This is a genomic window from Streptomyces sp. NPDC001027, assembly GCF_040299045.1.
In the GTDB taxonomy this organism is placed as follows: Bacteria; Actinomycetota; Actinomycetes; order Streptomycetales; family Streptomycetaceae; genus Streptomyces.
The window spans coordinates 1-56930 of sequence record NZ_JBEPBI010000025.1 but is presented as its reverse complement, the minus strand read 5'-3'; the positions used below and the strand labels follow the sequence as shown (position 1 = coordinate 56930).

At 70.8% G+C, this 56930-nt stretch carries 48 protein-coding genes and 5 pseudogenes (1 of these 53 running past the window's edge); 26 read left to right on the top strand and 27 right to left on the bottom strand.

The window, feature by feature from the left end:
• Nucleotides 1-211, top strand: the final stretch of a protein-coding gene (locus tag ABT300_RS10720; protein WP_351673918.1) for an SCO2278 family lipoprotein. The gene continues 815 nt to the left of window position 1, outside the view; only the last 211 of its 1026 coding nucleotides appear in the window; the start codon falls outside the window, past its left edge; the stop codon is at nt 209-211.
• 67 nt (nt 212-278) lie between these two features.
• Here ABT300_RS10720 and ABT300_RS10715 read toward each other — a convergent pair whose 3' ends face one another.
• From ABT300_RS10715 to ABT300_RS10705, 3 genes are all read right to left on the bottom strand, one after another.
• On the bottom strand, nt 279-1016 hold the full coding sequence (locus ABT300_RS10715; RefSeq protein WP_351673916.1) for a bifunctional DNA primase/polymerase: 738 nt from the start codon (nt 1014-1016) through the stop codon (nt 279-281).
• Nucleotides 1017-1155: 139 nt separating this feature from the next.
• Nucleotides 1156-1788 carry a TetR/AcrR family transcriptional regulator gene (locus ABT300_RS10710; RefSeq protein ID WP_351673915.1) on the bottom strand — a complete coding sequence of 211 codons (633 nt, stop codon included), beginning with the start codon at nt 1786-1788 and terminating at the stop codon, nt 1156-1158.
• A 245-nt stretch (nt 1789-2033) separates the two neighbouring features.
• Nucleotides 2034-3035: a Gfo/Idh/MocA family protein gene (locus ABT300_RS10705; protein WP_351673913.1), complete on the bottom strand. Its 1002-nt coding sequence runs from the start codon at nt 3033-3035 to the stop codon at nt 2034-2036.
• An 87-nt stretch (nt 3036-3122) separates the two neighbouring features.
• Here ABT300_RS10705 and ABT300_RS10700 point away from each other — a divergent pair, with 87 nt between their 5' ends.
• The 4 genes from ABT300_RS10700 (at nt 3123) to ABT300_RS10685 (ending at nt 7497) form a co-directional block, all read left to right on the top strand.
• Nucleotides 3123-4397, top strand: a complete 1275-nt coding sequence (locus tag ABT300_RS10700; protein ID WP_351673911.1) for a multidrug effflux MFS transporter — start codon at nt 3123-3125, stop codon at nt 4395-4397.
• Nucleotides 4358-5518 (top strand): serine hydrolase domain-containing protein, encoded by a 1161-nt coding sequence (locus ABT300_RS10695; RefSeq protein ID WP_351673909.1) that lies wholly within the window; start codon nt 4358-4360, stop codon nt 5516-5518. The genes ABT300_RS10700 and ABT300_RS10695 overlap by 40 nt, the downstream gene beginning before the upstream one ends.
• Before the next feature lie 195 nt (nt 5519-5713).
• A complete protein-coding gene (locus tag ABT300_RS10690; protein ID WP_351673908.1) occupies nt 5714-6703 on the top strand; it encodes a small ribosomal subunit Rsm22 family protein in 990 nt (329 codons plus the stop codon).
• A gap of 35 nt (nt 6704-6738) precedes the next feature.
• A complete protein-coding gene (locus tag ABT300_RS10685; RefSeq protein ID WP_351673907.1) occupies nt 6739-7497 on the top strand; it encodes an SDR family oxidoreductase in 759 nt (252 codons plus the stop codon).
• A 360-nt stretch (nt 7498-7857) separates the two neighbouring features.
• Here ABT300_RS10685 and ABT300_RS10680 read toward each other — a convergent pair whose 3' ends face one another.
• The gene (locus ABT300_RS10680) at nt 7858-8988 is read right to left on the bottom strand and encodes a D-alanyl-D-alanine carboxypeptidase family protein (protein ID WP_351673930.1); all 1131 of its coding nucleotides are present in this window, start codon (nt 8986-8988) and stop codon (nt 7858-7860) included.
• Nucleotides 8989-9170: 182 nt separating this feature from the next.
• On the bottom strand, nt 9171-9497 hold the full coding sequence (locus tag ABT300_RS10675) for a nuclear transport factor 2 family protein (RefSeq protein WP_351673906.1): 327 nt from the start codon (nt 9495-9497) through the stop codon (nt 9171-9173).
• Nucleotides 9498-9638: 141 nt separating this feature from the next.
• Between ABT300_RS10675 and ABT300_RS10670 the strand changes: the two genes are divergently transcribed.
• The 5 genes from ABT300_RS10670 to ABT300_RS10650 all read left to right on the top strand — a co-directional run bounded on the left by ABT300_RS10670 (nt 9639) and on the right by ABT300_RS10650 (nt 16461).
• Nucleotides 9639-10184, top strand: a complete 546-nt coding sequence (locus tag ABT300_RS10670; RefSeq protein WP_328434982.1) for a DoxX family membrane protein — start codon at nt 9639-9641, stop codon at nt 10182-10184.
• Nucleotides 10185-10446: 262 nt separating this feature from the next.
• Complete coding sequence (locus ABT300_RS10665) at nt 10447-10737, top strand: MazG-like family protein (protein WP_351673929.1); 291 nt, start codon at nt 10447-10449, stop codon at nt 10735-10737.
• Between the two features lie 161 nt (nt 10738-10898).
• On the top strand, nt 10899-11753 hold the full coding sequence (locus ABT300_RS10660) for a hypothetical protein (protein WP_351673905.1): 855 nt from the start codon (nt 10899-10901) through the stop codon (nt 11751-11753).
• Complete coding sequence (locus ABT300_RS10655) at nt 11753-14251, top strand: protein kinase domain-containing protein (protein WP_351673904.1); 2499 nt, start codon at nt 11753-11755, stop codon at nt 14249-14251. The genes ABT300_RS10660 and ABT300_RS10655 overlap by 1 nt, the downstream gene beginning before the upstream one ends.
• A complete protein-coding gene (locus ABT300_RS10650) occupies nt 14251-16461 on the top strand; it encodes a bifunctional serine/threonine-protein kinase/ABC transporter substrate-binding protein (RefSeq protein ID WP_351673903.1) in 2211 nt (736 codons plus the stop codon). Before ABT300_RS10655 ends, ABT300_RS10650 begins: the two co-directional genes overlap by 1 nt.
• Nucleotides 16462-16486: 25 nt before the next feature.
• Here ABT300_RS10650 and ABT300_RS10645 read toward each other — a convergent pair whose 3' ends face one another.
• Both ABT300_RS10645 and ABT300_RS10640 read right to left on the bottom strand, forming a co-directional pair.
• Nucleotides 16487-17959 (bottom strand): APC family permease, encoded by a 1473-nt coding sequence (locus tag ABT300_RS10645; RefSeq protein ID WP_351673902.1) that lies wholly within the window; start codon nt 17957-17959, stop codon nt 16487-16489.
• Nucleotides 17960-18093: 134 nt separating this feature from the next.
• Nucleotides 18094-18792: a FadR/GntR family transcriptional regulator gene (locus ABT300_RS10640; protein ID WP_452986979.1), complete on the bottom strand. Its 699-nt coding sequence runs from the start codon at nt 18790-18792 to the stop codon at nt 18094-18096.
• A gap of 198 nt (nt 18793-18990) precedes the next feature.
• On the opposite strand from ABT300_RS10640, the gene ABT300_RS10635 reads away from it, so the two are divergent.
• The 4 genes from ABT300_RS10635 to ABT300_RS10620 all read left to right on the top strand — a co-directional run bounded on the left by ABT300_RS10635 (nt 18991) and on the right by ABT300_RS10620 (nt 22892).
• Entirely contained in the window at nt 18991-20460 is a 1470-nt protein-coding gene (locus tag ABT300_RS10635; RefSeq protein WP_351673901.1) for an amino acid permease, read from the top strand.
• A gap of 268 nt (nt 20461-20728) precedes the next feature.
• Nucleotides 20729-21190 carry a hypothetical protein gene (locus ABT300_RS10630; RefSeq protein WP_351673900.1) on the top strand — a complete coding sequence of 154 codons (462 nt, stop codon included), beginning with the start codon at nt 20729-20731 and terminating at the stop codon, nt 21188-21190.
• Complete coding sequence (locus tag ABT300_RS10625) at nt 21187-22581, top strand: hypothetical protein (protein WP_351673899.1); 1395 nt, start codon at nt 21187-21189, stop codon at nt 22579-22581. Before ABT300_RS10630 ends, ABT300_RS10625 begins: the two co-directional genes overlap by 4 nt.
• Nucleotides 22581-22892, top strand: a complete 312-nt coding sequence (locus ABT300_RS10620; protein WP_351673898.1) for a hypothetical protein — start codon at nt 22581-22583, stop codon at nt 22890-22892. Before ABT300_RS10625 ends, ABT300_RS10620 begins: the two co-directional genes overlap by 1 nt.
• A 790-nt stretch (nt 22893-23682) precedes the next feature.
• Here the strand turns inward: ABT300_RS10620 and ABT300_RS10615 are convergent.
• Both ABT300_RS10615 and ABT300_RS10610 read right to left on the bottom strand, forming a co-directional pair.
• A complete protein-coding gene (locus tag ABT300_RS10615; protein ID WP_351673897.1) occupies nt 23683-24120 on the bottom strand; it encodes a PASTA domain-containing protein in 438 nt (145 codons plus the stop codon).
• 62 nt (nt 24121-24182) lie between these two features.
• A complete protein-coding gene (locus ABT300_RS10610) occupies nt 24183-24704 on the bottom strand; it encodes a SigE family RNA polymerase sigma factor (RefSeq protein WP_351673896.1) in 522 nt (173 codons plus the stop codon).
• Nucleotides 24705-25139: 435 nt separating this feature from the next.
• Here ABT300_RS10610 and ABT300_RS10605 point away from each other — a divergent pair, with 435 nt between their 5' ends.
• Together ABT300_RS10605 and ABT300_RS10600 are read left to right on the top strand one after the other, a co-directional pair.
• On the top strand, nt 25140-26042 hold the full coding sequence (locus ABT300_RS10605) for a helix-turn-helix domain-containing protein (protein WP_351673895.1): 903 nt from the start codon (nt 25140-25142) through the stop codon (nt 26040-26042).
• Between the two features lie 190 nt (nt 26043-26232).
• Nucleotides 26233-27198, top strand: coding sequence for an SMP-30/gluconolactonase/LRE family protein (locus tag ABT300_RS10600; RefSeq protein WP_351673894.1), 966 nt, complete (start codon nt 26233-26235; stop codon nt 27196-27198).
• A 215-nt stretch (nt 27199-27413) separates the two neighbouring features.
• On the opposite strand, the pseudogene ABT300_RS44435 reads toward ABT300_RS10600, so the two are convergent.
• Nucleotides 27414-27929 (bottom strand): annotated as a pseudogene (locus tag ABT300_RS44435) (DUF397 domain-containing protein).
• 296 nt (nt 27930-28225) lie between these two features.
• On the opposite strand from ABT300_RS44435, the gene ABT300_RS10585 reads away from it, so the two are divergent.
• Together ABT300_RS10585 and ABT300_RS10580 are read left to right on the top strand one after the other, a co-directional pair.
• Entirely contained in the window at nt 28226-28576 is a 351-nt protein-coding gene (locus tag ABT300_RS10585) for an antitoxin VbhA family protein (protein WP_351673893.1), read from the top strand.
• Nucleotides 28573-29145 carry a Fic/DOC family protein gene (locus ABT300_RS10580; RefSeq protein ID WP_351673892.1) on the top strand — a complete coding sequence of 191 codons (573 nt, stop codon included), beginning with the start codon at nt 28573-28575 and terminating at the stop codon, nt 29143-29145. Before ABT300_RS10585 ends, ABT300_RS10580 begins: the two co-directional genes overlap by 4 nt.
• A 392-nt stretch (nt 29146-29537) precedes the next feature.
• On the opposite strand, the gene ABT300_RS10575 is transcribed toward ABT300_RS10580, so the two are convergent.
• Both ABT300_RS10575 and ABT300_RS10570 read right to left on the bottom strand, forming a co-directional pair.
• Nucleotides 29538-29873 carry a TIGR04141 family sporadically distributed protein gene (locus tag ABT300_RS10575; RefSeq protein ID WP_351673891.1) on the bottom strand — a complete coding sequence of 112 codons (336 nt, stop codon included), beginning with the start codon at nt 29871-29873 and terminating at the stop codon, nt 29538-29540.
• A 254-nt stretch (nt 29874-30127) separates the two neighbouring features.
• Complete coding sequence (locus ABT300_RS10570; RefSeq protein WP_351673890.1) at nt 30128-30586, bottom strand: hypothetical protein; 459 nt, start codon at nt 30584-30586, stop codon at nt 30128-30130.
• 1250 nt (nt 30587-31836) lie between these two features.
• Between ABT300_RS10570 and ABT300_RS10565 the strand changes: the two genes are divergently transcribed.
• The gene (locus ABT300_RS10565) at nt 31837-32415 is read left to right on the top strand and encodes a hypothetical protein (RefSeq protein ID WP_351673926.1); all 579 of its coding nucleotides are present in this window, start codon (nt 31837-31839) and stop codon (nt 32413-32415) included.
• Between the two features lie 156 nt (nt 32416-32571).
• Here the strand turns inward: ABT300_RS10565 and ABT300_RS10560 are convergent, their stop codons facing one another.
• From ABT300_RS10560 to ABT300_RS10520, 9 genes are all read right to left on the bottom strand, one after another.
• Nucleotides 32572-33747 carry an esterase-like activity of phytase family protein gene (locus tag ABT300_RS10560; RefSeq protein WP_351673889.1) on the bottom strand — a complete coding sequence of 392 codons (1176 nt, stop codon included), beginning with the start codon at nt 33745-33747 and terminating at the stop codon, nt 32572-32574.
• A 188-nt stretch (nt 33748-33935) separates the two neighbouring features.
• Entirely contained in the window at nt 33936-34898 is a 963-nt protein-coding gene (locus ABT300_RS10555) for an ABC transporter permease (protein ID WP_351673888.1), read from the bottom strand.
• Nucleotides 34898-36034 (bottom strand): ABC transporter permease, encoded by a 1137-nt coding sequence (locus tag ABT300_RS10550; RefSeq protein WP_351673887.1) that lies wholly within the window; start codon nt 36032-36034, stop codon nt 34898-34900. The genes ABT300_RS10555 and ABT300_RS10550 overlap by 1 nt, the downstream gene beginning before the upstream one ends.
• A complete protein-coding gene (locus tag ABT300_RS10545; protein ID WP_502977914.1) occupies nt 36031-37602 on the bottom strand; it encodes an ABC transporter ATP-binding protein in 1572 nt (523 codons plus the stop codon). Before ABT300_RS10545 ends, ABT300_RS10550 begins: the two co-directional genes overlap by 4 nt.
• 36 nt (nt 37603-37638) lie before the next feature.
• Nucleotides 37639-38733 (bottom strand): BMP family lipoprotein, encoded by a 1095-nt coding sequence (locus ABT300_RS10540; protein WP_351673885.1) that lies wholly within the window; start codon nt 38731-38733, stop codon nt 37639-37641.
• An 89-nt stretch (nt 38734-38822) separates the two neighbouring features.
• Nucleotides 38823-39539, bottom strand: a complete 717-nt coding sequence (gene deoD / locus ABT300_RS10535) for a purine-nucleoside phosphorylase (RefSeq protein ID WP_351673884.1) — start codon at nt 39537-39539, stop codon at nt 38823-38825.
• Nucleotides 39539-40342, bottom strand: coding sequence for a glutamine amidotransferase (locus ABT300_RS10530; RefSeq protein ID WP_351673883.1), 804 nt, complete (start codon nt 40340-40342; stop codon nt 39539-39541). Before ABT300_RS10530 ends, deoD begins: the two co-directional genes overlap by 1 nt.
• A 63-nt stretch (nt 40343-40405) precedes the next feature.
• Nucleotides 40406-41458, bottom strand: a complete 1053-nt coding sequence (locus ABT300_RS10525; protein ID WP_351673882.1) for a LacI family DNA-binding transcriptional regulator — start codon at nt 41456-41458, stop codon at nt 40406-40408.
• On the bottom strand, nt 41448-42791 hold the full coding sequence (locus ABT300_RS10520) for an amidohydrolase family protein (protein WP_502977915.1): 1344 nt from the start codon (nt 42789-42791) through the stop codon (nt 41448-41450). Before ABT300_RS10520 ends, ABT300_RS10525 begins: the two co-directional genes overlap by 11 nt.
• A gap of 214 nt (nt 42792-43005) precedes the next feature.
• On the opposite strand from ABT300_RS10520, the gene ABT300_RS10515 reads away from it, so the two are divergent.
• Complete coding sequence (locus ABT300_RS10515; RefSeq protein ID WP_351673880.1) at nt 43006-44787, top strand: pentapeptide repeat-containing protein; 1782 nt, start codon at nt 43006-43008, stop codon at nt 44785-44787.
• A 387-nt stretch (nt 44788-45174) separates the two neighbouring features.
• Here the strand turns inward: ABT300_RS10515 and ABT300_RS10510 are convergent, their stop codons facing one another.
• The 4 genes from ABT300_RS10510 to ABT300_RS10495 all read right to left on the bottom strand — a co-directional run bounded on the left by ABT300_RS10510 (nt 45175) and on the right by ABT300_RS10495 (nt 49371).
• On the bottom strand, nt 45175-46041 hold the full coding sequence (locus tag ABT300_RS10510; RefSeq protein WP_351673879.1) for an alpha/beta hydrolase family protein: 867 nt from the start codon (nt 46039-46041) through the stop codon (nt 45175-45177).
• Between the two features lie 23 nt (nt 46042-46064).
• A complete protein-coding gene (locus tag ABT300_RS10505; protein ID WP_351673878.1) occupies nt 46065-47090 on the bottom strand; it encodes a hypothetical protein in 1026 nt (341 codons plus the stop codon).
• A 265-nt stretch (nt 47091-47355) separates the two neighbouring features.
• Entirely contained in the window at nt 47356-48069 is a 714-nt protein-coding gene (locus ABT300_RS10500; RefSeq protein ID WP_351673877.1) for a hypothetical protein, read from the bottom strand.
• 123 nt (nt 48070-48192) lie between these two features.
• Nucleotides 48193-49371 carry a hypothetical protein gene (locus tag ABT300_RS10495; RefSeq protein ID WP_351673876.1) on the bottom strand — a complete coding sequence of 393 codons (1179 nt, stop codon included), beginning with the start codon at nt 49369-49371 and terminating at the stop codon, nt 48193-48195.
• Nucleotides 49372-50001: 630 nt separating this feature from the next.
• Between ABT300_RS10495 and ABT300_RS10490 the strand changes: the two genes are divergently transcribed.
• Entirely contained in the window at nt 50002-50982 is a 981-nt protein-coding gene (locus tag ABT300_RS10490) for a recombinase family protein (RefSeq protein ID WP_351673875.1), read from the top strand.
• Between the two features lie 62 nt (nt 50983-51044).
• A pseudogene (locus tag ABT300_RS10485) lies at nt 51045-51350 on the top strand (IS630 family transposase); the annotation flags it as partial.
• On the opposite strand, the gene ABT300_RS10480 reads toward ABT300_RS10485, so the two are convergent.
• Nucleotides 51347-52090, bottom strand: coding sequence for an SMI1/KNR4 family protein (locus ABT300_RS10480; protein ID WP_351673874.1), 744 nt, complete (start codon nt 52088-52090; stop codon nt 51347-51349). The pseudogene ABT300_RS10485 and the gene ABT300_RS10480 overlap by 4 nt on opposite strands.
• Nucleotides 52091-52180: 90 nt before the next feature.
• On the opposite strand from ABT300_RS10480, the pseudogene ABT300_RS10475 reads away from it, so the two are divergent.
• The 4 genes and pseudogenes from ABT300_RS10475 to ABT300_RS10460 all read left to right on the top strand — a co-directional run.
• Nucleotides 52181-52417, top strand: a pseudogene (locus tag ABT300_RS10475) (hypothetical protein); the annotation flags it as partial.
• Nucleotides 52418-52732: 315 nt separating this feature from the next.
• Nucleotides 52733-54197, top strand: a pseudogene (locus ABT300_RS10470) (APC family permease).
• Between the two features lie 11 nt (nt 54198-54208).
• The gene (locus tag ABT300_RS10465) at nt 54209-55153 is read left to right on the top strand and encodes a hypothetical protein (protein WP_351673873.1); all 945 of its coding nucleotides are present in this window, start codon (nt 54209-54211) and stop codon (nt 55151-55153) included.
• A 382-nt stretch (nt 55154-55535) separates the two neighbouring features.
• Nucleotides 55536-56371: pseudogene (locus ABT300_RS10460) on the top strand (IS5 family transposase).
• A 78-nt stretch (nt 56372-56449) separates the two neighbouring features.
• Here the strand turns inward: ABT300_RS10460 and ABT300_RS10455 are convergent.
• Nucleotides 56450-56930 (bottom strand): WD40 repeat domain-containing protein (locus ABT300_RS10455; RefSeq protein WP_502977913.1); only part of this gene is annotated, 481 nt, incomplete at its 5' end.

Here is a 56930-nt window from a genome sequence, read left to right as displayed (position 1 = left end):
CCACTACGTGAAGCAGACGGCCGCTGCGGGCGCCGCGGTGCCCACACCGAACCAGAGCGTGCGGGCGCTGACGACGGGTGAGATCAAGCAGTCGCTGACGATGGAGTTCGTCGCCAACGAGGTCGCCCTGGCCCCCGCGAAGGGCTCCGCCGGGGGGAAGGTGTCGCTGCTCAGCCGACTCGAGGGGCTCACTGCGGCGAAGGGCGAGTGACGCGCCGCCGCACGGCGCGGACGGGTGGCGGGACGGGCTCGGCGACGGGTCCGGACGCCCCGGGCGCTCAGCGGTGCAGGGGCCAGGCGCCGGCGCTGTGGTCCGGCGCCTCTTCGGCGTGACGGGCGCACGCGTCGGTGAGGCTCTCCAGGAGCGTCAGCGGGTCGGGCAGCGGGTGCTCGGGGCCGCGCAGCCAGTGCACGCTCCGTCCGTCGTCGCCGGGCAGCCGGGCGGGCGGCACGAGCACGTAGGAGCCCCGGCAGTGCCAGCGCAGGCCGGGGTGCTCGTCCATGGTCTCGGGGCGGCAGTCCAGCTCGCAGGGCCACCACTCGTCCTCGTCCTCGGGGGTGCCGCGGGTGAGGGTGAAGAAGAGCAGCCGCCCGTCGTCGCTGACGGCGACCGGGCCGACCTCGACGCCGGCGTCCAGCAGCCGCTCGAGGGCCGCCCGCCCCGCGTCCAGGGGCACGTCGAGGACGTCGTGCGTGATGCCGGTGGCGGTGATGAAGTTGGCCTGCGGCTGATGGCGGGCCCAGCGCTCGATCTGCGCGCGGTCGGTGGTGGACTGCGTCTGCCAGGCGAACGACACCGGGTGCCGGCCAGGGGTCGGACAGCCGACCCGGTCGCAGGAACAGCCGTAGCCGGGGGCCGGATGCGCGGCGGGCGCGAGCGGCAGACCCGCTCCGGCGGCGGCCAGCAGCAGGTCCTCACGGCCGTCTTCGCCTGCGATCTCCGTCGGGCCGCTGGTGCGCAGCCACTCCGACATCCTGCCCCACAGGCCGGTCCGGCCGCCGAACTCCGCGCTCATCTGTCCCCTCGCCTCGCCGTGGTGCGGACAGCATGCCTCATGGTCCCACCATCCTGCGCATCGGGGGGCCGGAGCCGTGAATCGGGGCAGGTGGTGCAGGTGGTACGGGTGGGGCCAGAGTGACCCATGCGGTGCTCGGTCACCGCGGGGCGAGCCCGTGCAGGGCGTAGTCGACGAGGGCGTCGGTGTACTCGTAGGAGATCGGGCCGGTGTACTGCAGCCAGCGCTGGGCGAGCGGCGAGACGAAGAACTCCAGGGCGATGCGCAGGTCGACGTCGGCACGGACCTGACCGGCCTCCTGGGCGGCGCGCAGCCGGTCCGCGTAGAGCCGCAGGGACGGCTCCAGGAGCTTCTCGGTGAACTCGCGGCCGACCTGCTCGTCGACCACGCCCTCGGCGGCCAGGGCCCGGGAGGGCGCCTCGAACCTGGGGTCCGTGAGCTGGTCGACGGTGGCCCGCAGCACGAACTTGAGGTCGGCTGCGACATCGCCGGTGTCGGGGATGGCGTACGGCTCGTGCTCCGCCGCGCCCGCCTCCCGCGCCGCCTGCTCGCCGAGGTCGAGGAAGGCCTCCAGCAGGACGTCGGCCTTCGATCCCCACCAGCGGTAGATGGTCTGCTTGCCGACGCCGGCCCGGGCGGCGATGCCCTCGATGGTGGTCTTCGGATAGCCGACCTCCGCGACGAGGGCGAGGGCGGCTTCGTAGATCGCGCGCCGTGACCGTTCGCTGCGGCGGGCGGTGTCGGGGGCCGGCTTTCCGGGCTGGGTGACCATGCCCCGACGGTACCAAGCGAGTGAGACGCTCCGTCTCGGTAACCACAGCCCACCGGGACGGGGCGGGGCGGGGCGGGACCGTCCCGGCGGGGGGCGGCTCGGCGGGCGCGATCAGCTCGGGGGCCCGGTCGGCTCAGCCGGGCACAGTCGGCTCGGCCGGGCTTGGCCGTCCCCGCCGGGCACAGTCGGCTCGGCCGGGTGGGGTCGTCCCCGCCGGGGGCGGGCGGGGCGGCCGGGTGGGGGTGTCAGGTGGTTTCGCTGGGGTAGTGGACGCCGATCCGCTCGCGGACCGCGTCCAGGGTCCGCATGACGGCGAGACTGCCGTCGAGCGGGACGAGCGGGGACTCGGTCTCGCCGGCCCGCAGGGCGCGCATGACCTCGCGGGCCTCGTGCCGGAACGTGGTGCGGGGGCCGTCGGCCGGGTCGGCGGCGAACTCCTCGGGGTCGTGCCCGGCGCGGTGCAGGACGATCCGGTCGGGGTGGAAGAAGCCGGCCGGAACGTCGATGCGACCGCGCGAGCCGGTCACCGAGGCGGTGGTGCCGGTGCCGCCGGAGACAGAGCAGTGCAGTGCGGCGAGCGCGCCGGAGTCCCAGGACAGGGCCAGCGCGGTCTGCAGGTCGACGCCCTCGGCGGACAGGACGGCCTGGGCGGCGATGCCCGACGGCTCGCCGAGCAGCAGGTGGGCGAAGGAGACCGGGTAGACGCCGAGGTCGAGGAGGGCGCCGCCGCCCTGGGCGGGGTCACGCAGCCGGTGCGAGGGCGGGAAGGGCCCCTCGAGGCCGAAGTCGGCCTGCACGGTGCGGACGTCGCCGATCGCGCCGTCGTCCACGAGGGCCTTCAGGCGGCGGATGACCGGGTTGCAGTACATCCACATGGCCTCCATGAGGAAGCGGCCGCCCGACCGGGCCAGCCCCACGAGTTCCTCGGCCTCGCGCACGTTCAGCGTGAACGCCTTCTCGCACAGCACGTTGCGCCCCGCCTCCAGGCAGAGTCCGGCGGCGGCCCGGTGGGCGGCGTGCGGGGTGGCGACGTAGACGACGTCGACGTCCTCGTCGGCGGCGAGGGCGCCCCAGTCGCCGTAGGCGCGGGCTATGCCGAACCGGTCCGCGAACGCCTTCGCAGAGGCCTCGGTGCGCGAGGCGACGGCCACGACCTCGGCGTCGGGCAGGTCGATCAGGTCCGCCGTGAACGCGGCGGCGATCCCGCCGGTCGCCAGGATGCCCCACCGCACCGTGTCCGTCGTCATACCGCGCCCCGCCCTCGTGCCGTCCCAGCAGTGTGTTCGAGCTGAGAGCATAGGTGGCCGAGACGTCGGAGAGGGAGGGGCGACCGTATGCCGGAGGGTGGGGCCGTGCACCAGGCGCCGGACACGGCCGTGGCGCCGCCGGCGCGGGAGCGACGCCGGACCGGACTGCTCGTCACACTCGTGCTGGGCGGTCTGACGGCCACTCCCCCGCTGTCGATGGACATGTACCTCCCGGCGCTGCCGGAGGTCACCCGCTCGCTGCACGCCTCCGCGTCGACCGTGCAGCTCACGCTCACGGCGTGCCTCGCCGGCATGGCGCTGGGGCAGTTGGTGGTGGGGCCGATGAGCGACCGGTGGGGGCGCCGGCGTCCCCTGCTCGCCGGGCTCGCGGTGTACGTCGTGGCGACCGTGCTGTGCGCGCTGGCGCCGACGGTGGAGGCGCTGGTCGGGTTCCGGCTGGTGCAGGGCCTCGCGGGCGCGGCCGGGATCGTGATCGCGCGGGCCGTGGTGCGTGATCTGTACGACGGCGTGGCGATGGCCCGCTTCTTCTCCACCCTGATGCTGATCTCCGGGGTCGCCCCGGTGGTGGCGCCGCTGATCGGCGCGCAGATCCTGCGGGGCACGGACTGGCGGGGGGTGTTCGTGCTGCTCGCGGCGGTGGGGCTGGCGCTGGCCGTGCTGGTGTGGACCAGACTGCCGGAGACGCTGCCCGCCGCCGGTCGGCACCAGGGCGGGGTGAGCGAGGCGCTGCGCGCGATGCGCCGGCTCCTGTCCGATCCGCCCTTCGCGGGCTACCTCCTGACGGGCGGTTTCGCCTTCGCCGCGCTGTTCGCGTACATCTCCGCCTCGCCTTTCGTGGTCCAGGAGATCTACGGCGCCTCGCCGCAGACGTTCGGCCTGCTGTTCGGCGCGAACTCGGTCGGGCTGGTGCTGATCGGCCAGCTCAACGGCAAGGTGCTGGTGGGCCGGGTGCGGCTGGACCGGGTGCTGGCCGTCGGGCTGGCGACGGTGACGGCGGCCGCGGCGGCCCTGCTGCTCCTGACGACCGGCGTGTTCGGCGAGGTCGGGCTGGCCCCGGTGGCCGTCGCGCTGTTCGTGCTGATGTCCGCGATGGGCGTCACCCTGCCCAACGCCCAGACGCTCGCCCTGATGCGCGTGCGGCACTCCGCCGGTTCCGCCTCGGCGCTGCTGGGCACGTCGTCCTTCCTCATCGGGGCGATCGCGTCCCCGCTCGTCGGCGTCGCCGGGGAGCGCACCGCCGTCCCGATGGCCGTCGTCCAGTTGACGGCCGTGCTGGTGGCGGCGGCCTGTTTCGTGATGTTGTGCCGTCCCTGGCATGCGGGAACGCAGGAGGAGAGCTGAGCACCCCGAGACTGCGCGTCGGCACCCCGGAGCGGGCCGGCCTCGACCCCGAGGAGACGCGGCTGCTCGTCCGCGACGTCGTGGACGCCATCGCCGGGGACCGCCCGTGGGCGGCGGGCGCCGTGGTGGTCGCCGGGCGCGGCCCGGTGATCGCGGTGCGGGAGGCGACGGGCTGGGCGGTGCGGTACTCGGCGTACGACCCGGCGGCCGACGCGGGCGTGGACCTGCCCGTCGGGGAGCGGGCGCCGATGACCGTGGACACGCCCTTCGACCTGGCGTCCCTCACCAAGCTGTTCACGTCGGTCGCGGCGGTGCAGCAGATCGAGCGCGGCACCCTCGGCATCGACGCGCTCGTGGGCGCCTATCTGCCGGACTTCCGCGGGGCCGCCGAGCACGGCGTCACCGTCCGCCAGCTGCTCACGCACACCTCGGGGCTGCGGCCCGAGCTGCCCCTGTACGACTGCGCCGGCGTCGCGGAGCGGATGGCGATGCTGCGCGCGGAGGCCCCGGCGGCCGTGCCGGGCGAGTACCTGTACTCCGACCTGAACATGCTGCTGCTCCAGCAGCTCCTGGAGCGGCTGACCGGCCGCACGCTCGACGTCCTCGTGCAGGAGGGGATCACCCGTCCGCTGGGGATGACGGCCACCGGGTTCGGCCCCTGCCCCGGCGCTGCGGCCACCGAGGACCAGCGGCGGCCGTGGGCGAAGGCCGACCGGGGGATGCTGCGGGGCGCGGTGCACGACGAGAACGCGTGGGCGCTGGGCGGGGTGGCCGGTCACGCGGGGCTGTTCTCCACCGGCGACGACCTGGCGGTGTTCTGCCGGACGCTGCTGGCGGGCGGCTCGTACGGCACCGCCCGCATCCTCGGCCCCGACTTCGTGGAACTCCTGCTGACGCCGCCGGGGCTGGGGTTCGCGGTGGACCAGCCGTGGTTCATGGGCGAGCTGGCGGGCGACGGCGCGGCCGGCCACACCGGTTTCACGGGGACGTCGCTGGTGCTGGACCCGGCGACGGACACGTTCGTGGTGCTCCTGGCGAACACGGTCCACCCGGTACGCCGCCCACCGGACAACTCACCCCGAGCACTGGCGGGAACGCGCATGGCAATGGCGGTGCGGTAGAGCCCGCCGGCCCCTCCGCCCTCTGGCACGCCGGGACGTGCACTTTCAGCCCACCCGCCCTCTGCCACGCCGGGACGTGCATTTTCAGCCCGTCCGGCGTTTGAGGACGAGGCCCCTTCAGGGCCGAAGCGGGGGCCCGGGGGCGGCAGCCCCCGTGAAGGGCGACACCGACACCGGGTGCCGCATAATCGCCGGGTGAACGTCTCCGCCCCCGCCGCCGAAACCCTCCGCACCGCCCTAGGAGAACTCCTCGACGGGCTGCCGCCCAGGCAGGCCGCGCAGGCCGTCGAGCGGCTCATCGCCAGCTACCGGGGCGCCACGCCCACCGACGCGCCCATCCTGCGCGACCGCGCGGACGTGGCGGCCTACGCCGCGTACCGGATGCCGGCGACCTTCGAAGCGGTGCGCTCCGCGCTGGAGGCGTTCGCGGACGCGGTCCCGGGGTGGACGCCGGGCAGCCATGTGGACGTCGGCGGCGGCACCGGCGCCGCGACGTGGGCGGTGAGCTCCGTCTGGGAGGGCACGCGCCCGGTGACCGTCCTCGACTGGGCGGAGCCCGCCCTCGCGCTCGGCCGTGAGATCGCCGCCGCCAACCCCGCGCTGGCGCAGGCCCGTTGGCAGCGCGCCCGGATCGGCTCGGCGCTCGCCCTGGACCCGGCGGACCTGGTCACCGTCTCCTACGTCCTCAACGAGCTGTCCGCCGCCGACCGCGCCGCCCTCGTGGACGCCGCCGCGTCGGCCGCGCAGGCCGTGGTGATCGTGGAGCCGGGCACCCCCGACGGCTACGCCCGGGTGATCGAAGCCCGGGACCGGCTGATCGCCGCCGGCCTCCGGGTGGCCGCACCCTGTCCGCACAGCGCGGCCTGCCCGATCGTCCCCGGCACGGACTGGTGCCACTTCTCGGCGCGGGTCAGCCGCTCCTCCCTGCACCGCCAGGTCAAGGGCGGCTCACTGCCGTACGAGGACGAGAAGTTCAGCTATGTGGCGGCCGCCCGCGTCCCCGTCTCCCCGGTCCCCTCCCGCGTCGTCCGCCGCCCGCAGATCCGCAAGGGCCAGGTGCTCCTCGACCTGTGCGAGGCCGACGAGCGGCTGACCCGCACGACGGTGACGAAGCGACACGGGGACCTCTACCGGGCGGCCCGTGACGCGGACTGGGGAGACGCCTGGCCGCCGGCTGGCGACTGAGTCCGGGCCGGGCGCCTCCCGTACGCTGCCGGGCCATGGACGTGACGAACACGAGGATCGCGGTGGTGACCGGCGCGGGTTCCGGCGTCGGCCGGGCGGTGGCCGGCGAACTGCTGCGCGCGGGCTGGTCGGTGGCGCTGGCGGGACGGCGCGCCGAAGCGCTGGAGGAGACGGCGGCGCTGACGCCGCAGGGCACGAGTCTCACGGTGCGGACGGACGTCTCGCGCCCGCAGGACGTGACGGACCTCTTCGCCGCGGTGCGCGAGCGGTTCGGGCGGCTGGACCTGCTGTTCAACAACGCGGGCACGTTCGGTCCGGGCGGTGTGCCGTTCGAGGAGCTGCCCTACGACGCCTGGCGGCACGTCGTGGACACCAATCTCCACGGCGCGTTCCTGTGCGCGCAGGCGGCCTACCGGCAGATGAAGGAGCAGCGTCCGCAGGGCGGCCGGATCATCAACAACGGCTCGGTCTCGGCACACGCGCCGCGTCCGCTGTCCGCGCCGTACACGGCGACCAAGCACGCCCTCACCGGTCTGACGAAGTCCCTCTCTCTGGACGGCCGGGCGTACGGCATCGCCGTCGGGCAGATCGACATCGGCAACGCGGCGACGGAGATGACGGCGCGGATGCAGACGGGCGCGTTGCAGGCGAACGGCGAGATCGCGCCGGAGCCGGTGATGGACGTCGCCGACGTGGCCCGCACGGTGCGGCACATGGCGGAACTGCCGCTGGAGGCGAACGTGCAGTTCGCGACGGTGATGGCGACGGCGATGCCCTATGTGGGCCGGGGCTGAGCAGCCTCTGCGCGGACGGACCGAGACGCCCTGTGCGCGAACGGGCCGACACGCCCCGTGAAGGACGGGGCCGACACGCTCGTGCGGACGGGGCCCAGCATCGCCGGACGCCGTCCCACGGATCGTCAACTCCTCAACCCACACAATCGGAATTCCTCAGTCCGCACCATTGCGGCCGGTAGCAGACCTATGCTCAACTCTTCTGCACGGAAACTTCACACTTGGTGCACCCGAGTTCCGCACCGAGGATCGAAGAGCCATCCCGAGGGGGGAGGGCAGCCGTCCCATGGCGCCGGGTGGGGGTGGACCTCGCCGGGACCGCGAGGTGCGCACCGGCGCCGCGGGACGGCTGCCACATCGTCAACTGAGCTGCTCGGCCTGCCGGTTGCGCTTTCTGCGCAGCGCGTACGCCCCGCCCGCCGCGAGCGCCACCGCTCCCCCGGCCCCGCCGAGCATCCCCCAGCCGTCCGGCCCGAGGCCCGCCGACGAGGCCTGCCGCACTCCTGGATGCGGCGGCGCCCCCGCGGCCGGCGCCTTCTTCCCGCCCTCGCTCGTCGCCTCGACCAGCGTTCCCACGGACCGCGCCGAACTCCCCTGCGCGAAACCCCAGTCGAGCAGTGCGGCCGTCTCCTCGTACACGGCGTTGTGCCCGCTCTCGGGACGCAGCACGGTGACGATCAGGGTGCGGCCGGCCCGGGTGGCGGCGCCGGCGAAGGTGTTGCCCGCGTTGCTGGTGAAGCCGTTCTTCACGCCGATCAGACCCGGGTACGGCGTCACCCCCGAGGCGCCCGACAGCAGCCGGTCGGTGTTCTCGATCACGCGGGTCCGCCCGCCGCCGGCCGGGAAGCGGGCGGTCCTGGTGGCGCAGTAGGCGCGGAAGGCGGCGTCGCGCAGACCGTGCCGGGCGAACAGGGCCAGGTCGTAGGCGGAGGACAGCTGGCCCGGGTGGTCGTATCCGTCGGGGCTGACGACGTGGGTGTCCAGCGCCTGGAGGTCGGCTGCCCGGGCCTGCATCTCGGCGACCGTCTTCGCGACCCCGCCGTTCATCCGGGCGAGCACCTGCACGGCGTCGTTGCCCGAGCGCAGGAAGACGCCCAGCCACAGCTCTTCGACGGTGTACGTGACGCCGGCCCGCAGGCCGACGAGGCTGGAGCCGGACGGGACGCCGGCCAGGTCCGCGTCGGTCACGGTGTGCCGCTCGGTGCGCGCGAACCTGTCCAGCAGGGCGTCCGCGAACAGCATCTTCAGCGTGGAGGCGGGCGCGAGGCGCAGGTGCGCGCGGTACGCGGCGAGCACCTCGCCACTGTCGTGGTCGGCGACCAGCCAGGCGCGGGCGGTCAGCTTCCTCGGCGGTGCGGCGGCCCCTGCGCCGGCCTGGACGCCGCCTGCGGCCAGCCGGGCCCCGCCGACCACCGCGCGCGTCGCCGCTGCGGACGGCGCGGCACGCAGCGGTGCGGCGGCGAGGGGCGCGCCGGCCACGGCCGCCAGCAGGGAGCGCCGGGACAGCGGGGCCGCCGAAGGCGCCGACGAGGGGGACGGCCGGTGCGAAACCCGTTGAGATGTCGGCTGCGGGGGCTGATGCGGGGAGGGGCCCGAGAGTGCGTGCACTGCGGGACCGTACACGCATCCTCCGTCCCCCACGCACCCTGCGTCCCCCACACCTCCTGTGCCTGCTACGCCTGACCGGTCTCGAAGCGGGAGATGCGGCCGTCGTCCGCGACGACGAAGCTCCACCGGGTGCGCATCTCGCCCCACGTGTCGTTGCGGTAGTCGGCGACGAGAGCGCGGCCGCCGTCCGACTCCCTGGTGACGTCCAGGTGCCCGTGGGAGGAGAAGATCTCCCGGTCGGCCCACTCGACGAGGTCGCGGTCGGAGCCGTCGTCCGCCATGGTCGCGTCGGGCGTGAGGAGGCGGCGGAAGGCCTCCTCGTCATGGGCGTTGACGGCGGCGACGAAGGCCCGGACCGCCGGGTCGCTGAGTCTGTCGATCTGGATCGCCATACCGGCCACATTCACACCGCGCTCCCGTGCCCGCCACCCGAACGGCGTGCAGGACGGGCCGGACGGGTGTGGGAGGTGCGACGGTGGAAACGCGTGGGGGTGTTCCTGTCGTCGTTCCCGCTTCCCCCTCAGGGAGTCACCGTGACCTGTTACGACCGACGTGATCTCGGCCTGCTGCTGCTCCGGCTGGGCACCGGCGGAGTGCTGGCGGCGCACGGCGCGCAGAAGCTGTTCGGCTGGTTCGGCGGGCACGGCCTGGAAGGGACCGGCCAGTTCATGGAGTCCGTCGGCTACGCGCCCGGCAAGGCGAGCGCCACCGCCGCGGGCCTGGCGGAGGCCGGCGGCGGCACGCTGCTCGCGCTGGGCCTCGCCACCCCGGCGGCCGGCGCGGCGGCCGCGGGCGCGATGGCCGGCGCGTCCGCCGTCCACACGCCCAACGGCTTCTTCGCGGCGAGCGGCGGCTACGAGCACGCCGCCTCCCTGGGCCTGGCCGCCGCGGGCCTCGCCGTCGCCGGCCCCGGCCGGCTCTCCCTCGACCACGCCCTCGGGCACACCGTGGACCGCAGCTGGATGGTCCCGGCGGCCCTCGGCGTGACGGCGGCGGTCACCGCGGTGGTCGTGGGCCTGCGCAACCAGCGGCTGCGCAAGCGGGAGGAGGGCGAGCAGGAGGCGCTGTTCGAGGACTAGCAACCCGCGGGGTCCGGCGCAGGTGACGGCCACGGCGACGGCCGCCGCCTGAGAGGCTGCGCCCATGAGCACCGAGCCGCCGCCCCACGCCCACCCTCGGCCCGAGCCCCACGCCCAATCCGGGCCTGAGTCACACGCCCACCCCGAGCCCGCGCCTCACGCCCATCCCGCGCCCCACCCCGGGCGAGAGGCCGCCTCCCCGTCCGCGCGGACCGGCGAGACGGCCGAGCTCTGGGCCACCGTCGACGCCCTCCGTGCCTGGCTGGACGCCGGGCGCGTGCACGACGGCCTCGACGGACTGCTGCTGCGCGTGCTGAAGCTGTCGGAGGAGGTCGGAGAAGTCGCCCAGGCGGTCATCGGCGCGACCGGGCAGAACCCGCGCAAGGGCGTCACCCACACCTGGGACGACGTCCAGAGCGAGCTGTGCGACGTGATCATCACGGCCCTGGTCGCCCTGCGCACCCTGACGCCGGACGCGCCGGCGGTGTTCGCGGCGCATCTGGCGCGGGTGGCGGAGCGCTCCCTCGGCGACGCCGACGACCCGCCGGCATGACCCGCACGGCCGTCCCGCCCCCGACGGCCGCCCGCCCGCCGTCCCGGACGAGCGACCGGGGCGAAGGCCGAACTCCGTTCACGGAACCGCCCGCCCGCGTATCGCGTACCTCTGTACGATCACCGCACGCGAAGCGGGGGCGCTGAGGCGGAGGGGCGGGCATGGACGACAACACAGGCAGACGCAGGTCGACTTGGCTGAGAGCCACGGCGTCGGCGGCCGCGGCGGCGGCGTTGCTCGCCGGCTGCGGCGCGGGGGACGACAAGGCGGCCGAGCCGGGCTCCTCGGCGTCCGCCGGGTCCGCGACGCCGACCGCGTCCGGCTCGCCCTCGCCCACCTCGTCCGTCTCCTCGACGGGCGGTGGCACGGCCACGCCGACCCCCTTCGAGACGGACCCCGCCGCAGTGCCCCGGACGGCGCGTCAGGCCGAGGCGCTGGTGCAGACGGTGACGTTGCAGCCGTCGGCCTGGGGCTCGAACTTCCGGGCCCAGCAGCCCGCCGCGAGCACCCCCGGCACCGTCGCCGTGCTCGACGCACAGTGCCGCTGGCAGCGTCGGCCCCTCCCCAAGACCGTTCTGGCCTCGCTGTCCCGTTACAGCGAACTGCCGGCCGCCGGCGGCAGGGGAACGGTCAAGGTGAGCGCGGTGGTCACCGTGCACGCCACGGTCCGCGACGCCGACCAGCAGCTGGCCGCCACCCTGGAGGAACCGCTGCGCTGCCAGGTGCAGCAGGTCCGCACCGACGAGCGGATCACCGGGCTCGCGTCGGCCGCCAGCCCCTTCGGCCAGGGCGGCAACACCTACGCCGACGACCAGGTCGTCGAAATAGGTTCCTATCTCACGGGGACGACGGTGCAGACGTACCGCTGGTACGTCTATCGGCTCAGCACGGTGACCATGGCGGTGTCGGTGATGGGCGCCACGGGATACCGGCCCGACGAGTTGGAGCAGACGGCGTTGCCCGCCCTGCTCAAGATGCTCAACGGCGTGAAGGCCGAGCTCGGAGGGAAGAGCTGATGGAACCGCTGCGTTCTTCCGACCCCGCGCACATCGCGGACCACCGTCTGCTCGGCCGGCTCGGCGCCGGCGGCATGGGCGTGGTGTACCTGGCGCGCACGCCGGGCGGCGCACTGGTCGCGCTGAAGGTGCTGCTCGCCGAGTACGCCGAGGAGCCGGGCTTCAAGGAGCGGTTCCGCCGCGAGGTGGAGGTCGCCCGGCGGGTCGACAGCCCCTGGGCGGTGCCGTTGGTGGACGCCGACGCGGACGCCGACGCGCCCTGGCTGGCGACGGCGTTCGTGCCGGGTCCGTCGCTGGGCGAGGCGGTGGCCGGGTACGGGCCGCTGTCGGAGGCCGGGGTGCGGCTGCTCGGCGCCCGGCTGGCCGAGGCGCTGGGCGAGGTGCACCGGGCCGGGCTGGTCCACCGCGACCTGAAGCCGGGCAACGTGCTGATCGCCCACGACGGGCCCCGTCTCATCGACTTCGGCATCGCCCGCGCCCCGGAGGACACGGCGCTCACCGCGACCGGCCTGGTCGTCGGCACCCCCGGCTATCTCTCGCCCGAGCAGGCCACGGGTCCCGGTGGCGACGACATCGGCCCGGCGAGCGACGTGTTCTCCCTCGGCTGCGTCCTGGCGTTCGCGGCGACCGGCCGTGCGCCGTTCGGCAGCGGTGCGGTGGACGCCCTCCTGTACCGGGCGGCGCACGACCCGGCGGACGTGGACGGGATCCCGGCGGGGCTGCGCGAAGTGGTGGAAACCTGCCTGGAGAAGGACCCGGCCCGGCGTCCGGACGCCGCGGAGCTGGTGCGGCGGTTGACGACCGGGAGCGAGCCGCACGGCGGATCGCCCGGCGGCTCGCGGGACGACTCCGCCGACACCCCACGGAAAGACTCCGCCGACACCCCACGGGAAGACTCCGACGACAGCCCGCAGGACGGCTCCGACGGCGGCGCCGAGACCGACTCCGACAACGTCCCGCAGGGCGGACCTCCCAGTGACCCGCGGATCGCACTGCAGAGGGCGCCGCAGGGAGAGCAGAAGGCCGAGCCGCAGGACGAGCGGGCGTCGGGATGGCTGCCCGAGCCGGTCACCCGGCTGATCGCCGAACGGTCGGCCGCCGCGCTCGCGCTGCCGGACATCGAGCACACCCAGGTCACGGCGTCCGCCCCGGCGCGGTCCGGCCCCGGGTCGGAAGGCGTGCCGGGCTCCGCTGACGACGTGCAGGACACGCCTCCCGGCCAGGTCACCGACGAGACGACGGCCTCGACGCCCGGGCCGCAGGACGCCCGCCCGCCCGGCCGGCGCCGTTTCCTGCTGCTCGCCGGCACAGCGGCGGCGGTCGCTGCGGGCGCCGGCGGCGCCGCGTGGTGGGCGGCGACCCGGGACGACGACGCGAAGAGCAGCTCGCCCGCCGCCGCCCGGCGACCCGTGCACACCCTCGCGCTGCACGGCGACCTCAGCGGCCCGCAGCAGGAGACGGGCCGGGCCCAGGAGCGCGGACTGCGGCTGGCCGTGGCGGAGTTCAACGCGCGCGGCGACGCCCCGTTCACCGTGCAGGTCAGGGCCGTCGACGACAAGGGCGATCCGGCGACCTCGACCCGGCTCGCCGGGGAACTCACGAAGGACCCGTCGGTCCTCGCCGTGGTCGGTCCGACCACCGACGCCACTGCGCAGGCGGCGCTCGCCGAGTACGACGCCGGGCTGGTGCCCGTCGTCGCCCTGTCGCCCGGCAGCATCAGCCTCGTCCTGCAAGGTTTCCGCTCGTTGCTGCTCGGGCGGCTGCCCGACTCCGTGCTCGCCGTGTACATCAGCAACTACCTGCGCGGCACGGGCCGTTCACGCAAGGTCGGACTCGTCGTCGACCGTCCGGCCGGCAACTACGGGACGGACCTCGCCACCTCCCTCAGCACACAGCTCGCCAACGCGCAGCAGCCCGCCGTTCCCGAGGTGGTCAGCGCGATGCGCGACGACTTCGGCAACGTGGTGAACGCGGTGCTCTCGGCGGGCGTCGACTCCGTGTTCTTCGCCGGACTGCCCGACCGGGGCGCGCTGGTCGCCGCGGCCTTGCGGCAACGGTCCTTCCAGGGTGCGCGGGTGTCCGGCCCGGCGCTGCTCGACGCACGGTTCCTGACCGCGGCTCAGCAGTCCGCCGAGGGCTGGGCGATGGTGGCCCCGGTCATCGACGCCACCCGCAAGCCCGAGGCGGCGAAGTTCGCGGCCGCCTACCGCAAGCGTTTCAAGGAGGTTCCGCCCCGGTACGCGGCGGAGTCCTACGACGTGACCGGCATGCTGCTGAAGGCCCTGTCAGGGCTGCCGGCGAAGAGCCGCACACGGGGGAACCTGCTCGCGGCGGTGCAGACGGGTAAGTACCAGGGCATCACCAAGCAGTACGCCTTCGAACAGACCGGCCAGATGGCCAAGACGGGCTTGATGGCCATCGACGGCACCGGCGGCTTCCTCTGGCGGGTCGAGAAGGGTGACTTCGTGTACGCCGGCCCCGCACCGCTCACCGTCTGATGGAGCCGCTGCGCGTCGGCGACCCGTCCCGGCTCGGCCGCTACCGACTGCTGCGGCGGCTGGGCGTCGGCGGCATGGGCGTCGTCTTCCTGGCCCGTGCGCCGGGCGGGGCGATCGCCGCGGTCAAGACGGTGCGTGCCGCGTACGCGCAGGAGCCCGGGTTCCGGGCCCGGTTCCGCCGCGAGGCGCAGGCCGCCCGGCAGGTGCACAGCCCCTGGGTGGTGCCGCTGCTGGACGCCGACGCCGACGCGGAGACGCCGTGGCTGGCGACGTCGTACGTGCCGGGCCCGTCGCTCTCCGAGACGGTGGACGTGTTCGGGCCGCTGTCCGTCGCCTCCGTGCGGGTGCTGGGCATCCGGCTCGCCGAAGCCCTCGAAGCGGTCCACGCGGCAGGGCTCGTGCACCGCGACGTGAAGCCGGGCAACGTGCTGCTGGCCCCGGACGGGCCTCGGCTCATCGACTTCGGCATCGCCCGCGCCCCGGAGGCGACGGCGCTCACGTCGAGCGGCGTCATCGTGGGCTCGCCCGGCTTCCTCTCGCCCGAGCAGGCGCGGGCGCGCGGCGGGGAGATCGGCCCGCCCAGCGACGTGTTCTCGCTGGCGTGCGTGCTCGCGTTCGCCGCGACCGGGGTGCGGCCCTTCGGTGACGGCGGGGCGGCGGGCGTGCTGCTGCGCACGGTCTACGAGGAGCCGGACCCGGCCTCGTTCCCGGACGCGCTGGCGCCCCTGCTGACCCGCTGTCTGCAGAAGGACCCGGCCGCCCGCCCGGCCCTCGCCCGCGTGCGGGCGGAACTCGACGAGGGCGTAGGCCCCGGCCCGGGCGGCACGGCGGGCTGGCTTCCGGAGCCGGTCGCCCGCCTGATCAACGACCGGTCCGCCGCCGTGCTCGCCCTCGACGCCGTCGAGCCGACCCAGGTGTCCGCGCCGGCCGGCGCGGTGTCCCCGGACGCCGCGACGATGACGACCGTCACGGTGTCACCGTCCGCCGCGCCCGGAATCCGCCGTCGCAGCTTCCTGCGCCTCGGATCGACGGCCGGAGTCCTGGCGGCCGGTGGCGGCGGAGCCTGGTGGTGGAGCACCCGCGGCGGTACGCCGACGACGCCGCCGCCCGCGGCGATCCCGCGTCCCGAACTGCTCGTCGCGTTCCAGGGCGACCTGACCGGGCCCGCGAAGGACAGCGGCAACGCCCAGCTCAACGGCGCCCGGCTGGCCGTCGAGCAGGTCAACGCCCAGAGCAGCCGTCCGCTTCGTCTGAAGCTGGTCCCTTACGACGACGGCGGCGACCCGGCCCGGGCCGCGAGCCTGGCCGAACGCCTGGTGAAGGACACCGGCGTCCTCGCGGTGCTGGGGCCCACCAGCGACGCGTGCTTCCTGCGCACCGAGACCGCGTACACCCTGGCGGCCATGCCGGAGGTCACCGTCTCGGTGGACCTCAGTCTGGACGGCAGGGCGATCGGTTTCGACCAGTTCCGTTCCCACGCGCCGCTGCACGTCGAGAGGACGCTCCTCGCCGCCCCCTGCGTCAGGTACCTCAGCAACCACGTCGACGCGCGCAAGGTGTTCCTGGTGGACGACCGTGCGCAGGGCGACACCGCCTGGAAGCTGTGCGACCTGGCTCAGCAGGCGCTGCAGAAGGCCGGCCGGGCGGCCACGCTGACCAGCGTCCCCGCCGGGAGGGTCGACTACAAGGCGCTGGCCGCCTCGGTGATGTCCGCGGGCGCGGACGCGGTCGTGTGCACCGGCGACGCGGCGCGGACCGCGGGACTGGCCTCCGCCCTGAAGGCGGCCCGCTTCACCGGCGCCTGCGTGGCCACGGAACAGGCCTTCGGCCCCGGATTCCTCACCGCCGCGGGCGCCGCCGCGACCGGCTGGGTCTTCGCGACCTCGTTCACCGACCCGACGGTCCGCCCGAAGGCCCGCGCCTTCGCCGCCGCCTACCGCGCCCGGTTCGGCGCCGCCCCCGGCCGGTACGCGGCCGAGGCCTACGACGCCGTGATGTTCCTGGCGGCGGCCTGCGCGAAGGACGGCGCGGCCCTGCGGGAGCGCGGCGCGATCGCCCGCCATCTGCGCGAGGTCGCCTACACCGGCATCACCCGCACCGTCCAGTACCGCAAGGACCACGGCTTCAACGACGACGCGATGTTCCTCTACCAGGTCGCCGACGGCGCGTTCCGCTACCTCGGCCAGTACCAGGAGGCGGCGGTGTCGTGAGCTGGGGCGGCGGCCGGGGCGGCGGTCACTCCGCGTCGGCGACGACCGAGCCGACCCGGTCGGCCAGGCCCGGGTCGCGTCGGACCAGGAGCGTCGCGTAGCAGACGGCCGCGACGAGGGTGGCGAGTGCGGCGTACGGGAACCAGCTGTACGGGGCGGGCTGTCCCGGCTTGGCGAGGTAGTACAGCGGGACCAGTACGGCGAGGGCGCCGGCCGCGGGCAGCACCACGTGCCGCACGATCCGGAACTCCTGCGGACGGTACCTGCGGTAGTACAGCGGCAGCGCGATGTTGGACGCGAGGTAGACCAGCAGGATCAGGATGGCGCCCAGGGTCGACGACTCGGCGAAGAACACCACCGGGTTCATCTGACCGCCCTCGGCGCCGAGCACATGCCCGAGGCCCCAGCCGACGATGATCAGCAGCGCGGTCGCGGCGAAGGTGACGATCGCGTTGTTCGGCGTGCGGCGCGTGGGGTGCACATAGCCGAAGAAGGACGGGAGCAGCCCCTCGCGCCCCGCGTTGAACACCAGCCTGGCCTGGGAGTTGATGCCGGCGATCAGCGCGCCGAGGGTGGAGGTCAGGCCGCCGACGTAGGCGAGGAGGGCGAGCGCGCCGAGCGTGTGCTGGGCGACGTCGATGAAGGGGATGCGGGAGTCCCCGAGCCGCTGGACGTCGTAGCCGAAGCCGGTGACGGTGGCGTAGGCGAAGAGGATGTAGCTCATCGTCATGATCGCGACGGAGGAGAAGACGGCGCGGCCGACGTTGCGCCGCGGGTTCTCCGTCTCCTCGGCCAGCGCCGCCGAGTTCTCCCAGCCGATGAACAGGTACACCGCCAGCGGGAAGCCCGCCGCGAGCCCCTTGACGCCGTGGGTGAGGTGGGAGGGCAGGAACGGGGCCGCGGAGAGGTCGCCGCGGTGCTCGACGAGCGCCGCGACGGAGACGACGACCAGGACGAGCATCTCGACGACGAAGAAGTAGCCGGCCCACTTGGTGGAGACCACGATCCCGCGCAGCATCAGCACCACCGACAGACCGGTCAGCAGCACCGTCCAGATGATCCACGGCAGGTCGACGCCGGTGTAGTGGTTCAGGGTGATCTGCATGAACCCGCCGGAGATCGCGATGACGGAGGCCATCGCGATGATGTAGCCGAGTCCGGCGAGCAGCGCCGTGGTCACGGCGCTGACCGGCCCGAAGGTCTTGCCCACGAAGGTGGTGAAGCTGCCGGCCGAGGGGTGCGCCCGGGAGAACTCGGCCAGCGTGTTGCCGAACAGCGCTACCGCCGCGCCCGCCGCCACGATGGTCAGCGGGGAGGCCACGCCCGCCGTGGTGGCGAGGAAGGCGAATCCGAAGAAGAAGCTCATGGCCGGGCCGACGTTGGCCATCGTGGCCGCGGCGATGTCCGCCATGCCGAGGACGCCGCCGCGCAGCCGCTGGGGCGTGCCGTCGGCCGGGCCCGACCTCGGCGACGGTCCGGCGGATCCGGACTCAGCCATGGCGGCGGCTCCCTTCCGAGAGGTCGATTCGGTTCGGCTCTGCGCGGTCGGTGCTGCGCGGTCTGTGCTGTGCTGTCGGTGCTGTGGATGGTCGTGAGGTGACTTCGGCGGTGCGGCGGTGCGGCGCGGCGCGGTCAGTGCGGTTCGGCGTGCCGGTGTGCCTTCACGGCCCGTACCGCCGGGTCCATCGCGCCGCGGCCCAGTTCGTCGAGCAGGTCCAGGTGACAGCGGTTGCGGGCCCGTACGACCGCGGGGTCCGGCGCGGGCCCCAGCAGGCACTGCTTGCCGAGCAGGTCGGCGGCGAACTCCCTGATCCCGGCACCGCCGAGCGTCTCGGCGAGGTCGAGGTGGAAGCGGGTCTCCAGTTCGAGCAGCCGGGCCGGGTCCCCGTCCAGGTCCATCTCCTCGACCAGCGCCCGCAGCCCGTCGAGCCGGTCGGCGGGCAGCTCGCCCGCGGTGTGCGCGACGAGCCCGCACTCGAGCAGCAGGTGGAAGGACTCCAGGGCGCCCGCCTCGTCGACGTCGTACATCGCGGCGACGACCGCGTCCCAGTCGGCCGCGACGAAGGTCCCGCCCGCCCGGCCCCGACGGCGGTCGAGCAGACCGTCCTGGCACATGACCTCCAGCGCGCGGCGCACGGTGATCTCACTGATCCCGAGCTCGTCGGCGAGGACCCCCGCGTCCGGCAGCCGGTCCCCCGGCGCGACGGACCGCAGCCGCACCCGCAGGGCGATCCGGGACCGGACGAGCTCCGCTCCTGTGGGGCCCCGGCCGGCCAGGACGCGTGTGTCCCAGCCGCTGTAGGGGCCGAACTTGCCCGGTGCATTCACCACGGCGCCACCTTAACGGCCTGGCGAGCGGGGTCACGGTGTGGTCCACAGAGGGCTCCCGGAAGAGAGGGTTCCGCGCTGCACGAAAAATAGAGCAAGGTGAACAGTTAAACAAGTCTTGTTCTTTTCGATCGTACTGAACTAATTTCCAGACGCTCCTGGTCCGCCCTCCCTGTCCGTACTCTCCCCATGGATGTCGAGATGACCACAACCGTCCCCAAAACGCCCCCCGCCGCGCCCGGCGGCCCCGGCGACTCCGGCGGCCTCCAGGCCGGCCTCAAGAACCGTCACCTGTCGATGATCGCGATCGGCGGCGTCATCGGCGCCGGCCTGTTCGTCGGCTCCGGCTCCGGCATCGCCGCCGCCGGCCCCGGCATCCTCGTCTCGTACGCGCTCGTCGGCGTCCTCGTCGTCCTCGTGATGCGCATGCTCGGCGAGATGGCCGCCGCCAACCCCACCTCCGGCTCGTTCTCGGCCTACGCGGACCGCGCGCTGGGCCGCTGGGCCGGCTTCACCATCGGCTGGCTGTACTGGTTCTTCTGGGTCGTGGTGCTCGCCGTCGAGGCGACGGCCGGGGCGAAGATCCTGGCCGGCTGGATCCCCGCGGTGCCGCAGTGGGGCTGGGCCCTGATCGTCATGATCGTCCTGACGGCCACCAACCTGGTCTCGGTCAGCTCCTACGGCGAGTTCGAGTTCTGGTTCGCCGGCATCAAGGTCGTCGCCATCGCCGCGTTCATCGCGCTCGGCGGCCTGGCGATCTTCGGGCTGCTGCCCGGCTCCGACCACCCGGCGAGCGGCTTCTCCAACCTCACCGCGCACGGCGGCTTCCTCCCCAACGGCCCCGGCGCGATCCTCACCGGCGTCCTGATGGTCGTCTTCTCCTTCATGGGCAGCGAGATCGTCACCCTGGCCGCGGGCGAGACCGCCGACCCGCGGGCCGCCGTCACCAAGGCCACCAACAGCGTGATCTGGCGGATCGCGGTGTTCTACCTGGGCTCGATCCTGATCGTGGTGTCGCTGCTGCGCTGGGACGACCCGGCAATCCTCAAGGACGGCTCCTACGTCGCCGCCCTGAGCTCCATCGGCATCCCGCACGCCGCGCAGATCATGAACACCATCGTGCTGACCTCGGTGCTGTCCTGCCTCAACTCGGGCCTGTACACCGCCTCGCGCATGGCGTTCTCGCTCGGCCGCCGGGGCGACGCCCCGGCCGCCTTCGGACAGACCACGGCCCGCGGCGTCCCCCGCGCCGCCATCCTGGCCTCGGTGGTCTTCGGGTTCGTCGCGGTCGCCTTCAACTACCTCTGGCCCGACACGGTCTTCCAGTTCCTGCTCAACTCCTCCGGCGCGATCGCCCTGTTCGTCTGGCTGGTGATCTGCTTCTCCCAGCTGCGCATGCGCAAGGTCATCGAGCGCGAGTCCCCGGAGAAGCTGGTCGTCCGCATGTGGCTCTACCCCTACCTGACCTGGACGACCATCGCCCTGATCACCTTCGTCCTCGGCTACATGCTCACCGACACGGCCGACGGCGGCGGCCGCGACCAGGTGGTGCTGTCGACGGCGGTGGCGATCGCGGTGGTGGTGTTCGCGGTGGTGCGCGGTCGCGTGTCGGGCAGGACCGAGGCCCGGGAGACCGCCGACACGGCTCCGGGCGGCGCGCCCCTGTCCTGACCCACCGGAGCACCGGGGATCCCCTCCCGTCCGCTTCAGGCCCCCGCCGGGACAGCCGTCCCGCCGGGGGCCTGCTCCGTTCCCTGGTCGACGGTCCCCCTCAGGCCCTCCACGAACACAACCGGCCGCGCGGCCGGCCCCGGTTGTGCGCGACTGGCCAAGACCCTGTGTGAACCGGGCCACGGGCGGAGCGGCGAGGTTCCGACGCACAGAGCACCGGTGGCATGATCGACTGGCTGTTCGAGATGACGGACCAAGGGGGAACAGGTTGTCTTTCGAAGAGGAATGGGCCCAGTTGAAGGCCGACGCCCTGGCGCGTCAGCAGAGCGGCACGCACACCGGCATGCAGATCGACCACGTCCCGGCGGACAGCGGCGGCGGCAGCGCCGCCCCGACCGCCGGCTCTCTGGTCGCCAAGGCCGAGTCGATCAACGGCAACGCGAACCTGCTGATCGAGATCGCCGGCTTCCTCCACGAGGGCCGGCCCGACGCCGAACTGACCACCATGGCCCGGCGACCCCGCACGCCCGAGGACGTGGCCGCGCAGGTGGCACGGTTCGCGGGATTCGCCGACGACCAGTATCTCGACGCGGTCGCCCTGTTCGCGGCACTGTCCACCCGCCTCAGGACGACCGGCAGCGGCTTCGTGAAGATCGAGGACGACACGGCCCGGCACTTCCTCGACAGCGTCCTCGAATACGGCCAGTACGTCGCCCCGGAGGCACGATGAGCGGCGGCAGCGGCATCAGCCACCGCAAGGACGTCGAGTTCCTGGAGGACTGCAACCCGCCCCTCGTCGAACGCAACGCGGACGAGTTCAAGCGTCTGCACGACATGCTGGTGGCGGTTGACCCCTCCGCCGAGCGCGCCGAGAAGCACACCCGGTGGAAGAGCGAGGGCAGTCAGCACTACGAAGCCCGGCTCACCGAGGGACGCAAGCTCCTCGCACAGCTCGCGGAGGGCTACGACAAGGCCGCCGGCGCACTGCGCAGTTACGCGTTCGCGCTGCAGGTCGCCAAGGCCCACTACGACAACGGCAAGGCGAACGAGCAGTCCCTCGCGGACCTGATCCACACCAAGGGCACGGCGATCACACGTGACGCCCAGGAGGCGGAGCCGATGCGCCAGTGGGAGGACATGCGGGCCACCACCGGCGTCATGGACTTCTTCGGCGAACTGACCATGGACGTCGACGATATCCGCGACGACGCGAACCGGCTGCACGACGCCGCCGGCGGGGACTTCCACCTGGCCAGGACGACGGAGCACGAGGCGCGGGAGATCTGCGTGCACGAACTCAAACAGGCCTATGACCTGCTGCCGGACTTCCGGATGGGCTTCATCGAGCGGGTCGACGTCGCCTCGGCGATATCGGAGTTGCGACGGGAGGCGGCCGAGGCGAGCACGAACCCGTTGACGCGACTGCCCGGCAGCGGCCCCAAGCAGGACTACTACCCGCTCGCCGGCGACGACATCGTCTCCCCGGCCCTGCGGGACATCCGCCTCCAGGTCGCCAACCTCCCCGGTGCGACCGACAGTTACTGGAACCCGCCGTCCACCGCACAGGACCGTACCGACTGGATCGCGGCGAACAAGGAGATCATCAAGGCCGCGGCACGCAATTCGGGGCTGCCGCCGGACATGGTCGCCGGCATCGCATGGCAGGAGATCGGCGGACAGCCCGGCATCCTGGACGACATCACCGACACCCTCCGGGAGCAGGCGGACTCCCCCCTGAGCCCGATCGCTCCCGAGAGCCTGCCGTGGCGGGTCGGCGGCGACCCCGACAACACGTCCATGGGTCCCATCGCCATCCAGGTGCGCCGTGGCGCCGAGGTCCTGGGCTACGACCCCGAGCACCTCACCGACCAGCAGCGCGGCATGGTGGAGACGGCGCTGCAGGACCCCGGGCAGAACATCTTCATCGCCTCGGAGTACCTGGCCCAGCTGAAGGCGGAGAGCGAGTTCGCCGACGTGCCGGCCGAGGAGATGACACCGGCCCAGTACCAGGAGCTCGCCGCCCGCTACAACGGCGGCCCGTACTGGCGGACCGAGGACGCCCAGGCCTACGGTCGCGGATTCGCGAACGATCTGAACGAGGCAAGGAACGCACTGCGCTGATGACCGGCCCCTCCCCCGTGGACGACGACCGCGGCTGCCTCCGCGCGGTCCTCGCCGTCCCCCTCACCCTGCTCACCCTGATCGCCGCGTACTTCTGCTGGACGGCGCTGACCATCACACCGTCCGGCGCCTGGGACGACGACGCCCACGCCGGCATCACCCTGTCGTGCGTCCTCACCCTCGCGTCCACCGCGACCGCGGCGGCCCTGTGGCTGGCGCCGTCGACACGCAGAGCCCTCCCCTGGCAGTGGCTGCTCCCGGCCCTCCTGCTGGGCACGGTCGCGGCAACACGGTGGGCCGTGGGCGGTTAGAGCGTGTTCGCCCGGCCACCGGCTGAGCGTTGGTGATCTCCGAGCCGCATCGGCGCGAGGTCGACGACCGCGCCCGCCGCATCGCAGAGGCCGTCGGCGTCCGCTGTATCGGTCACCCGTTTCGAGGTGGCGTGGCCTATGTCGCGCAGGGCCCGTTCGGCTGGTTGAGTGACACCTTCAGTTGGTACGTGACGACTTGGGGGGCCAAGGCATGGCAACAGATACCCACGACGGACCGGATCCGGAAGCAGCCGGACGTGGGCAGCGAGTCCTCGATCTCCTGGACAAGGCGATCGACCTCCAGACCCCACTGGTGCGCAGGAACATCGCCCGAGCCCGCCAGCGGAACACAGAGGCGACACCGGCACAGAGGCCAAGCAGGGAATCATCGTTCTCGGCCGAGTGGCGCCGTTCGGTATCGGCGCTGTGATCGGCGGAGGCGCCAACGCCGCCCTCGCCACCCTGGCAGTGAGGGCCGCTCGTCGCGCGTTCGGCCCGGCCCCGGAGTCGTGGCCAGGGCAGACGGACGGCACGGCGTCGACGTCCGAGGACGAGCAAGGCTGACGTCCGGTGCGCTGAAGGGCCCGCCACAGCCGACAGGTCAGGATGCCCCGAGCAGGCGCACCGCTCAAGATCGAAGACCCGGCGAACCCACCCAGGACCAGCGCAACGCGCTCGCGGAGCTGAGCGCCAACGGGGCATGACGTTGCTGCCTGGTCGTGTGATGCTGTGACGGGCGCCCGCCCCTGATTGACGCAGGGGCGGGCGTCCGTACCAGCTCAGGGCCTGGTCAGCCGGCGCAGACGGTGAAGTTGACCGTGTCGCCCGCCTTGACGGTCTTCGGGGCGTGCGGGGACACGCCGAGCACCGAGCCCGGCTTGCAGCCCTTGACGGCCTTCTCGGTGACGGTGCCGAGCTTCGTCTGCGTCTTCTCCACGTACGCCTTGGCCCACTCCAGGCTCCAGCCCTCGAATTCGATCGGGAGGGTCTGGCCGTCGGAGAAGAGGAACAGCATGGTGGTGGCATCGCTGTCGGTGGCCGTGCTGGTGGCCGCCGGGGTCGAGCTGCTGCCGCCGCCGACCGAGGTGGCCAGGGCCGTGCCCCCACCCACCGCGATGAGGGCGGCGGCGAGGGCGGCGATGCCCATCGTGCGCCTGCGCCGGGTGCGGCGCATGATCTGGGGCGCGTCGAAGTCGGGGGCCTCGGCGGAGTTCGCGAATCGGTTCATGGCGTTCATCAGTTCCTCTTCGAAAGGTGTGCAGCCGGAAGGCCGTGCGTCGCCGTACGAGTTCATCGGATTCCTTCCGTGTGCTGCCGTGGCGAAGGGGCGGAAAGTGCAGGGATCTGGCCTCTGAGCTTCTCGATCCCGCGAGCGAGCTGAGAGCGCACCGTGCTGGGCAATATGTCCAGGTCGGCTGCGATCTCGGTGTCGGAGAGGTCGTGGAAATACCGCAGCACCACGACCGTGCGCATCCGCATGGGCAGTTGTTGCAGGGCACGCACCAACTGGTCCCGGTTGTCCACCCGCCCGAACTCGTCCCCCGGGGCGGCTTTGTCACCGCGTTCCGGATCGGAGGTCGTGACCAGGCGGCGGAACCTACGCCAGCGGTCGTTGGCCAGGTTCACCATGATCCGCCGCACGTAGAGGTCCGGAGCGTCCTTCCCGGCGATGGTGCGCCACTTGCGGCAGGCCCGCTCCAGGGTCTCCTGGACCAGGTCCTCCGCTGCCTCACGGTTGCCCGTCAGGACGAAGGCGCCCCGGAACAGCGCGGTCGACCTCGCGGCGACGAAAGCCTGGAAGTCCGTCTCCATACGCTCCTCCCTTCCTGTCACCTCTCCTCGACGTGAACACCGCCTCATCTGCTGCACGGTCGCACTGAGACCTGGGTCACAGGCGTCGATGCCGCCCGGCGCAACCTCTTCCACCGCCTGATCGGCCGGCTCTACCGCTGCCGCATAAACGCGAACGGCCAGTGTGGTACGGGTCGTGTCCTTCGAGTCGCGGACATGAACCCCGCCGGGCGGGCGGCGGCGCCGACGCGTTCGCCGCCGTTGCCGGCCCGTGACCGCTCATGAACCAGGCCGGACGGACACGACCTCACCGCGTGACCGGGCAGGGCGCCGCAGAAGAACCGCACCCATCGGCGACGGCCGGTTCACCCAGCTGCCCTGCGGCAGCCGGCCCGGCCGGTGACTAGTCACGGCAGGGACAGGTTGCCTTCCGCGGGTCGGCCCATACTCGAATCCATGAACGGAAAAGTGCGGCTCGGCGACTTCCTGCAGGCGCGGCGCTCCCGACTGCGTCCCGAGGACGTCGGGGTGCCGACCTACGGGGAGCGGCGGCGCGTGCCGGGGCTTCGGCGCGAGGAGTTGGCACTGCTGGCGGGCGTGAGTGCTTCCTACTACACCCGGCTGGAACAGGGGCAGTCGCTCAACGCCTCGCCGGAGGTACTGGACGCGATCGCCGGCGCCCTGCGGTTGGACGAGTCCGAGCGCCTGCACCTGCACACCCTGGCCCGGTCGCCCGAGCACCGCAGCCGGGGCCGACGGCCGGCGCCGGAGCGGGTGAGTGAGGCGACCGGCCAGTTGCTCGACGCTCTGGCGGACGTCCCCGCGATCGTGATCGGCCGCCGTAGCGACGTCCTGGCCTGGAACCGGCCGGGCCATGCCCTGTTCGCCGGACACCTGGACCCCAGTGCCGTCGACCGGCCCTCGGAGCGCCCCAACATGGCCAGACTGGTGTTCCTCGACGCCCATACCCACGACCTGTACACGGACTGGCCGAGCAAGGCCAGGGCGGTGGTGGGGAGGCTGCGTCTGGTGGCGGGCCAGTACCCGGACGACGCCGCGCTGCACGCGCTGATCGGCGAACTGAGCGCCAAGAGCACGGACTTCGCCTCGATGTGGGCCGATCACCGCGTCAAGGACTGCACCGTCGCCGTCTACGGGATGCGGCACCCGCTGGTCGGCGAGCTGACCGTGACCCAACAGACCCTGAGCCACGGGCCGGGCCCGAGCACCCTGGTCGCCACCACCGAGGCCGGCTCACCCTCGCACACCGCACTGGCCCTCCTCACCCAGGCCACACCCGCCCGTACCCCCGCCGCCCCGGCCCCGGACCCGACTCCGGCCCCGGTCAGCACCGGCTGACCCCACACACCACCCGGCGCTCGGCCCGTCCCGCGAGCGCCCGTCCCACCCGGGCACGGCCCCGCGAACCGCGAACCGGCCGCTGCCCGAAGCGACCCTGCCCCGGGCGCCTGACGCCCCGGGCAGGAGCCATCCACCCCTGTGCGTCGGCGTACCGCTGCCGCATGCCCGAAAACAGTGAAGGACCCCCATGTTCAAGAAGCTCTCCCGGACCGCGGTGTCGGCCGCGGCCCTGACCGCCGCAGCCGCCGCGATGATCAGTCCCACCACGGCGTCGGCCGCCTCCGCTCCGCTGGACAGCGCACGGATCGCGACCCATTTCGACCTGGCCAAGGGCCAGACGCCGGAGAACATCGCCCTCGCCCCGGGCGGCAACGCGTACGTCACCTTCGCCGCCGCCCGCCAGATCGCCGAGCTCACCCGGTCCGGCGCGACCCGGATCCTGGCCACCCTGCCCGCACCCTCCGACGGCGGCGTCCACACCCCGGTCCTGGGCTTCGCCCTGACCACCGGCATCGTCCGCGCCCACGACGGCACCCTGTACGTCCTCTACGCCACCGGCACCTCCGACCTCACCGGTCTGTGGCGCCTGCGTCCCGGCGGTCAGCCGCAGCGTATCGCCGCCCTGCCCGCCACCGGCCTGCCCAACGGCCTGGCCCTGGACGCGCGCACCCGCACCCTGTACATCACCGACTCCGTCCTCGGCGCCATCTGGAGCGTGCCCACCAGCGGAGGCACCCCCACCGCCTGGTCCACCGCCCCCGAACTGGCCTCCACCGGATTCCTCGGCGCCAACGGTCTGAAGATCCACAACGGGGCGGTGTGGGCCACCAACCTCGACAAGGGCACCGTCCTGCGCATCCCCGTCCTCCGCGGCGGACGCGCCGGCCAGGTCCAGACCCGGGCCACCGGCCTGCCCGGCATCGACGACTTCGCCTTCACCGGCCACGGCAACCGGATCCTGGCCACCCTCAACGGCACCAGCCAGGTCGCCCTCGTACAGCCCGACGGCACCCACTCCACCGTCCTGACCGCCGCCGACGGCCTCCAGAACCCCACCTCCATCGCCCTGCGCGGCAACACCGCCTACATCCTGAGCGCCGCCTACCTCACCGCCAAGGACCCCAACCTCGCCCTCGCCCACCTCAACAGGTGACACCCCACTCGCGTGCACTGCGCACGCGCAGCCCGTTCGAGCCACCGCGCTCGTAACGACACCGGCACCCCGCTCCGACGCCGGAGCGGGGTGCCGGCGCGTGACAGGACTGTGCGCGGCGTCGCCCGCCGATCTCGCCACGGATGTAGGCGGCGTACCCGTCCGGCCACGACAAAGGGGCGGCCCCGCCACGCACACCGAGAGCCCTGTCGCCGTCAGAGCGCCGCGAACTCGACGAACGCGGTCCACGCCGTGGGGTCCACGGTCAGTGCGGCACGGGTCGTGTCCTTCGAGTCTCGGACGTGGACCGTGGCGGGTGGGCGGCGACCTCGACGCCGGGCCAGTCGTGCGGCCAGTCTCTGCTCGATGAGCGCTTCGTCCAGCAGTGGCTGCCACGTGGCAAACACCGATCGCGCGTATTCCTTGGTCCGCAGAAGACCGTTGACCAGCTGAGTGTCGTACACATGAAGCTCGACCGCCTCAGCCTCCAGCTTGGCCGCGTCCCTGAAGAACGCCGGCTACCGGACGCGAGCCACCTCCTCCTTGCTCGCGCTCAACACCCCGCCTGCCTGCAGCACTTCATCCGCCTGGTCGATGAACTTCGGCGGCGGAAGCCGTTGAAAGATCGGAAAGGACCGCCGACGCAGGTCAGAGGCCCTTTCCCCAGGCAACACCGCAGGTGGCGGCAGACGAGTCGGGCTGTACGCCGGGGAGAGTCTTCGCAGCGCTATGACCTGCACAAACGTGCAGGTAGGACGTTTCCGTGGCTACCTTGACGGCTACGCAAGGTGGCACCCCGCGCCGGAGCGGTCCGGACGGGGGCTTTGTCGTTCTCGAAGAGGTCGGCCCTGGTGGCCACCGAGGCGGACGGCGTCACCAACGACATGGTGATCACCGAACTCAACCGGCGCGATGTACCGGCGGACGGGGTTGGGCCTACCTCCCGGGCCGCCCGAGGCGGGACACTCACCGGAATCCGTACTAGAATCTGTACAGAATCAAGCCTCTATATGGGTACGGTGACAGCATGGAGATCCCTGAGGTCGTGACCGTCAGCGACGCGCGCGCGCGACTGTCGCGGATCCTGACCGACCTGTCGGAGTCCGGCGCGAACGCCGACCCGGTCCTGATCGGCGCCCACCGCAAGCCCCAGGGCGTCCTCCTGTCCGTCGAGGCCTTCGAGGCGCTGAGCGGCCGAGCGGCGCGACGTGCGGCCGTCGCCTCGGCCACCGGCTCCATCGAGGCCGAGGGGCTCCACGCCTCCGAGGCCTCCGACCGCGACACCGAGGCGTACGTGAAGGGCGACGTCGACGCGGACACCCTGGTCGCCCGCGCGATCGCCCGCCACCGACAGACTTCGGAGCGGCGGGCAGGGTGAACGATCCGTACGCCTTGCCCAACGGCGTGCTGCGCAACACACTCGGCATCACCGACCATCAGCTCCTCGCGGCAGCGGAGGCGGACATCACCCGGGCGCGCCTCGTGATGCTCACCGAACGCCCCTTACCCGGCGTGTACGACCTCGGCCATCTCCAAGCGTTCCATGCCGCGATCTTCGGCGACATCTATCCGTGGGCAGGCGAGTTACGCACTGTGAACATCGCCAAGCGCACACCGTTCTGTCCGGCGAGAAACCTGGTTTCCTACGCCGGAGAGGTATTCGGCCGTCTCGCCTCCTCTGGTCAGCTTCAGAATCTCCCCCGGCAGGAGTTCGTCATCCAACTGGCCACGTTGTACGGCGACCTGAACGTCCTCCACCCGTTCCGCGAGGGCAACGGCCGTGCCCAGCGGGCGTTCCTGGCCCAGCTCAGCGCGGACGCGGGATACGACCTGAACTGGTCGGGCATCGACCCTCAACGCAACGAGGACGCCTCGGTAAAGAGCTTCCTCGGCGACAACAGCCTGTTGGAGCAGATACTCGACGAGCTCATCACCACCACGGGGTGACGCCTCTGTCTCCCGACCAGCAGGCGCGTCGCCTGTCGTCTGGCACGTGCCAGGCCGAAATGGAGTGCATCGGTTCCCAGAAACGTGGCGCGCCGAGAACACCCTGACGGTCTCCTCTGTCCGGTTGGCGCGGAGTTGCGCTTCGAACCGGTCGGCCGTTGTCTGCTGCTCGACTTCGGTTTCGGCCACCTTCGCATACTGCAGCGAACCCGACGGTGGTCTCGTAGACCGCGAGCCCATCAACGGTTGGGCGGAGCGTAGCCTCAGCAGGAACATAGACACGAGGTGGTTCCCCCGTGGGACGAGCGACTCGTGCGAGTGGGGGTGTGTCCCCGCGTTGGGGAAGCCCCTCGATCCGCGATTCGGCGCGGTGCAGCGCCGTCCGGACGTTGTCACGGTCGAAGCAGACGTACCCGGGCCGCAGGTCGGGCACCGACTCGTTGTACGTCCGCTCCGTGTCCCCCGAGCACCCAGGCCGGAACGTCGACCGAGGGCGTGCCGGTGATGAGCCGCTCGGCCTGCGAACGGATCGCCGCCAGGTACGCCTCGCCTATCTCGTACCACTGCCCGTCCAGCAGGAAGAACCGGCTGCCGAGCGCCACCTCCGCCTCAATCCAACGCAGCACGTGCGAGGTCCAGATGACGTCGCCTTTCTCCGCCCGGGTGTGCGAGTAGAGGGTGACCGTGCCGTCCCGGAGCGCGGCGAAGCGCGTTCCGGGCCTCGGCACGCGGCCCGGTTGAGGACGTACTCCAGGCTGAAGTCGTCGGTGAGGTACGCCTCCGTGCTGTGCGCCTTGGTGGCGAACGCCCGGGCGGCGGCGTAGTCGTCCCAGTGCTCGGACGGGACGGCGACGGCGATACGTCCGTCCGGCTGCTCGCCGAGCATGTCGTCGAGCCGCTCCTCAAGCCGCATGACGAGGTCGTCGTCCGAGGCGTGTCCGCCCCCGAGCTGGCCATGGTTGGCGCCTTCCCACTGGTGGTGTCATGCGATGCCCTGAGCCGGCATCCCGATCCCTGAGCCGTTGCCACGCGGCCGACTGCTGAAGTCCACGAACACCAAGGCGACACCGGCCGTTTCGAGAGTGGCCTCCATCCAGTCCAAGGCCACCCCGAAGGACACGCCGCGAGCACCGAACCAACCGTCGCGCACCAAGCAGGCGAAGCCGGTCGGCACCAGGTGGCGGGTGAGCATGTCGGTAGAAAGACATGGGAGACCATGCGCCGCGGCCTCCGAGACCGCTGCCGCGATCTGGCCGTAGGGGCAGATCGCGCCGGGACTCGTCCGATGCAGAGCAGCAGTGAAGGGCACCTGCTCGTGAATGCGGAGAAAGAGAGGGTCGTTCAGCAAGCCGTAATCGTCTGCGCTGCGTTGGGCGGGTCTCGGCAGCCGGTGAACACGGCCGAGGAAATCGTCCAGACTGTGCCGGGCGTCGGACGACAAGAGCTCGTTCGGGTCAGGGCACAGGTAGCGCAGTACGGCAACAGCTCCTGGACTTCCCTCTCGACATCAGGGGAGATGCGCCGGAGATTGGCGAACACGATGTCCGCGCCGACAGTGACGGGACCGCTCTCCGGTAACGACCTCGCGAGTGCGCCGTCCCGCTCGCCGCCGGCGCACCAGAGCCCCGAGAAAGGCACCAAGTCTCGAAGCCTTCGCGCACAGGTGACGACGACCTTCCGGTCCCGGTCGGTCTCATGAGCAGGGCGCACGATACCCAGCCCCCAGATCCGCTCCGGTTGCTTCCTGACACCTTCTTCATCCTGCTGGTCGGCAGGAGCAAGCAGGATCGCGAGGTGTGACTTGACCTCGGACCAGTCACGGCAGGATTGGGAGTAGGACCTTTCCTTGGTGTGGTCGGCATCGAGCAGGCGAAGTCAGTCATTGTCAGGGCGCAGAATCGCCAGCCGTGGCGATCGCGCCGAAGATGGGAAATCTACCCGCTTTGGTTGTGCGAACGTCATCCACTCCCCCGAACAGCCTGCCACCACGCCGAGCCAGGCTCAGGGGAATGGTGGCGCGCCAGCTCCAACTTCCGGCTACACATCCCCCGTTCTCTCTGCCCCCGCCGACTCCGTTACCCCTTCTCCCAGTTCCTCAGAGACCAAGCCTACGGACCCACCGATTGCCTGACGCCCGGTCAACGGTGCGCGCAGGTCGTTGTCCCCCGCGTCAAACGGCCCACCCTGGAAAGTACATCCGTCCGCTGGTGGAGGGTCCCTTGCATTCGGGCAAGCTGGGCAGTAGCGCACGGAGAATCACCGCAGCCCAGTGATCAGGGCGAGTGCCCACAGGGGCCGCGTGGGTGGCTACCTTCGAGGCTACGTACGTAGCTGCGAACTCCGGTTTGAACCCGTACACCACTTCCCTGGACGCAACCGGGCTGCGCCGGCAGCATGGCCGCCGCACGTGACCCAGTCGACAGGCGGTGATCTACATCCCGGTCTTTCAAGAGAGGCTGCTCGCCGCCAGATCGATGAGGACAGTGGGATCGTAGACCTGCAAGGGTCGGCTGTTTACAAGCGGTTTTGGGGCGCCACTGCCCGGTCCAAGAGTGGCTCCACGCCGTACGAAGTTGATCTGGCTCCACCGTGCGGGTGTGACCCATCAATTTCTGGATCCCAGTTCACCTACAAGGGCTGTAGCCACTGCGGCAGGCCTTCGGAGCGAGTGAGTGAGACGCTGTCGCTGTGATGGAACGGAAGACATTTCAGACGCATCTACGGCGGGCTGCCGCCGGCATCCTGGGGCGCGTCCCCGAGCAGCTGAAGCGTGAGATATACGTCCTGGCCTTCAGCATCTGGCGCATCGATGCCGACAACCGCCGCCCGTGCGTGGACATCGGCTACAACACGGAGAGTCAGTACGAGGAGGCGATGCGCCGAGATCCCGATCCCTGGGAGGCGCGCTGGAACTATGCCTTCTGGATCCTTGAAGGCTTTGACAAGCTCGGCAACGTCCCCCAGGACCCTGTCGGCGGCCCGCTCTACGAGGAGGAGGCCAGGAACCTCGGCATCTGGTACGACGGCGAGTTCGATCTCGGTCGGATGCTGGAGGACGATGAGCTTCGCGCCAAGTCCCGCCTCCTCGAACTCCACTTCCACGACGCCGTTGTCGACCTCTCCCGTCACCTCCATGCGAGCGGCACGATCGAGAGGATATTCGGCCGCCCACTTCCCGTGGTCGTGTTCGACATGGACTGCCCAGGCCGGGAGGAGGAGGCCACCAAAGCCGCCAACCCGGCCGAACTGATCGAGGAATTTCTGGCGTGAATCCCGGTATCCCGACACTCTCGCGACCGCGCTGTACGGTCGACTCCCACCGAGTCGCTCCCTTGAAGCTGCGTTTCGCGGGGCGGGGGAACCGATCCAGGCTCCCCCGCAGCCCTGGCGGGTACGACATCACCTCATTTCAGGTTGCGTAGGCGATCAGATGCCGTGCGCGGCGAAGGCGATGACCTGGGTCACCTGGCGTGCGGCGAAATTGTTGTCGGAGACCAGGACGACAGTGCGACTGCCGTCCGGGAGGCGGGGGCCGAGGGTGATGCCCTCCACGTTGTCGACACGGGACAGCCCGGGGACGTCGGACAGGTCGGTCACGAGCGTCTTGCGGGCCGGCTTGAGCGACCGGGTCGATGCTCCAGTGAGGGAGTCCCGGCCCAGCACGTCGGTGGCGCCGTGCAGGTCGACCAGGTAGATGCGGGCCTTCCAGTTGTTGTCGCTGTAGATCGAGGCGCGCTCCAGGACCAGGAAACGGTCGTGGCCGAGGGCCACGATGTCGCTGACGCCGTTGGTGTCGGTGCTGCCCGCCGGGGGCGTGGCGAACAGCGGTTCAAGTGGGTAGGCGTACTGGGCCAGCGGCAGCCCGGTGCGTGCGTCGTGGACGGTGATGCGGGTGAGGGCGCCGTGCTCGGGGGTGGGGTCATCGCCGTCCTGGTAGAGGGGGTCCTCCATGGCGGTGACGATCCGCCGGCCGTCCGGGGTGAAGGTGACCCCTTCCAGGGTCTGGTTCTGGCGCGGGCCGAACTGCTGTGCGTTCATGTGCAGTTGCGGGGGCAGCGGAAGCTGACCGGTGTAGGCGCCGGTTGTGGTGGCACGGCGGATCCAGGGATCCCCGAGGAGAGCCGGCGCACCGGAGGGGACGATGCGCTCCCCCTCGCTCGTCCAGACCAGGCTGCCGTCGTGCGGGTCGACGGCGATGCCCTCCGGATCGGGTGCCACGGTGGAGGTGGCGGTCGAGGTGGGCGGGAAGGTGGTGCCGTCCGCGCGGAGCCACGGGTGGGTTCCGGTGAGTTCGACGTCCCCGAGGGCACCGTGGGCGAAACCGATGCGAGCGGTGTAGAAGCGGGCAGGGTCGGTCTGCGACCGGTCGTCGCTGATGAGGTAGTACGTGCCCGACTTCGAGTCGTAGCTGATCGCGGACAGACCACCGACGGTGGTGTCCTGGAAGGGCATCGCGTTCGGTAGTTCCCGCTCGCCGAGGAAGGCCAGCCGGACGCCGTTGTCGTGGGCCGCAGCCGGTGTGGCGACGAGGGCGGGCAGGGAGGCGAGGACGAGAGCGGCGGCGGTGGCCGTGATCCGTGCGCGGGTGGCGCGGATGGTCATGGGGTCTCCGTACGTTGTCGAATGGTTCGCGGTGGGCGCGGGGGGCCTTGGGGGTCTTGGGAATCGGCTTCCACGGACCGGCGCTCCAGGCCGCCGGCCGACCGCAGTCTCTTGCCGAAGTCGGATACGACGGCCGGGTGTTCGCCCTTGTTACGCGCCTCTCCGGTCACACAGGCCGCCAGGCATCGTCATGGGGTCTTGAGAGCGGGCAGGTCGGTGAGCGGAGCGGGAACGGCGGCGGTTCGTGATGTGCGGCGGCGACGCCAGGCGAAGAACGCGAGGGCCAGGAGGGTGAACACGTACGGGATGGCGGAGACGAGCTGGGAGGGGATCGAGAGGTTTCCGAGCTGGACGGCGAGCGCCTCGGCGGTGCCGAACCCGAGGGCGGCGAGGAACACGCCCCAGGGGCGCAGCGCGCCGAGGAAGACGGCGGCCAGGGCGATGTAGCCGCGGCCCGCGGTCATGCCGGTGACGAAGAAGGACACGGCGCCCATGCTCAGGAACACTCCCGCCGCCCCGGCCAGCGCGCCGCTCAGCGCGAGGGCACGGAACTGGACCCGGTGGACGTGGATGCCGACCGAGCATGCCGCCTCGGGGTGCTCGCCGACCGCGCGCAGGTGGAAGCCGAACCGGGTCCGGTACAGCAGCCATGCGACCACCGGGGTGGCCGCGAGGGCGGCCCAGGTCAGCACGTTCTGCCCGCTGAGCACCGCGCCGAGGCCGGGTATGTCCTCGACCAGCGGTATGCGGACCGAGGGCAGCGCGCCACTGTGCAGCCGACTGGTGCCGCCCTTGTCGCCGAGCAGCGCGTACACGGTGTACGAGGTCACGCCCGCCGCCAGGAGGTTGAGGCCGATGCCCGCGATGATGGCGTCCGCGCCGAGGTACAGGTGCAGTACTCCGAGCAGCAGGGCGAGGAGTGCACCCGCGGCGATCCCGCAGGCGGCTCCGGCCCACACCGAGCCGCTGTACCCGGCGACCAGCGCACCGGTGCAGGCGGCGGCCAGCATCGAGCCCTCCAGGGCGATGTTGGGTACCCCGGCCCGCTCGGCGAGCAGCCCGCCGAGGGCGGCGAGGACGTACGGGGTGGACACCCCGAGGATCGCCGCGAGGAATGCCGTACTGAGGACGGCGTCGAGGACGGGACCCATCAGCGGGCCTCCCTTCGGGCGAGGTACCGCTTGACGAGTTCGGGCAGCGCGCGGGCGGTCACGAGCAGCACGATGACCGCCTGGATGATGGTCACAGCGTCGGAGCCGACGTCGGTCTGCTGCTCCATCACGTCGCCGCCGACCCGCAGGTAGGAGTAGAGCAGCGCCGCGGCGACAACTCCGATCGGGTTGTTGCGGCCCAGCAGGGCGACGACGATGCCCTCGAAGGCGAGGCCGCCGGCCATGTCGGGCTGCAGCCCGCCGTAGACGCCCAGCGCGAGGTGTGCTCCGGCGAGACCGGCCAGTGCGCCGCCGATGACGAAGCTCCACTCGATGGTGCGCGGTACGTCGAGACCGCCGTACCGGGCGAAGTCCGGGTTGGAGCCGGTGATCCGGATGCGGTAGCCGAGCGGTGTCCTGGCGAGCACGAACCACACGGCCGCGGCGACTGCGAGCATGCCGAAGAACCCGATGTTCGCCTGGTCGAGGGGGACGCCGAAGAAGTCGGACAGGAGCGGGAGCGCCGAGTCGGGGCGCACCGGGGCGGACTGCACGGCGGTGCTGTCGGGCGCCTTGAGGTGGTCGGTGAGGAGGTAGTCGAAGACCCGTACGACGACGGCGTTCAGCATCAGCGTGGCGACGATCTCGTTGGCACCGAGGCGGGCCTTCATCACCCCGGGTACGGCGCCCAGCGCGCCCCCGGCGAGGGCGGCGGCGCCTAGCGGTACCAGGACGGCGGCGACGGGCGGCAGGTGCAGGTTGATCGCTACCAGGGCGCTCGCCAGGGCGCCGGCGTAGACCTGGCCCTCCGCGCCGAGGCTGATCTGCCGGGCCCGGAAGGGGATCGCGACGGACAGGCCGAGCAGCGCCAGGGTGGTGGCGTCGGCAAGCCAGCGGCCGATCCGGGGCGTGCGTTCCAGCGGGCCGGTGAGCAGGGCGTTCAAGGCGCCTGTGGCGTCCTTGCCGGTGGCCAGGACCACCAGGAAGGCGACGAGGACGGCGACGGCGACGGTCAGTACGGTCATCGTCAGCTCGACGGCCACGGTACGGCGTCGGGTGGCCAGGAACTCCCTGCGACCCGCTGTCGCCTCGGGCCGGCCCTGCTGTTCGGCGGCCGGTTCCAGGGTCGAGGTCATCGGACACCTGCCATGAGCCGCTCGTGCGGATGCCGCTCCACGCCGAGCATGTACAGGCCCACTTTCTCTTCGGTGAGTCCGGCCGGGTCGTCGAAGCGTGCGGCGAGACGGCCGTCCTTGATGACCAGCAACCGGTCGGAGAGCGCGAGGATTTCGCCGAGGTCGGCGGAGACCAGCAGCACCGCCGCGCCCGCGTCCCGGGCCTCGATGAGCCGCTCGTACATGAAGTGCATGGCGCCGATGTCGACGCCCCGGGTCAGTTGTGCGGCGAGCAGCAGGCGGGGCCCGGCGGACAGTTCGCGGGCGACGACGACCTTCTGCAGGTTGCCGCCGGACAGTGCTCCGGCCGCCGTGTCGGGGTGCGGGGCGCGGATCGCGTAACGCCCGATCAGGTCCTCGGCGAGCTCACGTACGCGCCGGGTGCGCAGGACGCCGCGGCGGGCGACGGGGAGCCGGTCGTGGCGGTCGACAATCAGGTTGTCGGCGATGGAGCGGTCCAGGGCCGCCCCGTTGGACAGCCGGTCCTCGGGCACGTGGGCGACACCGGCCCGGCGGTGGCCGGCCGCGTCGAGGCGGGTGACGTCGGCGTCGTCCACGGTGACCGATCCGGCGGTGGGGCGGCGCAGCCCTGCGAGGAGTTCGACCAGTTCGGTCTGGCCGTTGCCCTCGACGCCCGCGAGGCCGACGATCTCCCCGGCCGCGATGTCGAAGGAGACACCGTGGACCGAGGGACCCGACAGTCCGCGTACCCGCAGCACTCCCTCCCCCGGGCGCGCCGGGGGTTTCGGCACGTCGAGGGACATCTCCCGGCCGACCATCATGGACGCCAGCTGCGCGGCCGTCGCTTCCTCGGTGCGTACGGTGGCGATCACCGACCCGGCGCGCATGACGGTGACACGGTCGCTGATCTCACGTATTTCCTTGAGCTTGTGCGAGATGAACAGCACGGTCATGCCCGAGTCGCGCAGCCGGCGGACCGCGGTGAAGAGGTCGGTGGTCTCCTGGGGGGTGAGCACGGCGGTGGGCTCGTCAAGGATCAGGATGCGGGCGCCCCGGTGCAGGGCCTTGAGGATCTCGGCGCGCTGGCGCATCCCCACCGACACCGCGTCGACCCTGGCTTCCGGGTCGACGGCGAGTCCCGACTCCTCGGCCAGTGCGGCGGTGCGTTCGGCGGCGGCCGCGCGGTCGACGCGGCCCGCCCGGCCCGGCTCGACGCCGAGGACGACGTTCTCGGCGATGGTGAACGACGGGACCAGCATGAGGTTCTGGTGGACCATGCCCACGCCGAGGGCGATGGCGTCCTGGGGCCCGGTGAACCTGACCGGCACGCCGTGCACGCCGATCTGCCCGGCCGACGGCTGTTCGAGTCCGTACAACAGCTTCATCAGCGTGGACTTGCCGGCCCCGTTCTGGCCGACGATCGCCCTGATCTCCCCAGCGGGTACCGAGAGGTCGACGTCGCTGACGGCGCGGGTGCCGTTGGGGTAGGTCTTGCCGAGGCCCGTGGCCTGCAGGGCGGGCGGTGGGTCGTCCCCGGTTCTGTCGTCTCTGTCCACGGTTCTGCCCATGGTTTCCACCAGCGTTCCTCGAAGGTCGGAAGAAGGTCAGAAGGCCGAAGGGACCTTGACGGCACCGGACTTGACCTTCGCGGCCTGGTCCTTGAGCTCGGCGCGCACGGCGGCGGGGACGAGCTTGTCGAAGTTGGCGTTGTCGACGTAGCCCACGCCGTCCTCGGCCAGACCCACCGCGGCGGGCTTCCCGTAGGCCAGCGTGCCGGCCTTGTTCGCCTTGGCCGCGAGGTAGAGGGCGTTGCCCGCGTTCTTGAGGATCGAGGTGACGACGGTCTGCTGCTGAGCCGCGTCGGTGAGCGTCTTGTACTGGTCGGAGTCGACACCGAAGGTGTAGCGCTTGGCGGCGACCGCCGACTCGAAGACACCGAGACCGGAGGAACCGGCGACCGGCCACACCAGTTCGGCTCCCTGCCCGTACATGGCCGAGGCGATCTGCTTGCCCTTGGCCGGGTCACCGAACGGGTTGTCGCCGCCGACGTACTGCACGAGGACACCGGAGGACGGGTTTCCGCCCGCCGCCGCGAAGCCCGCCTTGAAGCCGACGACGAAGTCCTCGATGACCGGAATCTTCACTCCGCCGATCACGCCCACCTTTCCGTTTCCGGCACTGCCGGGAAGGGACTTGGCGGCGACGAGTTTGTCGGCAAGGAATCCGGCGAGATACGCGGCCTCGTTCTGCTTGAAGGTGACGGAGTAGACGTTTGCGCACTTGTTGGAACAGCCGCTCTTGCCCGTGTAGTCGACGGATCCGTCGAAGAGCCAGAACTTCTTGTCCGGGTATTCCGGGGCCAGTTTCGATACGAAGCCGACGGTGTCGACGGTGCCCGCGGCGAGCACGTCGTAGTCGTCGCCGGCGGCGGCGTCCTCGAACCCGGAGGACCACTTGGTGCGGTCACTTCCCAGTTCGACGACCTTCAGGCTGTACCCGAGGTCCTGTTCCGTCTTCTTCAGGCCCGCGTACGCCGAGTCGAAGAAGGAGCGGTCGCCGAGGTTCCCGTTGATGACGAACTTGATTCTCAGCTTTCCGGATTTCCCGGACTGGGAGGAGTCTGAGTCCGTCGAGGCGCCGCATCCGGCGAGGGCCAGGGAGAGCGCTGCAACCGCCCCCAGAATTCTGATCTTGTCCATTGCCTTGGTCCTCTTCTCTGGCGGGTTCCGGGCTTTGACATTGGCCGAAAGCTATGCAATGCAAAACGATTTGGCTATGGGTGACCGTGTTAGGAGATTGTTTCCGAGATCAATGCGGTGGCCGCGATGGTGACGGCGCGGTCGAAGTCCGTCTCACGCTCAGCGGGAGTGAGCGCCTCGGTGTGGCGCACATGATCGCTGACCGTCAGCACGGCGAGCGCGTGGCCGCCCTCGGCGGCGGCGGTCGCGTAGAGGCCGGCGGCCTCCATCTCCACCGCCAGCGTGCCGTGGGCCTCCAGCCGCTCGAACAGCGCCGGCCGCTCCAGGTAGAAGTGGTCGGTGGTGAACACGGGCCCGACATGGACGTGCCGTCCGGTCCCGACGGCCTGTGCGGCGGCAGCGACCAGGCGGAAGGACGCGGCGTCGCTCAGGTGCACTCCGTCGATACGACGGCTGCCCATCGCCGAGTCGGTGTGGGCGGCGGTGGCCACGACGACGTCCCGCAGCCTCACCGAGGCGGGTATGCCGCCCGCGGTGCCCACCCGCGCGATGCTGCGCACGCCGTAGAAACGGAAGAGTTCGGTGGCGTAGATCGTGACGGACGGCATACCCATGCCTGAGGCCAGGACGGACAGTGGGACGCCTCGGTACGTTCCGGTGTACCCCTCGATGCCACGTACGTCGGTGACCAGCCGGGCGTCCTGAAGGATCGTTTCGGCGATACGGCGTGCCCGGCGCGGGTCGCCGGGCATCAGCACGTCCGGCGCGAAGTCACCGGGGGCGGCGGAGATGTGCGGGGTGGCCATCAGGCGCCCTCCCCCGCCGGCGTGCGGGTCTGTCCCGCCCCGGTGCCGCTCTCCCCCGCCGGGGTCCCGGCCAGCCAGTGGACCAGCCGGTCCCACAGCTCGGGGTAGCCCTTCCAGCCCAGGAACGCGGGCGGGGCCCAGTGCGGTGCCAGGTCCGACATGAAGGCCGCCGACCTGCCCGCGCCGTAGCCGCCCACGGCCAGCAGCGGATGACCCGCGCACTCGGCGAGCAGGTCCGCGCCGTCCCGTACCGTCACCTCGTTGAGCCCGAGCAGATCCGGCCAGGTCTGGTCCAGCCCGTCGACCACCTGGTGCCGGGCGACGACCCTGGGTGCGGCCCCGGCGGGCAGTTCGACCCGGTCGTCCCGGTCGTACAGACCGACCGGGAGCGCCGCCGCCAGCGGGGTACGTCCCCACCGGGCCTTGGCGTCGATGCCGGTGAAGGTGAGGTAGCCGCCCACCATCAGCAGGCCGCCGCCGCGCTCGACGTAGGCCCGCAGCGCCTCCGTACGGTCCGGCACGGGCACCGAGCGGGCGAAGGTCTCCGGCACGAGCTGGAAGCTGTTGGCCCCCACGTCACTGATCACGACGACGTCATAGGGCTCCAGGCCCTCGGCCGTGGTGGGCACGCGGCTCGGTATCTCGTGCGCCGGTACGTAGGTCACCGTGTGGCCACGGTCGCGCAGGGCGTCCAGGAAGACCTGGGCTCCCTCGACGTACTCGGAGGTGAAGAAGGAGTCGAACCCCTTCTGGTGGACGGAGTGGGTGAACCAGGACTCACCCACGACGAGGACATGGGGCATCGCCGCACGACCTTTCCTGTGGTGTTCGGGTTGTGTTGTTCCGGCGGGGCTTCGTCGCCCCGGTCAGCGGGCGGGACTCATGGGCGCCGTGCTGGCGCGGACCTTCAACCGGACCGGCAGGATGTGCCGGGAGGCCGGCGGCACCTCGTCACGGTGGACGTAGCTCAGCAGCTGGGCGCCGGCCGTACGGCCGATGTCGTAGGCGGGCTGGTGGACCGTGGTGAGGCGGGGGTGGACCCGGGAGGCGAGCATGATGTCGTCGAAGCCCGCCACCGAGACATCGTCCGGGACGCGCAGGCCCGCGTCCTCCAGGGCCGCGACCGCGCCGAGCGCCATCAGGTCGTTGGCGGCGAACACCGCGGTGAAGCGACGGGGGCCGCCGCTCTCCAGTGCCGCCGCGACCAGGTTGTAGCCGGACCGCTCGACGAAGGCGCCCTCGGCCTCGATGACACCGGCGTCGCCGAACGCCTCCCGGAAACCCGCGATCCGCTCCAGGCTGCTGACCAGGTCCCCCGGACCGCTCAGCGCGAGCACCCGGCGATGGCCCAGTTCCCGCAGGTGCTGTCCGATCAGCCGGCCGCCTGCCCGGTGGTCGGCGGTGACCAGGATGGTCTGCTCCAACAGCCCGGGAACCACCTCGTCGGCCAGGGCGATGGGAAAGCGCCCCAGCAGCGACGCCAGTCGGCCGCGCGAGGGCGGCGAACCGGAGGCGTACACCATGCCGTCGATGAACCGGCCGCGGAGCATCTCCAGATAGCGGTCCTCGCGGTCCGGGTCGAACTCGGTGTTGCACAGGATGACGCCGTAGCCGAGGTCGTGGGCGGCGTCGTCGACGCCCTTGGCGAGTTCGGCGAAGAACTGGTTGGTGATGTCGGGCACCAGCAGACCGATGACACTGGTCGAACCGGCCTGCAGGTTGCGGGCCGTCGAGGCCGGCACGTAGCCGAGCCGGGCGACCACCGTGCGAACACGCTCGGCCGTGTCCTCCGCGACCGGCCGGTTGCCGCTCAGCACGTGCGAGACGGTGGTCGGGCTCACCCGGGCGGCGGCGGCCACGTCCTTGATCGACGCGGGCCGCCGCACCCGGCGGCGGTCGTCGTCCTGCTCACGGGTCATAGTGCTGCACCGCCCTGCCGTGCGAGGTGTCCAGCAGAGCGGGCACGCGTGCCTCGATCTCGGCCAGCAGCGCCGGCAGGTCCAGCGTCAGCAGCCGACCGTCCCGCACCACGACCCGCCCGTCCACGACGACCGTGCGTACATCGCTCGCGCGGGCGCTGTAGACGAGGGCCGCCACCGGATCGTGCAACGGCCGGCAGTGGGCTCCACTCAGGTCCATCAGCACGATGTCACCGGCCCGACCCGGTTCGAGAGCGCCGATCCGGTCGCCGAGTCCCAGCGCCCGCGCCCCGCCCCGCGTGGCCAGCCGTACCGTGTCGGAGACAGTCATCCAGGTGGCGTCACGCTCCGCCTGCTTCTGCGTCAGGGCGACCAGCCGCATCGCCTCCCACACGTCCAGTGTGTTGTGCCCGGCGGCCCCGTCCGTCCCGGTCCCGACGGCGACTCCGGCGTCCAGCAGGCTCCGCACGGGTGTGAGCGGACGCAGGGCGTGTTTCAGATAGACCTTCGGGCAGCAGGCCACGCCGGTGCGGTCGCGGTGCGCCGCCAGCGTCGGCAGGTCCTCGGGAACGATGCCGCACCCGTGCGCGATCAGCGCGCCGGCCTCCAGCACGCCGGCCCGCTCCAGCACCGTGATGGGGGTCACGCCTCGCCGGGCCATGCTCGACTCGGTCTGCTCCAGGTGCTCGGCGGCGTGGATGTGGATCCGCAGGCCGCTCTCCCGGGCCAGCTCCGCGAGCCGGACCAGGTCGGCGTCCGCCACGGTGTACGGCGCGTGCGGGCCGAGTGACGCGGTGACCCGTCCGCCTGCCGTGCCGTGCAGGGCGACGGCGGTCTCGGCGCTCTCCTCCAAGGCCGCTCGACCCCGGCTGCTGAAGCAGGTCGGCGCGATGTCGGCGCGAATTCCGCTCTCTACGACGGCGTCGGCGATCCGCTCGGCGTGGAAGTAGTGGTCGGCGAACGTGGTCACTCCGCTGAGCAGCATCTCCGCGCAGGCCAGCGCCGCCCCCAGACCGACGTCGGCAGGGGTGAGGTTGACCTCCATGGGCCATACCCGCTCGTTGAACCACGCCTCGACGCTCACGTCCTCGGCGGCGCCGCGCATCAGCGTCATCGGGCCGTGCGTGTGCGCGTTCACCAGGCCCGGTACGGCGACCAGTCCCGAACCGTCCACGGTCTCCGCCCCGGCACTGTCGGGCCCCGAGCCGGACGCGCCCACCCAGACGATCACCCCGTCCTCGACGAGGATGTCCTGGTCCGGTACCACCCGGCACGGCCCCTGCTCGGGCACGTCCAGCACCGAGCAGGAGGTCACGATCAGTCGGCGCATGATGTGGATCCTTCCGTCCGAAACCGGACGCTATGGATCCAAAACGTTTTGCACAACCCCCGTCTCGCAGGGCTCCGCGAGGTTCGCCGGCCGGCCGCCACGTGGTCCAGCGGTTCGGTCGAGGCTCCCGGCGAGCTGGCTGTCCGGCCCACCAGCCGTCAGACATGTGTTCGGTATGTTGTGATCAGAAATGTCGACCACAAGGAGACCGCCGAGAATGCGACCGGACGTTTCCGAGGCATTCCGGCACGCCGCGGGCCGCCTGGCCGGACCGGACCCCGATGTGCACCTGCCCGCGTTGCGGGAGTTGGAGGCGCTGGCCCGGAAGCATCCCGCGCGGCGGCAGGCCGTGGCCGACGTCGTCTGCCGCTACCTGCGCGGCTTCACCGCGCAAGCCGCTGACGACTGCGTGGGGGTGAGGGTGGAGGCAGCCGCGGTGCTCGCCGTTCTGGCGCGCCGGCATCCCGCCACCGGCGATGTACCCGCAGGTGTCACGGCGGGCGCCGGGTGCGGCACCGGCTGCGGGGAGTGTCTCGACATCGACCTGACCGGTGCCGTGCTGCCGGACGTCGACTTCAGCGGCTGCCGTTTCGGCCGGGCCCGCTTTGTGGACGCGCACTTTCGTGACGGGTGCGTGTTCGACGGCGCCTGCTTCGCCGGGGAGGCGCTGTTCCAGCGGGCGGTCTTCGAGAAGGAGGCGTGCTTCGCGGGTGCCCGGTTCGGCGACGCGGCCGAGTTCGGGCGGGCCAGGTTCCGGGCGTGCGCCGACTTCTCGGGCGCCTGTTTCCAGGATGTCGCGTGGTTCGGACGGGGCGAGGACGAGCTCGCCGGGGACGAACTCCTCGAGAACGGGTCGGCGTGGGAAGGGGCCGAGGCACAGCGTCCGGTCGCCTGGGACGAACCGAACGAGGATGATCCGCACTGGCCCCTGGCCGTCGACTACGAGACCTGGGAGGAAGGCGGCGACGGGGCGCGCTTCAACGACCGCGTGTCCTTCACAGAAGCCCGGTTCGCGAGGGCCGCCTGGTTCTGGAAGGCGCGCTTCGGCGGCCAGGCGCCGTTCCAGCGGGCCGTCTTCGGCGGACGTGTCCATCTCACGCAGCCTGCGGCCGACCTCACCGGTGCCCGGCTCTCCGACGCGAACGGCGCCGAGACACAGGACTGGCCCCTTGGCTGGACCGCGGCCACGCCGGGCGCCGGCCGGGAGGGTCACCGGCGGCTGGTCCCCGACGCGTCCGTCGCGCCGTACCATCGTCAACTCGCCGACCCCGACCCCGAGGTCCGCCTCGACGGCCTGCGCGTCCTCGGTGAACTCGGGGACAGCCGGCCCGATCTCAGGCAGCGTGTGATCGACACCGTCTGCACGTACCTGCGCACGCCGCTGGCTTTCGAGGTCACCGCCGACACCTTCGCGCTCACCCCTTCCCAGTTCGCCGACGTGCGGATGCGACGTGCCGCTCAGCGGCTGCTCGCCGACCGTACGCGTCCCTCCGCCGACCGACCGTTCTGGGAGGACATGCGCCTACGGCTCTCCGGGGCCACACTGATCGACTTCGACGTCAGTGGATGCCGACTGGCTCACGGAGACTTCACCGGGACACAGTTCCACGGGAGCACGACGTTCGCGGACGCCGCGTTCGGCACCGGGGCGTCCGGCTCCGGCATCGTCTTCTGCCTGGAGGGTTCACGCGGCGGGCGCGCTTCCTTCCACGGAGGTGCCGATTTCTCCGGCGCCTCGCTCTTCTGGTGTGAGGGCCTCCGGCACTGCCTCTTCCACACCGACGACGCCGTACGCGCGACCGGAACCGGCCAGGACCTCATCCGGATGCTGCTGGGAGCCAGAGGCACCGGGGCCTCCACCGACATCACCACCGCATTCCGCAATGCCCTGCTGACGGCGTACTCGGAGAGCCCCGACAACCTTGCCTGCGCCGAGCACCTGGAGTACGGCTCTGTGCCGGGCCCCCGTATGCCCCTGAGCGGGAGAGATCCGGGCTGAGGATCACCGGCACCGGCATACTCGTCTCCGACGTGGCGTGTCGTATGGAGGACATTCCCGTCCCGGCCTCCGTCGCCGAGGACTACCCCGAACTCGGCCCGGGACAGTGGTCCGCGGTCACCCGCGTCGTCACCCTGCTGCTGGGCGCGCTCGAAACACCGTGACCCATGGACGGCACAGTGCCGCTACGGGGGGCGCCGTGGTCCGGCGCCCGTTGTCAGCAGCAGCGTCCCTGTGGGTGGGTCTCCGGGGGCCGGGTGCGCAGCCGCTTCGTCGAGGATGACGACCCTGGCCGGTGACGCGAAGGCCCCTGCGCGGATCAGCTTGCCGCTCTCCGGCGGACAACGAGGTCGCCGAGTTCGGCGTCCTGGCCGCCGAGACATCCGATCACGGTATCGGCGCCCGCCTTCCTTGCCGCACGGGCGAGTTCGGCACCGGTCGTGCGGTGTCGGGCCGGGCCAGGAAGTCCGTGATCTCACGCGCCTGCGGGGCGCTCGCGAGGGCGCCGGAAGCGGTGTGGCCCCGGTCGGCGGGTTCCCGGTAGGTGACATGGCCGTGTCCCGCGTCGATCAGCTGGTGCGCCAGCGCGCGCGTGTGGGACACGGGGACGGTCTCGTCGAGCCGTCCGTGCAGGAGGAGCATCCTCGTGCGGACGCGCGGGGCCAGCCGTAGCAGGTCGCGTGGTCCGAGCGCGTCGTCCATGTCACCGTGGCCTGCCAGTCGGTCGATGAGACGGCGGGTCGACGGACAGCCGTCCGCGTACAGCGCCGGTACCGAGCTGAACGGCGCCACGGCCACGCAGGCCGACCAGCCCTCGGGGTCGGCGGCCGTCGCCAGCACGGCCAGGAAGGCGCCGTAGCCGGTGCCGTACACCGCCGGCCGGGGCACGCCCGGTCCACGCGTTCCGTCGACGTAGGCACGCAGGGCACGGATGTCGGCGAGATCGGGTCCGCCCCATGCGCCCCGGATGGCATCGGCGTGTTCGCGTCCGTAGCCCGTGCTGCCCCGCTGGTTGGGCGCGATCACGGCGAGGCCGGCGTCGGCGAACAGCTGGAACAGGGCGTCGTAGCCGAGCGTCCAGTGCCGGTCGGGTCCGCCGTGCAACGCGATCACCACCGGAGCGCCGCCACGCCAGTCCGGTCCGTAGACCACGGCTTCGACGGAACCCACCGCGCCGGGCAGTGTCTCCAGACGGGCGGGATGCCGTTTGGGCAGGGCGGCGACCCACCACAGTTCACTCTCCCCTGGTCCCACCCAGCCGAAGACGGTGGGCCTGGTCAGGCCAGAGAACGGCAGCCACAGTCCCCGGTCGGTCCAGGCCGCCTCGGGCCCGAGAACGCCAGGGGGCGAGGCAACCTGGCGAGCGGCACCGGACTCCAGGTCGAACAGGGCGAGTTCGGAGCGCGCGCCCCGGTCCACCGCGGCGGCGAGGACGCCTCCCGTCGGGTCCAGAGCCAGCGGAGTGACGGTCGCATCCGCGGTCCACGGCCCGTCCAGGAGACGTACGGCGGTGCCGGTCGCCCATCCCAGGCGCGAACCGTCGGCCTGCGCATCGACGACGCCCTGACCATCCTCGCCCGCACCGGCTCCCCGCTCGTCTCGGCGGCGTGCCGCTCCTCGGCGGGCAGGATCTGCCGGGCCGGGGCGGCGGCCGTCACGGTGGTGCTCACGGATGTCACCAGAACGTCGGGGAGCCTCCGGTACTTCTCGAACTCCGCAGCGGCGCGCGCCGTTCGCTCCTGCTCCGCCAGCCGCTCCTGTTCCCACTCGTCGTAGGTCGCCGCCCATCGAGCAGTCCGGCCGGCCGACTGCCAGCCGTCCAAGTCCTGTTCCCCGCCAAGCCCTACCTCCAGGAACAGGTCATGGTGGTTCGCTTCTTCGGAGCCGCTCGGAAGGACGTCGAGCAGGGCGAGCGCGGCGTTGATCGGCCAGTCTTCCCGTGGACCGGTGAAGTCCCGGGTACGGACCGGGCCCCACACCTTCGCGCCGGATCGCCACACAGCGGCGGTCTGGTATCCGTCTCCTCCGTGGAAGTCCGCCTCCACGTAGGAGATCGGCCCGCCCCTGGACCAGTGACTCAAGGTCTGCTCGAAGGCTGGGGACATCACCGTGAACGGTCGACTTTCGGGCTCGGCACCATCCTGACGGGTGAGCAGACCGGTCGGCTCCTCAAGGAGCTGTGCGGTGACAGGCACCAGTCCCATGCGCTGACGGAGCGGGGCGACAACCGCTTCCCGAATCCCGGCGGTCTGGCTCTTGAGCAGGTCGAAACTTCCGATGACGGCGTTGAGCTCGTACGGCATTCCCACAGGTTAACCGCACAGCCTCCGCAAGGAATTTCGGTTTCGCAGCGCCGTGCGGTAGGCGTCACCTCAGGCGCCTGCCGGTGGGGTGGCCGTCCCAGTGGTGGCACAGGGCCGCACAGCGGACGAGCATACGCAGTGTGACGACCGCGACGGACAGGCAAGGCAGAAACCCACGCCTGGCTGCGCTCCTCGATGCTTCGCCGTAGCGTGCCGGAACCACATGATGAGGTGAACTGAGCCGACGTGATCTTCTCGTCGAGAGCTACAGCTGCCACCACCAGGCTTCGAGGTCGTGGTCATCGGCGTACTCCACGGGGCATCCGTAGGGCGACTGCTGTGCGATGGGCAGGGCGTCGGTGCGGCGGACCACGGCACGCAGGTCTTGCACCAGGGGCATCTCAGCGAGTTCGTCGACATCGAAGGGGCAGCCTGCCGGGCCGCCGACGAGGGTTGCGCAGCCGAACGCGTACCAGAGACCGATGAGTTCGCGATCGTGCTCCTTCTCGGCGGCGACGGCGACCTCACGGACCACCTCGATCACCCGGGTGCGGCGGAGCGGGGCGGCGTCGGGACCGTGGAGTTCACCGACCGCGACCATACGCCGCCACAGCGCGGTGCCGGCGTCGCAGTACAGGAACGGCGGGTCGACGTAGCCGTCCTCGAGCCAGGACTCGTAGCCGTCGAAGTCGGGAGCGTCCTCGTCGAACGTGCGCAGGCCGGTGAACTCCGTCAGCGCGTCGAAGTACGCAGACCGCTCGGCGTAGTCGGGGTGCCGGTCGACCGGGAACCGGTACGTATACCCGCGACGCAGCAGGATGTCCATCACACGAAACCGCGTGAACGAGCAGTCGTAGCCGCTCTCGAAGTCGTACAAGACCGCGAACCAGTCCCGCACACGCGGGTCGCCCGCCTCGGCATGGCCGTCAAGGACGCGGACCGAGTCCGCGACCAGGTCCTCGATCACATGCTCGGACATCAGGTCCTTCTTCCTTCGAGCCGACGATGCACCACGAGTGGCAAGAGAGCCTATGTCTCCCACGAGACGGTCAGCGCCTATCGGTGCGAAACGTCCAGCATGCCCTTCAGGATCGACTGACGCTCAGTCGTCATCATGATTGCCGGTGGCGTGGACCCGGCTCAGACCGAATCGGGAGAGAACCCGATCGGCTTCCTCGTTGTCGGCGCCTTCGATGTCGATGACGCCGTTCACGTGCAGATCAAGATGCGCGAATCGTGGTGCCAGTTCAGCCAGTCCGGTCAGCGGATCACCCTCGCAGTCTCTCTGGCTGATCGTCAGGTCCCTGATGGACAGACGCTCAAGCTGAGCAAGGACCGAGGAATCCGCGAGGGTTGAAAGTACCTGATACGAGGTAGCATCGAACTCTGCCCTGCTGAGGTCAAGATTCTTGAGACTAGGGTACTCAGAGGCCTTGAGTTCCTCGAGTTGCTCAGGCGGGCACGCGCAGCCGTGAACGTCATCGCCGAGTTCAACTTCCAATGACACCAGGCCGGGAGTCTGTCCAAGTTCGAAAATCGATCCGTCGGAGATGACGGGGCCCCGGAGTCGCAGTCGGGTCAGGCTGTCATGGTTCAGGGAGTGGAACAGGAACGCGCCTTCGAGTTCCAGTGTGCGCAGGGCGGGAAGCGATTCCCACATATCGGCCTGCACAAGTCCTTGGTGAAGGTAGTCCTCGGGGTTGATCTTCTTACCCGTCGATCCATCGCTGAGTTCAAACAGGTACTCGAAGCTGTAGCCGAAGTACATGCGTTCCAGCCGGGGGCGTTGTCGGCCGGCAAGTGAGACCGCAGAGTGCTCGGCAGAGTGGTGGTAGTCGGTGAGGTGCAGTTCGAGTGTGCGCAGTCGGTGGATGGCAGGGTGGGAAAGGAGGGCGTCGATCAGTGCACCCTCCCATTGCTCGGGGTCGGTCGGGTCGATGGTTGCAGTGTGTGAGTGGTCTGTCAGGAGCCGCTCCACCAGTTCTCGGCGTTGCGGCAGGGTGTCTTTGGCCAGGCGGAAGCAGGCCTCGTCGATGAAGCCGCGGGACCAGGTGAACTGCCAGGAGCCGTCCTTCCGCAACCCGTCCAGCCCGAGTTGCCGTTCCACTTCCTCATAGGCCGCGGCCAGCTGGGCCTGGTCCCCGTCCCTGGTCTCACAGCGGTGCTCCTGCCGGATCGCCTCGCCCCGCGGGTCGCCCGCCCCGGTCAGCAGATCCGCGTAGGCGAACCACGCCTCCCAGTCATCCGTCTTCGGAACATCTGCAGCATCGAAAGAGTGCACGTCATTCTCCAGGCCTTGGCGGCAAGCTCCAGATGGATCTGGGCACGCCATCGTCAACGGCACCATAAATGCAGCCTCTGACATGAGGGCCACATGGCCGCCCCCAACGCACAGTTCAGGAGTCAGTTACGTGGTTCTACCTACCTCGCCCCACTCAGACCGGGGCCCATCGGTCTTGCCTCTGAGTCGTCGCCGCCATGCGCGGAGAGAGGCAAGGCGGGTGAGACTGCGGGTCGCCGGGCTCCTGGTTGAACGGGGTCCAGGTCTCGCACACGTGCTTGTTGGCGGTCATGGCCATCTCCGAGTGCGGCAGAGGCTCCCACGAGCCCCACCTCAGGCGTGACCAAGGACAGGTTGCCGCTCTTCGGTGTGGGCAAGGAGACGGCTCGGAGTTGGGCTGGCATGTGGCGGCCGACTCTCAAGGTAGCTCTCACCGCTGACACCACGCCGCAGTTCGCGCACGCTTGGAGGTCTCGCGCGTTGGTTCTCACAAACGACCCTTTGCCCGAGCAAGATCAAATAGAGCCGGGTCGAGATCGCCGAGAAGTGGATCGACTCTCAGAACCTGTTCGCGCTCAATAGCGACAGGAACGAGGTTCTGCGACTTGCCTTGTGCGAAAACGCGGGTCCATGATGGTCCCCCAGGAATCCTCTGCTGTACCTGAGTCCGATGCCGATCTTTTCGTCGAGCGCTATCCATGCCCGAAGTGCACGGCCGCCCCCGGCTCGCCGTGCCGCTCGCGCAGCGGGGCGGTCACGAGCGCCTACCACACCGGCCGCTTCACCAAGGTGCCGAAACTGGCGAAGAAACTGCGGGTGCCGACTCCGGCCAGCCGAGGTCCGGGGCAGTCCTGGCGGCCCGGCAAGCCGGTGCCCGCAGCCGTAGACCCCAGTCTGCCGAGCGCGGACATCCGCATCGGCTATGCCCGTTGCTCACACCTCAGCCAGGAGCTTGACTCGCAGTTGGACGCGCTCGCCAGGCACGGCATCGGCAGAGACAAGATCTTCAGCGAGAAGATCAGCACCCGGATCAAGGTCCGCCCGCAGTTTGAAGAGGCACTGAAGACCGCCCGGGAGATCAAGGCGCACGTCCCGCACTGCCGGGTCATCCTCACTGTGTTCGAGATGAAGAGACTGGGGCGTGACGCGGCAGAGCCCACCGCCCTCGCGGACCATCTGACCGAGCATGCTCTGGTGCTGGAGATGCTCGCCGGACCGCTGCCCGGCATCCACGACCCCACCGGCCCCGGCAAGCTGCTGTTCGGCTTCTTCGCCGCGATGGCCGAGACGGAGCGGGAAAACATCCGGGAGTCGACGCTGGAGGGGCTCGACACCGCGGCCCGCAAGGGCAAGTCCGGCGGCCGGCCCCCGGTCATCACCGACGACATGCTGCACACCGTGCTGCGGCGCAAGGCGCTCGGCGAATCCGTCGAGCAGATCCAGCCCGACTTGATCATCCCTACCGGCAAGCGCAAGGGACGGAACCCGTCCCTCGCCAGCATCTACCGGGCCCTCGCCGAGTACGAGAAGACCCAGGCGTACCCGGAAGCCGTCGAGACGGCACACGCCGACTTCGCCGCCCTTCAGCAGCGCGATCACAACCCCGTGTAGTTACTCAGAGCTACACACCACCTGGCCGTAGCGATACGAAGACAGGGCCTACGCAGCCTGCACCGCACAAGGTCGCCATCGCGATCGTCTGCGGCAGCTGCTCCACGCATATGGCCACGAAGAGGTGCCACCGGGTCGGCACCTGGGCGGCGGACGACGCCGAGATCGCCTACACCTCCACCAACAGCTCCGGCTCAACCGCATCGAGGCATAGTTCACCGCGCTGCGCTCGCGCCCGCGACCACACCAGCCGCAAGGAACAGGGCGGCATGATCCGCCGCTACGTCGTCTGGCGAAACCTCCATGCCGACGACCAGCGCCTACGCGCCGTCACCGACAGGGCGAACGTCGTCCTGATGCGGCACTAGCCACCCGCGCCTTCGGCGAGCCAACCGATAAGGTCACCAGTCAGCAGCTCACCACTGCCTTCGATGTCATGCTCGACGGCGCCGAGATCCAGGCCGTACACAGAGCCGCGATCCGGACCGTGGAGTCGCATGAACAGCCCCCTCCCGCCGCTGTCATCGCCGACGAGCACCCAGTCCGGCGCGTACTCGCGGACTTCGTAGGTGTCGTTGCGTTCACGGATGACATGCGGCCCGTACACCGACACTCCGTTGGGAAGAAGGACACCCGGCCTGGACCGCCAAAGACGGGTGATCGTGGGGTTCGGACCTTCGCCGAGTCCGGACAGGAGCGCCACTTTGACCGCCAGAAAACCCGTGAAGGAATCAGCGAACTCCTGATCATCCCCGGTGAGGTGATCCCGTCGGATCACGGGATGCTCCTCGCCGTCCCACCGGTCGAGCGCGAACCAGAAGCTGTCGCCTCCCTCAGGCTCTCGGTAGAAGCAGAGCCGGTCCCCATCGAGTTGGGTGGCGACGTCTATGGTGTGCAAGTTGGTGAGCGGAGCGACTGATGCAACCTCCATCATGTCGATCGTGCCCTCGCCATACTCGGCCAGCCACCATCGGTAGGACTGTGACAGCGGCCCCACCAAGCCTTCCGCGGCTCGAATGGCCGCGTCCGATTTCCCGCTGCCGGGCCTGGTTGCGATCGATGCCGACACTTCAACCAGTTCGCGCAGGGGTGCGAAATCGCCACTCATGAACGCGAGTCTTGCACAGGACAATCGCACCGTTGGACTGGCTTGCCGCCCCTGGAGCCTTGCGGTGTCGCAGTGGTTGTGGTCCGTCGTTTGCCGGGCGGGTCTCGACACCGGCCAGTCGACGGGCCGTTGAACCCGTACGCCGCGAAGCCGCACCGTCGTCCCGAGGGCTATCAAACCCACAGACTGCTGACGCCTCGCTGACAGGCCGCCGAGCGGCGTCGGCTGATTGGACGGGGGCTGCCGAACAAGCCGGTGAAGCCGCTGCGGGTGTGGCTGAATCCGGCTCACAGCCCGGCGCTGGACGCGCTCACCCTCAGCGCCGTTTCCCAGGTTTCAGTACAACTACGCAATCCGCTACACAACTTCGCTGCGGGAGGATTCCCGAGGGCGTTTTCGGCCGGTGGGGCGGATTACTGTGCAGACCATGTCTGACAATCAGTGATCGACGGACCAAGGCTGAACCCGCTGTCGTGGATGAGTTGCCGACCGAGTAAATCCTCCAACCCTCGATTCGGCTGCCGTCTTCCAGTAAGCCACGGGGCTTCCATTCAGCCGTCCCAGTGGCTGCGTGGGGGCCGGCCCCACCCCTGCCGGGGCATCAACAAACAGCAGCTGTATCGGAAGGCACCGCTTAACCTCATGAGTACACCCAAAGGGCTCCAGGCGAACGTCCTCGGCACTTTCGACAGCATCGTCATGGCCGTGGCGGGCAGTGCCCCCGCGTACTCGCTCGCGGCGACCACAGCCGTGCTCGTCGGCACGGTCGGCTTCGCCGCTCCTGCCGCGCTGCTCTACTGCGCGATACCCATGTTCGGCATCGCATGGGCGTTCAACTACCTGGGTCGGCTCGACGTCAACGCCGGCGCCAAGCTACTCCTGGGTGGCCCGCGCCCTCCACCCCGCCCTGGGCTTCCTCAGCGGCTGGGCGCTGGTGGTCTCGGCCACGATCTTCATGGTCGCGGGCTCGCTGCCGGCGGGCAGCATGACGCTGTCCCTGTTCGCCCCGGACCTAGCGGACAACACCGCACTGGCGACCGCGGTCGGCGCGGCCTGGTTCCTGGTGATGCTCGTCGTTGTGCTCATGGGGGCGCGACTGACGGTCCACGCCCAGCTGATCATGTCCGGCATCGAACTGCTCATCCTGCTCGGCTTCGCCACAGCGGCCTTGTCTCACGACAACGCGGTCGAGCACTTCTCCTGGTCCTGGCTGGGCTTCAGCCACTTCGACGGCCTACAGGGCTTCGCAGCAGGCGCGTTGATCGCGGCGTTCTACTACTGGGGATGGGACGTCACCAGCAACCTCAGCGAGGAAACCCGCAACAGCCGCAGGACGTCGGGGCTGGCCGGCCTCATCGGCCTCGCCGTCGTCTTCGTCCTGTTCGAGGTTTTCACGATCTCGGTGAACATGCTGCTCACCGCCGATGAGATCGAGGCCAACAGCGCCAACGTCCTGGCCGTGCTCGGCGATCGCATCTGGCCCGGCTGGGGAGGCAAGCTGTTGATCGTCGCCGTCATGCTGTCCACCATCGCCACCCTGGAGACCACCCTCATCCAGGTGACCCGTTCCCTCTTCGCGATGGGCCGCGATCGCACCATGCCGGCCGCTCTCGGCACCTCCCACCGCCGCTACCACACGCCCTGGGTCGCGCTCGTGGCCGTCGGTGCGGTCGCCCTCGCTCTCTTCGTGGCCTCCAACTCGCTCGGTTCGGTCGGCGACATTCTGGACAGTGCGGTCGCCGCCATCGGACTCCAGATCGCCGTCTACTACGGGCTGGCCGGACTCGCGGTTGTCGTCGCCTACCGCAAGGTGCTGCTGAAGTCCCGGGCGAACTTCTTCTTCGGCGGGCTGTGGCCGCTGGCCGGGGCGCTCTTCATGTTCTGGATCCTCTTCGAGTCGCTGGGCGAACTCGACCCCACCGCCATCGGGATCGGCATCGGCGCTCTCGCCCTGGGCCTGGTTCCGATGTTCTGGTACCGGCGCAGCACCTACTACCGCCCGGACAGGCTCGACGCCGCCAGGACCGAACAAGTCGCGCAAGAGTACGAAAGGCTGGAGCCCGTGTCCGCGTCGTCCGCCGACGACACCGTAGCCACGGACTTCTGAGGCGCGCTGGCATGACAACTGAAAGCACGACTTTCACTCCCGAATTCGATGTGACGCTCGGCGACCGGAGCCTCGCAAGGGCGCGCGAGGACATCACCATCGGCCGTTGGCAGGGCCTTCCCGAGCTGCTCCGCACCACCGGGTACGACTGGGACCGCCGCACCCACCGGATCCGCCTGCTCGCCCACGCCGCGGCCGGCACCACCGTCGCAGAGGAATGGCACACCGCCCAACCGCGCAACCCGGACGCGCTGGTGCTGCGCGCAGCTACAGAGGTCATGCGCTGCTTCAACCTGGCGGTCGCCACCGGCAACGCCGGCGATGTCGAACAGGGCCGACGGGACACGGCTGTACGGACCTGCCTCCGAGCGGCCGACGCGTACCCGCACGACCCTGTGCCCTGGGTGTCCCTCCTCACCATCGCCCGGCTCTACCCGGGCGGCCACCCCCAGATCAACCGCTGGTGGCAGGAGCTGCGATTCCGCCACCGGGACAACCGGGAAGCGCACAACCAGATGCTGCGCCACCTCTCCGCGCGCTGGCACGGCTCGCACGGAACCATGTACGACTTCGCTCGGGACGTGGCGAGCAGCACTCCGGCCGGCTCGCCACTCGCCGTACTCCTGCAGGTCGCACGGGCCGAGGAATACCGCTACCGCCTCGATCGCGAGGGAGACATGGCGCTGTTCCTGCGCCGCCACTGGAGCAGCGACTTGGCAATCGCCGAGACCCGTCGCACCTGGAATTCATGGATTGTCGACTGGGACGGCGTCGACCGGGCGCAGGACGTCGCCGACCTCAACCACCTGCTGCACGCGGCGTGCGAAGGCGGCCTCCACTCCGAAGCCGTGCACCTCTTCGAACTGATCGACGGCCGGGCCGCCTCGGCGCCTTGGTCCTACTTCGGCGACCCCGCGGCCGTCATCACCAAGTGGCACCGCACCGTCGTACGCTGAACCCGCGCGATGGGACAGGCTCAGGCCTGATGATCACGCGGGAGAAACTGTCACGCGCTCAGAAGCGACCGCATTGGCCTCGTTGGTGTCGGGTTCGATGCGTGAACGGTGGTGGGTCGCGCGTGAGTATCGCAGCGGGCGACAATCGTCGGGTGAGTGACTGAAGCGAGCATGGTGCACGTTTTCCCCTCGCACGGCCGGTTCTCCTCGTGTGCAGACATCCGCGACTACGTCGATGAGATGTGGTCGGAGAACGAGGATGCGGAGCCCTCGGCATTTAGACCTTCCGCGAATAGGGGCGGTTTGGGCACCGGGTGGCATGAACGGGTGCAAGTTCTGGTGATCATGGAGTTGCAACGCTCTGTGATCGCGGAGGAGACCTGTGCCCGTCCTGCCATCGTGGCTGACCGAGCCGCTTTGGGACCAGTTCGCGGTCCTGCTGCCCGCGCGGACTGAGTACCATCCGGACCATCCGCTGGGCTGTCACCGTCGGCGGATCAGTGACCGGATCGTTTTCGACAAGATGCTGCACCTGCTGCATTTCGGCTGCTCGTATGAGGCGATAGCGGATACGACGTGCTCGGCCACCACGATCCGCAGCCGTCGCGATGAGTGGATACGCCTGAGGGTCTTCGCCGCGTTCAAGCGGATCGCGCTGGAGTCCTACGATCGGATCGTCGGCCTCGACCAGATCGCTGTGGATGGCCGCATCACCAAGGCCCCCGGAGGTGGCGAGGGGGCGGGACGTTCCCCAGTCGACCGCGGCAAACAGGGCCTGAACGCTCTGGCATGACGGACGGTTACGGCATTCCCCTGGGCCGCGTTCTGGCCGGAGCCAACCGCCATGACTCCCCGCTGCTCGCCCCGACCCTGGACCGCCTGGACGACCTCGGCCCCCTGCCGGACGACATCACGGTGCACCTCGACGCCGGCTACGACAGTGCCAACACCCGCGCCCTGCTCGATGGACGCGGCCTCCACGGCCGGATCGCGCACAAGGGCGAGAAGGCGCCCATCCAGGCAAGCCAGAGGTGGCACGTGGAGCGCACCCACGCCTGGCAGAACGCTTTCCAGCGCCTCGCCCGTTGCTACGAGCGCCAGGCCACCGTCATCGACGCCTTCTTCGACCTCGCCGACACCATCATCACCGTACGGAGCCTGATCCGCCGGGCGTGGGCCACCCACCGCTGGCAGACGCGACCCCACCGTCGCTCCTGAAATGCCGACGCCGACACCATCCCGAGTACCGGCCTCTACCAGGCGGGACACCCCCAGAGCGTCTCGCGGGAGACATGGTCAGCAGCGGGCCAGCACCGCCGTCTCCGGGCCGAACCCCACTACCAGCCGACTGTCCGCAGCGACGGCCACCGCCGCCACGGGCGCGGGAAACACCAACTCCGACCCCACTTGCTGGCCGGTGGTCAGATCCCACACCCGCACCGTCCCGTCTCTGCCGCCGGTAACCGCGACCGGACAGCTGTCCACGACGCCCGTCGCCACCGCCCACACCGCGTCGGTGTGCCCGGTGAGCGGTTCGACGACGGGCTGGCCGGTGGCCAGGTCCCACACCCTCACCGTGAAGTCGTCGCTGCCGGTGACGGCGACCGAACGTCCCTCCAACACCCCCGTCGCCACCGCCAACACCCAGTCGGCGTGCCCGGTGAACGGTTCGCCGACAGGCCGGCCGGTGGCCAGGTCCCACACCCTCACCGTGAAGTCGTCGCTGCCGGTGACGGCGACCGAACGTCCCTCCAACACCCCCGTCGCCACCGCCAAC

Bases quoted from the DNA above. Each gene is read 5' to 3' on its own strand.
- ABT300_RS10650 (WP_351673903.1), top strand. From the start codon at position 14,251: ATGGAGCCGCTGCGCGTCGGCGACCCGTCCCGGCTCGGCCGCTACCGA.
- ABT300_RS10530 (WP_351673883.1), bottom strand. From the start codon at position 40,342: ATGCCCCATGTCCTCGTCGTGGGTGAGTCCTGGTTCACCCACTCCGTC.
- ABT300_RS10565 (WP_351673926.1), top strand. From the start codon at position 31,837: ATGGAACGGAAGACATTTCAGACGCATCTACGGCGGGCTGCCGCCGGC.
- ABT300_RS10560 (WP_351673889.1), bottom strand. From the start codon at position 33,747: ATGACCATCCGCGCCACCCGCGCACGGATCACGGCCACCGCCGCCGCT.
- ABT300_RS10505 (WP_351673878.1), bottom strand. From the start codon at position 47,090: ATGCCGTACGAGCTCAACGCCGTCATCGGAAGTTTCGACCTGCTCAAG.
- ABT300_RS10675 (WP_351673906.1), bottom strand. From the start codon at position 9,497: ATGGCGATCCAGATCGACAGACTCAGCGACCCGGCGGTCCGGGCCTTC.
- ABT300_RS10700 (WP_351673911.1), top strand. From the start codon at position 3,123: ATGCCGGAGGGTGGGGCCGTGCACCAGGCGCCGGACACGGCCGTGGCG.
- ABT300_RS10625 (WP_351673899.1), top strand. From the start codon at position 21,187: ATGAGCGGCGGCAGCGGCATCAGCCACCGCAAGGACGTCGAGTTCCTG.
- ABT300_RS10605 (WP_351673895.1), top strand. From the start codon at position 25,140: ATGAACGGAAAAGTGCGGCTCGGCGACTTCCTGCAGGCGCGGCGCTCC.
- ABT300_RS10635 (WP_351673901.1), top strand. From the start codon at position 18,991: ATGACCACAACCGTCCCCAAAACGCCCCCCGCCGCGCCCGGCGGCCCC.
- ABT300_RS10480 (WP_351673874.1), bottom strand. From the start codon at position 52,090: ATGAGTGGCGATTTCGCACCCCTGCGCGAACTGGTTGAAGTGTCGGCA.
- ABT300_RS10585 (WP_351673893.1), top strand. From the start codon at position 28,226: ATGGAGATCCCTGAGGTCGTGACCGTCAGCGACGCGCGCGCGCGACTG.
- ABT300_RS10545 (WP_502977914.1), bottom strand. From the start codon at position 37,602: ATGGGCAGAACCGTGGACAGAGACGACAGAACCGGGGACGACCCACCG.
- ABT300_RS10600 (WP_351673894.1), top strand. From the start codon at position 26,233: ATGTTCAAGAAGCTCTCCCGGACCGCGGTGTCGGCCGCGGCCCTGACC.
- ABT300_RS10645 (WP_351673902.1), bottom strand. From the start codon at position 17,959: ATGGCTGAGTCCGGATCCGCCGGACCGTCGCCGAGGTCGGGCCCGGCC.
- ABT300_RS10465 (WP_351673873.1), top strand. From the start codon at position 54,209: ATGACAACTGAAAGCACGACTTTCACTCCCGAATTCGATGTGACGCTC.
- ABT300_RS10500 (WP_351673877.1), bottom strand. From the start codon at position 48,069: ATGTCCGAGCATGTGATCGAGGACCTGGTCGCGGACTCGGTCCGCGTC.
- ABT300_RS10515 (WP_351673880.1), top strand. From the start codon at position 43,006: ATGCGACCGGACGTTTCCGAGGCATTCCGGCACGCCGCGGGCCGCCTG.
- ABT300_RS10555 (WP_351673888.1), bottom strand. From the start codon at position 34,898: ATGGGTCCCGTCCTCGACGCCGTCCTCAGTACGGCATTCCTCGCGGCG.
- ABT300_RS10620 (WP_351673898.1), top strand. From the start codon at position 22,581: ATGACCGGCCCCTCCCCCGTGGACGACGACCGCGGCTGCCTCCGCGCG.
- ABT300_RS10525 (WP_351673882.1), bottom strand. From the start codon at position 41,458: ATGACCCGTGAGCAGGACGACGACCGCCGCCGGGTGCGGCGGCCCGCG.
- ABT300_RS10685 (WP_351673907.1), top strand. From the start codon at position 6,739: ATGGACGTGACGAACACGAGGATCGCGGTGGTGACCGGCGCGGGTTCC.
- ABT300_RS10660 (WP_351673905.1), top strand. From the start codon at position 10,899: ATGGACGACAACACAGGCAGACGCAGGTCGACTTGGCTGAGAGCCACG.
- ABT300_RS10655 (WP_351673904.1), top strand. From the start codon at position 11,753: ATGGAACCGCTGCGTTCTTCCGACCCCGCGCACATCGCGGACCACCGT.
- deoD (WP_351673884.1), bottom strand. From the start codon at position 39,539: ATGGCCACCCCGCACATCTCCGCCGCCCCCGGTGACTTCGCGCCGGAC.
- ABT300_RS10610 (WP_351673896.1), bottom strand. From the start codon at position 24,704: ATGGAGACGGACTTCCAGGCTTTCGTCGCCGCGAGGTCGACCGCGCTG.
- ABT300_RS10705 (WP_351673913.1), bottom strand. From the start codon at position 3,035: ATGACGACGGACACGGTGCGGTGGGGCATCCTGGCGACCGGCGGGATC.
- ABT300_RS10490 (WP_351673875.1), top strand. From the start codon at position 50,002: ATGATGGTCCCCCAGGAATCCTCTGCTGTACCTGAGTCCGATGCCGAT.
- ABT300_RS10710 (WP_351673915.1), bottom strand. From the start codon at position 1,788: ATGGTCACCCAGCCCGGAAAGCCGGCCCCCGACACCGCCCGCCGCAGC.
- ABT300_RS10715 (WP_351673916.1), bottom strand. From the start codon at position 1,016: ATGAGCGCGGAGTTCGGCGGCCGGACCGGCCTGTGGGGCAGGATGTCG.
- ABT300_RS10540 (WP_351673885.1), bottom strand. From the start codon at position 38,733: ATGGACAAGATCAGAATTCTGGGGGCGGTTGCAGCGCTCTCCCTGGCC.
- ABT300_RS10550 (WP_351673887.1), bottom strand. From the start codon at position 36,034: ATGACCTCGACCCTGGAACCGGCCGCCGAACAGCAGGGCCGGCCCGAG.
- ABT300_RS10615 (WP_351673897.1), bottom strand. From the start codon at position 24,120: ATGAACCGATTCGCGAACTCCGCCGAGGCCCCCGACTTCGACGCGCCC.